Genomic DNA, 56,949 nt, shown 5'->3' with positions numbered 1-56,949 from the left:
AAATGACCCACCAAGCAGACATGTACATTCCCAAACCCCTCGGGGGCGCCCTGCCAATCCCCGAAGCTTTTGCAAGTCATCAGCAGGAGCGAGAACACCGTAAGCGAATGCTTGCAGCGGCCTTCAGAGTGTTCGGAAAGCTGGGACTTGCAGAGGGCATTGCCGGGCATATCACCGTCAGGGATCCAGAGTTTCACGATCATCTTTGGGTGAACCCCTACGCGGTTCACTTTTCTAAAGTCCGTCCGGAACATTTGATCCGCATTACGGAAGCTGGCGAGGTCGTGGAAGGCGACGGGCCAATCAACGCTGCGGCGGTGGCCATTCACTGTGGCATTCACAGTACATGTCCATCCGTCGTTGCTGCAGTACATACGCATACGGTCTATGGCCGGGCGTTCTCGGCACTGCGTCAACCCCTGCTACCGCTAAACCAGGAGTCATGTGCGTATTTCGAGAACCAGGTGCTTTTTCAGGGCGATGTGGTCGTGCTCTCTGGAGATGAAGGTACGCGCATCGGTCGCGCGCTGGGCACCAGCAAGAGTGCGATCTTGCTGAACCATGGCCTGTTAACCGTTGGAAGCTCTGTTGAAGCGGCAGCCTACCGATTCATTGCTATGGAGCGTTGCTGTCAGATCCAGCTTCTCGCCCAAGCCGCCGGAACGGTGCACGCGCTACCGGACGAAGAGGCTCGCCAGGTGAAGTCGCAACTTGGATCTGACTATGTGGCCTGGCTCGGCTTTCGAGGATTGATGGATGCGCACCTGGAGGATTAGCGGCGCAAGCGGTTCTGTGCTGCGTCCTGCTGATATTCAGCCACGGTGTCCAGTAACCAGGCCTCAAATAACAGGAAGGCTTTGTTAAGTGCAGTGTGATCCGGATAGGCGCAATAAATGAAATCGGGACTTGGAAGGGTAACCGGATGAGCTTGAATCAATCGTCCCTGCTGAAGTTCTCTCCAAATGAGCGAGCGTGGAAGCAAGGCGACACCGAGCGACTCGAGTGCGGCGTTAATGGCCATGACGTACATCTCGAATCGATGGTCGGGGACGGTAGTTTCCTCCGAGTGAGCAAGCCCTACGGTCAGGCACCAGTCATGCCACGCGTCGGGAATGTCTCGCAGGCTGATTCTGGGCAATTGGTCGATTTCATCGAGCGAGAGTTCACCCTTCCCTCCCATCAAACCTGGGGCACACACCAGCATCAAATCATCGTCATTGAGCAAGCAACGCCCTTGCATGCCCGGCCACAGCGAGCGCCCGAAATAAAGGGCGGCATCAAAGTTGGAGTTGTTGAAAAAGTAGGGCTGATCGCGCCCCATCAGATGCAAGCGGATGTAAGGATACAGCCGGTAGAAACCGCTGAGTTTGGGTATCAACCATTGGGCGCTGAAGCTGACCCCAATCGCAATATCAAGACTGATCTCCCGGCTTTGGCGCACCAGTTCCACCGTATCGCGCCGCAGATGTTCAAGATGAATGCGAACCCGTGCCGCATACCGTGCACCCGGGTCGGTAAGTATTACGCGCTGGCGTTCTCGCCGGAAGAGCGTTACCCCGAACAAGGTTTCCAGTTCATGAATGCTTCGGCTGATGGCGCCGCAGCTAAGCGACAGCTCATCCGCCGCTTTCGCAAAACTTTGGTGCCGTGCCGCGGCTTCAAACGCCTGAAGTGCACCCAGGCTTGGAATTCCGTTACGCACGTCTGCCCCCTATTGATTCACAGTACTTGTCATCTATACAGCCCAGCCGAGAACGACTTTGAGACACGTTTTGTCTGGGTCAATGCTAACTAATATTGACGGCCTTGAGAGGAACAACATGCCTTCATTTCGCGACCTGCCAACTTCATCGCTTATAGCGCAAGCCTCTGCCTGGAGACGCGATTTTCACGCTCATCCAGAGCTTGCATACGCGGAACACCGTACCAGCGAAAGAGTCGCCCAGCTACTGGAAAGCTTTGGCCTCAGCGTGACCCGTGGGCTTGGCGGGACGGGACTCGTAGCGACACTACAACGAGGATCAGGGCCTGCAATTGGTTTGCGTGCAGATATGGATGCCCTGCCCATGCAGGAAAAAAGTGATCATGCCTACGCGTCTACCCATGAAGGCTGCATGCATGCCTGTGGCCACGACGGCCACACCTCCATGTTGCTCGCCACCGCCAAGCATCTCTGTGAATCCGATGATTTTACTGGCTGCGTTCACTTCATCTTCCAGCCCGCCGAGGAAACAGGTGGTGGTGCGCGCAAGATGATTGAAGAGGGTCTTTTCGAGCGATTCCCGATGCAGGCGGTTTATGGGTTGCACAACTGGCCAGGTATCGCCCAAGGTTCGGTTAGCGTGAACCGGGGCGCGATGATGGCATCGCAGGACACCTTCGAAATTCTCATCCAGGGTTCCGGTGCACACGCGGCAATGCCGGAAAAAGGAATCGACCCGATCACCGTTGCCAGCCAGCTTGTGTCCTCTCTGCAAACCATTGTGTCGAGAAGGATATCGCCGCTGGATTCGGCGGTACTGAGCGTCACCGTGATTGAAGCCGGCAGCGCCTACAACATCATTCCTCACACCGCGACCCTCAAAGGTACAGTGCGTTGTCTTGATCAAGTGGTGCGTAACCGTATCCAGGAAATGATCACGGCCATGGTCGAAACGTTACCGGTAGCTTTCGGCGCTTCGGGCACTGTTGAGTATCGCGAAGGCTATCCGGTGACCCAAAATGATCCGGCTTGCGCCCGGCGCGTGCGGGAGGTCGCAGTGCAGGTTCTAGGTGATGAGAATGTGCAGTGGGACGCAAAAGCCTCAATGGCCTCGGAGGACTTTGCTTACATGCTCCAGTCGTGCCCTGGCGCCTATTTTTGGTTGGGCGCCGATGGTGCTCTACCTTCCCGCCCCTTGCATCACCCCGCCTACGACTTCAACGATGCGCTTATTCCGACGGGGGTGCGCCTCTTCACCGCAATTGTGAGGTCTTATCAGAACGCTTAAACAGGTTCGGGCCAATATCACAATTGGCCCAATAACCATTCTCTGAATGCAACCAGTGCAACATCTTGGGATTTACCAGCCGCAGCAAGCAGGTAGTAACTGGCACTGGACAGGGAAGGAACGTCCAGAGGGATTTTCAACGACCCATTTTCCAACTCGTCTTCAATCAGAAATCTGGGGACCAACCCAACGCCTAAACCTGCACTGACAGCCTGCAACAGATGAGACGTAAGCTCGTACTGCGGTCCCAGTTTGACTAGACCTATGTCGGCGCCTTTAGCGCTCAGCCAGTCCAGCCACAGCTCAGGGCGGGCTGCGCCTCGCAACAGACGAGCTTCCTTGAGGTCGTCGATCGAGAGTATCGGTTTGTCAGATACGACCGTACCACTGACAACTGGCACCAGAAATTCCTGAAAAAGAGGATAGGCATCTGCCTCATTCCAGGGGCCGTTCCCTACACAAATGGCGGCATCCATTTTCGAGTGCTCCAGATCGACTTCACCCATTCTGGCGTGGATATGGATCTGAATTGAGGGATGGCGACGGTAAAAGTCAGACAACCGTGGCAGCAGCCATTTGGTGCCGAACGTGGGTAATACGGCAAGGTGAAGTGCTGTTTCGGGTTGCCTGGATCTTACCAGGCGGGTCGTCGCGCTTTTGATAGCAGTGAGAGCAACTGACAAATCCTTCGCATAAGAGCGCCCGGCATCGGTCAACTCAACATGGCGTCCCACACGGTCAAACAGTGCAACGCTGAGCAGTTGCTCAAGCGTCTGGATTTGTCGACTCACTGCGCTTTGCGAAAGGCTAAGCTCCTCTGCTGCGCGTGTGAAGCTACCCAGCCGGGCGCACGATTCCATAGCCAGCAGCGAGGACATCGACGGAGCAAGCGTTCTAGGGTTCATTTGCATGGTGGCAACCGATCTTCAATGGCAGGTAATGCAACCCGTTGAAAGTCGCATTACCTGCCTGGGGTCTATTGCAGCGTTTTCGATTTTTCGTAACGCAGTCTGTTTTCTTCATTTGGCGGATAAAGGCCTGGCAAACTCGCCCCCTCGTTTACCTGAGACATAATCCAGGTCTCGAGACGTTCCTGCTCTGCCGCCAGTTCAATGATCTCCATGAGCATCGCCTGGGGAATGACTACCGCACCATCAGCGTCGGCGACGATGATGTCATTCGGAAATACAGCCACACCTCCACAAGCGACCGGCTCCTGCCAATTCACAAAGGTCAGTCCGGCAACTGAGGCCGGGGCTGCTGTCCCCTTCCCCCAGACAGGGAGGCCGGTGGAGAGCACGCCATCCACATCTCGTATGACGCCGTCTGTCACCAGCCCCGCGACCCCTCGGATTGCCATCCGTGCGCACAGGATGTCGCCAAAAATGCCGGCATCCGTCACACCCATTGCATCCACAACCGCGATGCAACCGCTGGGCATAGCCTCGATTGCAGCCCGAGTCGAACGTGGCGACGACCATGATTCAGGCGTCGCCAGATCTTCACGTGCGGGGACAAAACGCAAAGTGAACGCCGCACCAACCGTACGTGGCTGCCCCGGCCGAATGGGCTGCGCGCCTCGCAGCCAAACGTTGCGCAGCCCCTTTTTCAACAGGACAGTGGTCAGCGTCGCAGTCGATATGCCTCGCAGCACTTCGACGGTTTGTTGATCGAGCATCAAGCGCCCTCCTCGTGCTATTTCTTGTCAGATATTGGCGAGAAGACCGCCATCAACCCGCTGAACAGTGCCTGTGACGTACGAAGCCCTGCCGCTGGCGAGGAATGCCACAACGTCGGCGTATTCCTGCGGAAGGCCATAGCGACCGACAGGAATCGAACCCGTACTTTCAGCAGAAACCTCTTCGACGGAGCGGTTCTCGCGCTTGGCTTTCGCTTCATCAAGAAAACGGATTCGGTCAGTGGAGATACGCCCCGGAAGAATGACGTTAACAGTCACACCATCACGGGCAACTTCGCGCGACAGAGTCTTCGACCAACCCACCAGCGACAGGCGCAGAGCGTTTGAAATACCCAAGTTAGGAATCGGTGCAACAACGCCCGAAGACGTACTGGTGATAATCCGGCCCCATTTGCCTTCGCGCATCCCAGGCAGAACACGGTCGGTGATCGCGATGACGGAAAGCACCATCAATTGGAAGTTTTTCTGCCAGAGCTCAACCGGCTGACCATAGGCAGGTGTTGGGGGTGGGCCACCGGTATTGTTGACCAGGATATCGACCTGACCAAAATGAGCTTCGATGGTCGAAACGTGCTTATCGATAACACTCAGGTCGCTCAGATCCCAAAGAATCGGCAGGACATCAGCACCCAACGCCTTCAGCGATGCTTGCGCAGCATCGAGTGCTTCCTGGTTGATGTCAGCAATGACAACCTTGCTGCCTTCTTGCGCGAAGGTCCTGGCGATGGCACTGCCTAAACCGCCGCCAGCGCCCATGATCAGGGCGACCTTGTTCTGCAAATGCAAATCCATACGGATCTCTCTCTGTTGAAGTAGGCGACCGTGTGACTGTCGCCAATAGCCTCTAATAGGCGTTGCTAGGTGTCGACGCGGTCACCCGCGTCGAGCTTCAGGACACATCAGTGGTTAACAACTTTGGCGGGGACGAATTTGATCAACACAAAGGCCGTAATGATCAGCCAGCCACTGGACAAGAAGAGCCCTGCGGTCATGGAGCCTGTGGTGCTGATCAACCACCCCATGATGACAGGGCTGACAAAGTTGCCGAGGTTGCCGGTGCAGTTAATGATCGCGATACCCAATGCTGCGGCACTACCCCCCAGGAACGAAGTAGGAAGGCCCCAGAAATGGGCGATCGCGGTGATGACGCCGCCAGCCGCCATGCACAGGCCCAGCATGGCGAGAATGATGTTGGCCTTGAACAGGACGCACAGCGTGAATCCAACAGCGGCAACCAGAAGAGGCACGGCGACGTGCCAGCGACGTTCTCTTCTGCGATCAGCACTGCGTCCAACAAACTGCATGGAGATCAATGCAACCATGTAGGGCAGCGATGACAGCAAGCCGATGAACAGTGGGTTATCGATGCCGTAACCTTTGATGATGGTTGGCTGCCAGAACTGGAAAGTATTGGACCCCAGGCAGATGCCGAAGTAGATCAGGCACATCAACCAAACGCGGGGGCTACGCCACACAGACGCAAAGCTTGTGAGCGTTTTATTCTTTGCGTCTGCAGCCAGGGCATCGTTGAGCAGTGTCTTTTCTTCGGTACTCAACCACTTGGCCTTCGCGATCGAGTCGTCCAGGTAGAAGAACACCACAATGCCCAGCAGGATCGCCGGCAAGGCCTCAATAATGAACAGCCACTGCCAGGCGGATAGCCCCAACGCGCCGCCCGTGGTCGCCATGATGTAACCAGAAAGCGGCCCTCCGATAATCCCCGACGCGGGATTCCCTGCAACGAACAATGCGGTCGCGTGTCCACGACGTGACGATGGGAACCATTGGGTGAGGTACAGGATGATACCGGGATAAAACCCAGCTTCAGCAACACCAAGGAGAAAGCGCAGCACATAGAAGCCGGTTGAGGATTCCACGTAAGCCATAGCGGCCGATAGAATCCCCCACGTGATCATGATGCGTGCAATCCAGCGCCTTGCGCCCACCTTATGCAGGGCCATGTTGCTGGGTACTTCAAACAGGAAGTAACCAATGAAGAACACCCCTGCACCGAGGCCGTACACCGCTTCGCTGAGGTGGAGGTCATTGAGCATTTGCAATTTGGCAAACGAGACGTTCACCCGATCCAGGTACGCGACCAAGTAGCAAAGAAACAACAAGGGTAGAAAGCGCATCGTTACCTTGCGGAAGGTCGCGCTGAGCGTCGTTGCGGGAGTCGCAGGAGCTGCGGGGTCAAGGGTGCCGTCTAGCGAATTAGTAGTCATGAAGATCCTCCGGAGGATTATTTTTGTGATATCCCGGGACGGCTACGCACAAGCGCAGCCGCATGATTGCTGAACCGACAATTGATCAATCGCGTTGCTTGGGTACCTTGTCGGTAAAGTGCTCCGCTCGCAGAAAGTCGAAGTCGACGCCCTGGTCTGCTTGAGTGATGGTGTCGAGAAACAGCTTTTTATAACCACGTGGCGCGGTTGGGCGAGTCATCGGCTTTTGCTGTCGACGTTCAGCCAACTCTTCGTCTGAAACCAGGAGCATCAAGCTACGCTCTGCCAGACTCAGTCGAATGCGATCCCCACTCTGGACGTAGGCCAACGGCCCGCCGATCGCAGCTTCAGGGGTGATATGCAATACGATACTTCCAAACGCTGTGCCGCTCATGCGGCCATCGGACATCCGCAAAATATCTTTCACACCCAGCTTGCCGAGCTTTTTCGGAATGGGGATGTAGCCCGCTTCCGGCATCGCAGCTGCGGTGGGGCCAATGTTTTTCAATACCAGGATGTCATCGGCGGTAACGTCGAGATCCTCTGAGTCAATGCGTTCCGCCATATCCTCAAGGCCTTCGAATACAACTGCCCTGCCCTCGTGTTCCATCAACCGGGCGTCGGCCGCCGACTGTTTGATGATCGCGCCACCGGGAGCCAGATTACCGCGCAGCACCGCGATACCCCCTTGCGGATAAATGGGGTTGTTGATCGTGCGCACGACGTCTTGGGGGAAAGAAGGCGCAGCGTTTTCAATCTCTTCACCCAGTGTTCTGCCGGTGACCGTCATGGCATCGAGGTGAAGCAAAGGTTTGAGCTCGCGGAGCAAGGTCGCCATTCCGCCCGCGCGGTGAAAGTCTTCCATGTAATGCTGGCCGGAAGGCTTCAGGTCGAGTAATACCGGTGTGTCACGCCCCATGTCGTCGAGTCGCATCAGGTCGATATCGATGCCCATACGGCCAGCCATGGCTGTCAGGTGAACAATACCGTTGGTTGAGCCGCCAATCGCCAGGAGTACTCGCAAAGCATTTTCGAAGGATTTGCCTGTGAGGATCTTGTCAGGCGTAAGGTTTTCTTTGGCCATTCGCACGGCACATGTGCCGGTCAACTCTGCGATCCGCATGCGATCGGAAGTAACCGCAGGTGGTGAGGCAGACCCGGGTACGGAAATGCCCAATGCTTCCGTAATGCACGCCATGGTGCTGGCCGTGCCCATCACAGCGCATGTACCCACGCTGGCTACGAGGCGGTCGTTGACTGCATCGATCTGATCATCATTGATCTCCCCTGCGCGGTACTTGCCCCAGTAACGACGGCAGTCAGTGCAGGCACCCACTCGTTCACCCTGGTGGGATCCGGTCAGCATGGCACCGGTGACCAGTTCGATTGCAGGGACGTTTGCCGAAGCAGCTCCCATGATCTGCGCAGGGACGGTTTTATCGCACCCGCCGATAAGAATGACAGCGTCCATCGGCTGAGCGAGGATCATTTCCTCGGTGTCCATGGACATCAGATTTCGCAGGTACATGCTCGTCGGTTGGGAGAAGCTTTCCGCCACGGAAATGGTAGGAAACTCCATCGGCAATCCACCCGCCATGAAGATCCCGCGTTTGGCCGCTTCGATCAACTGAGTCATGTTGCCGTGGCAGGGGTTATAGGCGCTACCGGTGTTTACGATACCGATCACGGGACGGGAGAGAGCGTCGCTGGAGTACCCCCCGCCCTTGATGAAAGCGCTGCGCAGGAAGCGGGAAAAGCCAGCATCGCCATAGTTGGCAAGCCCTTTGGAGAAGCCTTTATTTTTCATCAGCGTGATCCATTGTTCTTATAGGTTTGGCTCGTTCCAGACGAGTCCTGACTGAACTATGGAGGTGATCACACGAGAGAAAAACGGGTTGATACTATTTTCAGAAGAAAGGATTTCTTTCGAATCAGTACTACAGCCTGGACAAAAAGCCTGACTCACGATCGTCAATGATTTAGCGAATCTCACATACAGTGATATCGACATTGCTGATAGCGGGCAAAAATATGCACAATCATCACAACTGAAACCTGAGATACCTACGTGCAGACCGATCACATTCCAAAAGTCAGTCTGATTGATGTCGCTCGCCATGCGGGCGTATCGACGGCAACCGTATCGCGAGTGCTCAATGGCACTGCCATTGTCAGCGATGCCCGGCGCGAAGCTGTTGAGCGTGCGTGCGACGAATTGGGGTTTGTCATAAACGGCGCAGCGCGCACGCTCATGACCAACCGCAGCATGACGATTGGCGCTGTTGTACCTAACCTCGCAGCCGAAACCTTTTCGCGCCCGCTCGCCGCTTTTCAGCGCCGGGTTCACGAAGCCGGTTACACACTGTTGGTAGCGGACTCCCAATTCGACATGGACATAGAGCTTCGCGAAGTGACCACGCTGCTGGAGCATGGCGTCGACGCCTTGATGGTGGTGGGTCACACCCACCATCCCAAAATGTGGGCGCGCATTGAAAGTCGCGGCATTCCCTGCGTACAAGGCTGGACCCTGGACCTGAATCGCCCAAGCGTTGGATTTGACAATGCTGCGGTCGCACGCGAAATGACCAGCCACCTCGTCGAATTCGGCCATCGCAAGATTGCGCTCATCATTGGCATGCGCCCTTCGAACGACAGGTGGACGACACGCATCGAAGCCATCCGCACCAGGCTTGCAGAAGATGGATTGGCGCTGCCTGACCACTACATGATCCAGGACGCGTTTACCCTCGAGGATGGTCGCAGGGCAATGTTCGAGTTGCTCGAGCTGCAAGAGCCGCCGACGGGCATCATCTGCGGTAACGATATCCTGGCCTTTGGCGCGCAAATAGCCGCTCACTCACGAGGGGTTCGCATTCCTGAGGACCTTTCGATCATCGGTTTGAACGACTTCCACTATGCCGCCTATCTCACCCCACCATTAACGACGATGCGCATCAACCTTGAACAAATCGGTGAGCGTGCCGGCGATTATTTGCTAAGCCAATTAACGAATGAGCCACTAGGTACTCAGCCGTTGATCGAAACAAAACTGATGGTTCGAGCAAGCACCGGTCCGGCACCAGAGAACCGATAACCTCTGGAGGCCGGTCAGTTCCTGGCAAATGACGCTTAGCGAAGTTCCAGCCCTTTTTCACGGTAGGCGATCGCTGAGGCGTCACTGCGCAAGTGATCAAACAGCTCGGCCACGGCATCAGCGTTCTCACAACCGACGAATGCCGCAGCTGAAAACGAAGTCGTGCTCTGCACGGCCTCAGGCAGCGGACCGATGACTTCGACCCCCTCGACGACCAGCAGCTCACTGATCTGTTGAATCGCAACGTCTGCGTTGCCCTCGGTGATCTGCCTGGCGGTGAAACCTTGTGGGATGGTGCTGGCCTTGGCATTGATCTGGTCAGCGATACCCAGCTGGCTGATAAGCTTCTGAAAGTAGATGCCGCTGGCACCGCCAAGCGAGTACGCGACTGAGCGGGCATTAAGCAACGTCTGCACTAACGCCTCAACAGTAGAAATATCGTGATGCTCGGCACCGGATCGCACAGCGACTCCGATACGGGAATCCACCAGCTCGACACGACTGGCAGCATCGACAATTCCGCGCAGAACCAACTCATCCATTGCCGGGACGGTCACAATGATCGCGTCGCCCCGTGCGCCTTTTTCGATGTTGTCCATCAGCACAGTGGTGGGAGCCCAATCGATGTCCACGACTCCGCCTTTCGCCTCGAAGGCCGGCAAAATAGAGGCATCAAATGGCGCGCGAACGACGAGCGCACTCATCAGTCGTACGCCTGGTACCGCGTGTTGTTCGTTCATCGTGTTTACCTGTTCAACGGTTGTTCGGGATAAATGGCGCAATCAAGAGACGCGCCGCAGTAAGCCGGGATGCAATTGGTGCACGCGACGAACACCCACCAACGCCATGTCACGATCAATTTCTTCTTTGAGGATGCGCATCGCGTGCAGCACACCCTGCTCTCCTCCAATAGCCGCGGCATAGAGGAAGGAGCGCCCGAGGAAAACGAAGTCCGCACCCAGCGCCATTGCCTTGAGAACGTCAGTGCCCCGGCGTATACCGCTGTCAATCATCACTTTCATGGCGCCCTTGTGTTCGGCGATCTCAGCCAATACATCCAACGGGGCGACTGCATAATCGAGCTGGCGACCACCGTGATTCGAGACGATGATGCCGTCGACACCAAGATCACGCGCCATACGCGCATCCTCGGCACTCAAGATGCCTTTTAAAATCAGATTGCCTTTCCAGCGCTTGCGAATGGCCTCAATGTGCGTCCAGTCGAGTTGGTCACGAGCATGTGTGTTGCGCACGACGTTGTTGGACATCATGGCTGGACCGCGCTGGGCTTCGGTGTTCTCGAAATGAGGCATGCCATGTTGGATGACAGTGCGCAGCACTGTGCCGAACAACCAGTTCGGCTTCATTGCGCTTTGCCACATGACTTTGGGCGTCACCTTGATTGGCATGCTGAAACCGCTGCGTTGCACGTGCTCACGGTTGCCGAGAACCGGAAGGTCGCCGGTGATTACCAACGTTTTGTAGCCTGCGTTTTCAACCCGATCAATCAGCGGATCAATGCGTTTTGGGTCGCCTGGGAGATAAGCCTGGAACCAGCTTTGCGGGTTATGAGCAATGACGTCCTCCAGTGAAATCAGCGACGAAGCGCTGAGAATCATAGGAACATTCATCGCTTTGGCTGCACCAGTGAGTACCAGGTCTCCTCGATAGGCTACAAACGCCGCCCCCCCTAATGGTCCAACTCCAAATGGATGCGAGAAGGTCTGGCCAAACAACGAGGTGTCCTGATTGCGTCCGGAGACATCGACGAACATCCGTGGGACGAAACGGTATTTGCGGTAGGCATCACGCGTTCCACGTAAGGCGGTTTCCGTTTCTACGCCACCGCAAACATGGTGGAACACCATGGTAGGCAAATGTCGTTTTGCATGACGCTCGAAATCATCCAGCGCTAACAGATCGCGGAATCGGTGGGGAATCGTCGTCACAGGCCGCGGCACGTTGACGGCGATTGGGGCATCGGATTGCACGCCTGCGCTTTTTGTTGTTGTGTCTGAAGTCATACGAAATCTCGTTAAACGCGCTAGCCGTGGATCGGAGCGCTAGCGTGACTCCGGCCCATGAGTCGCATCAAAAACAACTCGATATGAAAGCGCTTACATGCTAGAACCGTTCATTGATAGCCGTCAATCACAAGACCGTCATTTTTCGTTTTGCCACCGTCAACCCGTTATTTCAAAGGACTTCAGCGGCTTCCAGTTGACGCTTCTGAAAAAATGGCGTGATAATTTGTAAAGGCTTACATTGTGCGCTACCGGTTTGCTGAAAGACGTCCGACGCAGGCTTGAAAGCGCTGCATCCATGCGAATGCCGCTGCGTAATCCAATAACAAAGGACCACCCGATGCCGCCTCGAATTGTTTTACTTCATGCCACTTCAGTGGCCATGCAACCCATCCAGGAAGCTTTCGCCCGTGGTTGGCCAGAAGCGGAAATCGTCAACCTGCTGGATGATGGATTGACCATTGATCGCGCTAGAGAGACGGAGTTGTCTCCACAACTGATTCAGCGTTTCGTCGATTTCGGTCGGTACGGGTATGACATGGGTGCCGCAGGCGTTTTGGTCACCTGCTCCGCATTCGGTCCCGCTATTGATCGCATGGTCAAAGCGTTACCGGTGCCGGTTCTAAAACCAAACGAAGCGATGTTTCAAGCCGCGATCGCGCAAGGTAAAAAGATCGGCATGCTGGCAACCTTCGCTCCTGCCGTCAGCACAATGACTGCGGAATTCGAGGAGTACGTTTCCCGCATCGGATCGGACGCGACACTGCAGACCATCGTCGTTGAAAAGGCCATCGACTTGCTGCGCAAAGGCGACGTCGAAACCCATAACAGGCTTATTGCAGAGCGTGCGCCGGAATTGGCCGATTGCGACGCAATCATGCTCGCTCACTTCTCCACCTCACGCGCCGCAGCGGCGGTTCGAGCAGTGGTTAACGTCCCGGTGCTGACAGCGCCTGATGCAGCGGTTCAGCGCATGCGGACGCTGGTCGAAGTCTCACAAGCGCAGGGATGATCAGCGATGTTAATTTCGGCTCGAAAGATTCCTTCGCAAACACCTAGGGGGCAATTCCCGACGAACGTCAGTTGCTCACACGTCCTATCCGTCTCGTTACACCTGAGGTACCGACATGACGCAGAATAATAAGACGCGGTTTTGCGCAAATCTGAAGTGGCTGTTCACGGAGCAACCGTTTCTGGACCGGTTTGCAGCAGCTTCCAAGGCTGGTTTCGAGGCTGTGGAATATGCTTCGCCTTACGAATACTCGGCAACTGAGTTGCGCTCACGTCTGAATGACAATGGCCTGAAACAGGTGTTGATCAATACCCCCGTGGGTGCCCCAGGTACCGTTACTGCTTCTGGCTCTGCCTGCCTGAAAGGATACGAAGAGGAAAGTCGCACAGGTCTCAAGCGCGCCTTCGAATACGCCAGCGCGCTGGATTGCCCGCTGGTACACCTGATGGCCGGCATCCTGCCTCAGGGGGAAGACCGTGACGATGCTTTCAAGCGGTATGTAGACCATGTCGCCTGGGCCGCCGAATTAGCTCGTGACGCCAAGATCAAGCTGGTATTGGAAGCTCTGAATCAACGCGATGTTCCTGGCTTCATCGTCCAGACTCAGGAGCAATCCGCATCAGTTGTGCAGACGGTGGGCAGCGAGCATGTCGGGCTGTTGTTCGACATCTACCACTGCCAGGTCAGCCAAGGTGACATCGCCACCCGCCTCAAGGCGTTGATGCCATTGATTGCCCACGTTCAGGTCGCAGATCCGCCTCTGCGCTCCGAACCTGGCTTGGGCGAGATCAACTGGAATTACGTCTTCAAACAGTTGCTGGAACTTGGATATGACGGCTGGATCGGTTGCGAATACCGGCCGTTCAATGGCACCGAAGCTGGCCTCGGCTGGCGTGCGCATTTCGTCTGAGAAAGGGTCGCTATCAACGTGAGGTCCAAAATGTGCGTATCAAAGTCCAACTTTTCGTCAGTGCTCCTTGTCAGACTCAGACTTGTTCTCATACAGAGGAAGAGACGATGACCCAGTATGTATTTACCCCAGGCGAAACCCCTTCACTCGCCGTCCAAGGTAACGAATCCCGCTTTCCTATCCGCCGCGTTTTTTGTGTGGGTCGCAACTACAGTGAACACGCCCGGGAAATGGGACACGACCCCGATCGTGAGCCTCCATTTTTTTTCATGAAACCCGCTGATGCTGTGGTTGCTGCCCAGGGAACCATCGCCTATCCGCCTTTGACTGCAGACTTGCATCATGAGGTCGAGTTGGTGGTAGCCATCGGCAAGGATGGCGCAGATATATCTCCTGAGGCTGCACTCGATTACGTCTGGGGATATGGCGTTGGTGTTGATCTGACCCGTCGGGATATTCAAGCTCAGGCGAAAAAGATGGGAGGCCCTTGGGAATGGGCCAAGGCTTTCGACCAGTCGGCACCGTGCACCGCTTTACAACCTGTGAGTGCAGTTGGCCACCCTGCTAAAGGGCAGGTATGGCTCAAGGTAAATGGCGAGCAGCGGCAAGTTGGCGATCTCGCAGATCAAATCTGGGCAGTCAGTGATGTGATCAGTTATGCGTCAAAATCCGTAGCGCTCAAGGCTGGCGATCTCATCTTCACCGGAACGCCGGCAGGTGTAGGAGCGTTGCAGCCGGGGGATGTTGTCAACGCTGGTATCGAAGGTATCGGTCAGCTGAGTTTCACTGTCGGTAAACGATGAGCTTGGCGTGCCGGTCGTTGCTGATTAAAGTGCGGTCTATGCATTGAGAGAAGCGCATATGCCTTCAAGCACACGCATACAAACGTACGGGATGCAGCAACGCAGCGATCGGCACGACTTTTACATCCGTGATAAGCAGGGCCGAGCCGCACTGACCAGCCCGCATCGGCACGAGTACTTCCAGATTCAGATCAATCTGGGTGGTGACACCGTGCAACATATCGGCGGCGCTGTACGTCCCTTTCCCAGGAAAGCGATGGCTTTCATCCTCCCGCATCGTCTTCACCTGATACCTCACCCTGACGACGGCGATTTCATTCTCATCAACTTCAGCCAGGAGTTTTTTCTGCCTCAGTTGAAGTGTGATCCTTTAGATTTGGAAGACATACCCATTGGGCATGCTCCCGAGCTTTCGCCATTTCGGTTTCAGGAACATATAGATTTCATACTTGAGGATGGTGCATTCGATGAAGTGAGAACTTTATTGGATCGCATGCGAGCATTAGATCTAAACAGAGAGTTTGGAGTTCGAGAAAGACTCAAAGGTTATCTATTCCAAATCATTGGCCTGGTGTGCCAACACTTCGCCGAGCCGCTGAAAGCCCTGGGTGCCAGCAATGCTACCCATCGAGGTCGAAAGACGCTCTTGCCCGAGTGCGAACTTACCTGCTACTTAACAGCCAACTACCGATAGGCCAAGTAGCACATGGCTGTGGGTTCGCCGATGAAGCTTATTTTTCGCGTTGTTTCCGCAAGGCGAACGGTCTCGCACCAGGACAATTCCGCCGCGCTCATCAGACTCCCAACTGAGGAGCGTCGATCTCCTATGCTGATTCACTTCAGCGTTGAATGCTAAGTATCAATAGCAGCAAGTTTTAATAAACTATCGTTATATAACAACCCCCTGAGAGACCAAGAAGCGTGCCTATCCCTGGTGCACTCTCCAGGATTCGCTTTCCTGTGGCATTGGTGTATGTCTTGCGTGCAGTGCCCTACTCCCCTGACACTCGATCAAAAGGTACCAAAATGGTGCAAGATAGAACACTTCGCACCACAAGTTTGCTTTAAGAAAATCCGACAGAAAAGTACATTTTATCCTCCTGTCCGTTTAGCGGCATATGACGACCTCCTAGCGATAGACGCCCCGGATATTATCGTGCAACTCTAAGGTCACTAAAAAATTATTTTATTAAACCTATAGCTCGACTCTATTTTTTCGAACCATTGCGAAAAGAATAAACCGTGCCTGTTTATAACTAAACACCCCAATCATTTAACAATTTTCTTATGCACCACAACAAACTTTAACTTCTGGCACGCCGCTTGCTCTCTTTCATCGTGATATTAACGTAGTTGCGAGCACCCCCTAATGAACAGAGAACAATATTTAATAGAAAGCGCCCAGGTTAAATCATTGAGCGCACGCGGGTATCAACTTGCGATTGGCATTGTTTGTATGATGGCGATTTCCAGTCCGCAATATGTCTGGACGCTTTTCACCGCCCCACTCACCGCGAAACTGGGTGTTTCGCTGGCACAGGTTCAAATAACCTTTTCATTATTGATTATCCTGCAAACCTTCTTTTCGCCGGTGCAAGGTTACTTGGTCGATCGCTTTGGCATTCGCACGCTAGTGGGCCTTGGCTGTGCGCTGTCCGGCCTCAGCTGGGTGCTGGCCAGCCAAGCCTCGTCGCTGAGTATGCTTTACCTTAGCTACGGAGTGGTCGGCGGCCTGGGTACCGGGATCGTTTATGTCGGGATCGTCGGCCTAATGGTGCGCTGGTTCCCGGATCGCCGCGGCCTTGCCGCCGGCGCAGTGGCTGCCGGGTATGGTATGGGAGCGATGATCACCACCTTCCCTATCAGCAACAGTCTGCAAAATGTCGGTATGGAAACCACCATGCTGACCTTCGGCCTGGCGCTGGGCGTTGTGGGGCTCGTGGCATCGCGATTCCTGCGCCAACCCCCGACATCGCAGAGCGATGAATCGCTGCCGAAAACGAAACAAGTTGTGGTCGATGTGCCGCCTCGAGAAGTGCTCAAGACACCCGTGTTTTGGCTGATGTTCGCCATGTTCACAATGATGTCGACGTCAGGCCTGATGGTCACTTCGCAAATGGCCAGTTTCGCCAAGGACTTCGGAATGACCACCGTGATGGTGATGGGCATGGCTGCCTTGCCACTGGCCTTGACCATCGACCGCGTCTGCAATGGCCTGACACGCCCGTTATTCGGCTGGATCTCCGATCGCTATGGCCGCGAAAACACCATGGCTTTCGCGTTTCTTTTCGAAGGTATTGCCATGAGCCTGTGGCTGCTGACCAGCGATAACCCGGTCCTGTTCGTCCTGCTCTCTGGCGTCGTATTCCTGGGCTGGGGCGAAATATTTTCGCTGTTCCCTTCGACGCTGACCGACACCTTCGGTACTCGTCACGCCACCACCAACTATGGGTTCCTGTACATGGCACAAGGGATCGGTTCGATTTTTGGTGGCCCGGTCGCCGCGCTGCTGCACCAAAGCACCGATAGCTGGTACCCGGTGTTCGCCGTTGCCATCAGTTTCGACATCATTACTGCCCTACTCGCCTTTTTCGTACTCAAACGCATGCGCGCCAATTGGATCGCCAAGCACTCGCTGAAGTCTTAATAACGAGGAAAAATCGTATGTTGAACACGACACTTGCTGCCCGCGGTATTGCCGTAGCCCCACATAGTCTGGCGGCACAATCCGCCCTGGCAGTGCTGCGCGAAGGCGGCAACGCCATCGAAGCCATGGTCGCAGCGGCTGCCACGATCGCCGTGGTGTACCCGCACATGAACAGTCTGGGGGGCGACGGTTTCTGGCTGATCGTGCCCGCGCAAGGCGCACCACTCGCCATCGACGCCAGCGGTCCGGCGGGCAGCCTGGCGACCCTCGCCCGCTACGACGGCATGAGCAAGATCCCGACACGTGGTGCCGACGCAGCACTCACCGTCGCGGGCACCGTTGGCGGTTGGCAGGAAGCGCTGGCCATAGCGGCTGAGCTGGGTGGACAAACCCCATTGCCACGCTTGCTGAAGGATGCCATCCACTATGCCAGCGCCGGGATCCCCACCACGCCGTCGCAGCACCTGGCCACTTCCAGCAAACAAGCCGAACTGCAAAGCATCCCGGGGTTCGCCGAAACGTTTCTACACAACGGTGCTGCGCCTGAAGCCGGCAGCCTGTTCAAACAGCCGCGCCTGGCAGTCACCTTGCGCACACTCGCCGAAACAGGCCTGGACAGCTTCTACCGAGGTACGCTGGGCGACTCCATCGCCCGTGACCTGAACGCAGTGGGTTCACCGGTCACTCGCGAAGACCTGGCCAACTACCGAGCCAAACGCGTTCTCCCCCTGGAGTTGGCTCACAGCGCCGGCACCGTTTACAACCTGACACCGCCCAGCCAAGGGCTGGTATCGCAGTTGATCCTGGGCATTGCCGACCATGCCGGTCTGAATGACTTCTCTGCGGACGGGGCCGACCATATCCATACCCTGGTCGAAGCCACCAAATTGGCATTTGCTGTACGCGACGCCCATATCACCGACCCTGACCACATGACGATCAACCCGCAAAGCTGCCTCAGCCCAGCCTACCTGCAAGCATTCGCGGCACAAATCAACCCGCAGAAAGCCGCACCTTGGGGCGAAGGCAAAGGCCCCGGCGATACCATTTGGATGGGTGTGATCGATAACGACGGGCTGGCCGTGTCGTTCATTCAAAGCATCTATCACGAGTTCGGCAGCGGCATCGTGCTGCCGGAGTCGGGCCTGAACTGGCAGAACCGCGGTGCGTCGTTCAGCCTGGATCCGGACCACCTCTTGAGCCTGAAACCGGGAAAGAAACCTTTCCATACCCTCAATCCTGCAGCGGCACGCCTGAAGGATGGACGCACCCTGGTTTACGGCACCATGGGCGGTGATGGCCAACCGCAGACGCAGGCCGCCGTGTTCAGTCGCTACGCCGTATTCGGTCAGCCATTGCAGCAAGCCGTGACGGCGCCGCGCTGGCTGCTGGGGCGCACTTGGGGTGAAAGTTCCGACACGTTGAAAATGGAGTCACGCTTCGACGACAAGGTACTGAATGTACTCAGGGCCCGAGGGCACGAAATGGAAATATTGAGTCCGTTCTCCGAAACCATGGGCCACGCGGGTGCGGCGGTTCGGCTGGTTAACGGATCATTCGAAGGTGCATTTGACCCGAGGGGAAATGGAGCGGCTGCCGGGTACTGACGATTGGATGGCGGATTAGCTCAAGGCTGCGTTTCATGCACTCACCTTCAGCCAGTCCGCTATACCTTCCCTGCACGCGCCTCCCACTGAACACATCTCGTCGTGTCGTCGGAAGGGCTACTTACTTGACGTCTTCGATGTTCCCCTGCTCCAGCAACCAAGTCTCGAACTTGCGATGAATCACCGTCTTATGCACGCCTGCTGTGGTCAGGCTGTAATACCAACGGCTGGGTGTGCGGATGTCGGCAAACGGCAACACCAACCGACCGACATTGACGTCATGTTCAAGAGTGGGCATGGGGCCAATACCCAAGCCGAGACCATCAATCAGCGCGGTGTAAGTCACACAGAAGTGATCGAAACGCTGACGCTTGGAAGAACCGTATTCGGTTGAACCTGCCGAGTTCAACCACTGCTGCCAATCCCCAGGACGCGTCTCGGTCTCCAACAGAAGATGCTCACCCAAATCCGCCAGTGAATTTAGAGGTACACGTGCTAGCAAGCTTGGAGCCGCTACCACTGTCAGCCATTCATCCAGGAAAGCATGGGCGCTGAAATGGTCAGTTTGTGGCGACCCACGACGGATAGCCAGGTCAAAGCTGCCCGCCAGAGAGATCTGCTGGGTGGTGGCGGTTTGCACTTGAATCAACATGCCGGGGTGGCGATCGTGAAAATCATTCAAACGCGGGATCAGCCAGCGCATGGCAAAGGTCGCGGGGGCGCTGACGCGCAGCAACATACTGGCGCTGCCTTTACCGTAGCGTTGCGCCGCGTCGTTGATTCGCTCGAAAGCTTCACTGACCTCCAGCGCGAAGGCCAGCGCATGGGAAGTGGGTGCCATGCGCTGCCCCGCGCGCTCGAACAGTTTCTGCCCCAGCCAGTCTTCAAGGGTCTGAATTTGCCGACTGACTGCGCCATGCGTGACATTCAGTTCTTCGGCTGCGGCGCTATAGCTACCGGCGCGGCAGGCAGCGAGAAATAGTCGTCATGCAGCATGGCCGCATCGTTGAACAGGGCAACGCACACGCGCTGTTCAGTGCACCACGCTCGGCTTACACCCGGGAATTGCTGCAGGCCAGTCATTTGTCGCGTAACCAGACGCTATTCACGCTCGCGCCGACATCCGGGATGAAAACAGAACCCGGTTGCCTGGTGAGTGGCCGCGGGTAAGAACTTCCGGATAAGCCTCGTCCTCCAGGCAAGACATGCCCTATGTCACGCCGGAATGATGCTTGGAGTTTCAGACCTCGCTTGACCATCGTCGACACCCGATGAGGCTACTTGGCCGAATGCTTGTAACGGCGGCATTCGGCCAAGCCAGGCGAAAAATCCTGTGCCAACTTTCAAGGACTAGAGGCTAAAACGCCCAACCATATTGTTCAGGTCCAGCGCCAACCGCGACAGCTCGTTACTGGCCGCACTCGTCTGGTTGGCCCCGGTGGCCGACTGCACCGACAAATCACGAATGTTCACCAGATTACGGTCCACTTCGCGGGCCACTTGCGCCTGCTCTTCGGCGGCGCTGGCGATCACCAGGTTGCGTTCGTTGATTTCGACGATGGCGCTGTTGATAGTGTCCAGCGACATGCCGGCGCCGCGGGCGATGCTCAACGTCGACTCGGCGCGCTTGGTGCTGTTGCGCATCGAATCCACTGCGTACTCGGTGCCGGTCTGGATACTACCGATCATGCCTTCGATCTCGCTGGTCGATTGCTGGGTGCGATGAGCCAGGGCACGCACTTCGTCCGCAACCACCGCAAAACCACGACCGGCTTCACCGGCGCGAGCCGCTTCAATAGCCGCGTTTAACGCCAACAGGTTGGTCTGGTCAGCCAGGCCGCGAATCACATCCAGCACCTTGCCGATATCCCGGGACTCGTTGGCCAGGTCGCCGATCAGGGTGGCAGTGCTTTGCACATCGGCGCTCAAGCATTCGATGGCGCTGACAGTTTCCTGCACCAGACCACGACCATTGCCGGTGGAGGTGGTGGCGTTCTTCGAGGCTTCGGAGGTGCTGACCGCGTTGCGCGCGACTTCTTCCACGGCGCTGGTCATCTCGTTGACGGCAGTGGCGGCCTGTTCGATCTCGTTGTTCTGCTGCGTCAGGCCACGGGCACTTTCGTCAGTGACGCTGTTGAGCTCTTCAGCGGCGGACGCCAGTTGCGTGGCCGAACCGGAAATCCTTTGTAGGGTATCGCGCAGCTTGTCCTGCATCTTCGACATGGCGGCCAACAGACGGCCGGCTTCATCTTCTCCATCGACGGTGATCGGGCGCGTCAGGTTCCCTTCGGCGATTTCTTCGGCGGCGCTCAACGCGTTGGCGATTGGTTTGGTGATGCTGTGGGTCAGCAGCCAGGCGAATAGCAACGTCAGGCCGGTGGCGATAACCAATAGAGTGATCACCAGGTTAAAGGCCGAAGCGTACTGGTCGGCAGCTTGCTGATTGGTAACGAGAGTCTGCTGCGTATTCATGTCCAGCAGGCGGCTCAGAACGCTGTTGATAGCATCAGCGTTGGTCGCCATATCGGTATTGAGCAGGTTACTTATCTCGTCCACCTGATTGTTGTTCGACAGGGTCTGCATCCGTCCTACAATCTGGTAGAACTGCTCTAGCAACTGCAGGTACTCATCTTAGACCGAACGTTCCTCGGGGCTGGCAATCAGTTTTTCGTAAATCGCCTGAACGTCTTGAATCTGTTGGCTGCGCGTTTTGTACTGGTCCATGGTGTTCTGCAGGGCATCCGGATCACGGTTCACCAACAAACGGTAGGACAGCACGCGCAGGCGCACGGTGAGTTGGCCGAGCTCGCCGAGGCTTTTGATACTCGGCAAACTGTTCGAGGTGATGACCTCGGAGGCACCACGAATCCTGCTCATTTGAGTCAAGGCAAATACACCCAGGATCAGCATCAAGCCGCCAATCAGGGCAAAACCGAGGAACGCCCGCGGGGCGATATTCATATTACGAAGGGACATGCTGTTCACCTAAAAGAGCGCATCCGCGCCAGACCTGGAATGAGTGGAAAAATGACCTATCGGACATTTCGTGAGAACCGCCGCTCGACCCGGTAGCAGTCATCGTGTGATGGATCATTGGGTGTCTGAAATAGCAAGAAAGGTGGTTAATACTTCGCGCACTCTCGCTCTTCATACCATCGCGTAAAGGCTTCGGCGCTTATCGGTCGGCAGAGGTGAAAGCCCTGGGCGACATCGCAGTTGTATCGACCCAAGGCATTGAGTACGTGGGCTGTTTCTACGCCTTCGGCGATGACTTCCATACCAAGGTTGTGCCCAAGTTCGACAACACTTCGTACGATCAGCTCGTTGGCCTTATTACTTTGCATGGCCAGTACAAAGGATTTGTCGATTTTGAGTTCGCTGATGGGCAAATCCTTCAACTGAGCCAGGCTGGTATAGCCGGCACCAAAATCATCGATGGCGATACGGATGCCCATTGTATGGAGCCGCATCAGAATCGAATGAGCAGCATGGGAATCGAGCATGATGGCCGACTCGGTCACTTCGAGCACGAGCATGTTCGGAGACAGTTTGTAGCATTCGAGCAGCTCGACAATCTGAAAGACCAATTTGTCGTCCAACAGGTTGCGCGCAGAAATGTTGACGGCAACCGGAATGTTTATTCCGGCGTCTGCCCAGACCCGCACTTGGGAGAGCGCGAGGTTCAGCACGTAGTAAGTCAGAGAGCCGATAATTCCGGTGAGCTCGGCGCAGGGGATGAACTCATCCGGACGCACGAGGCCGCGTACCGGGTGCTGCCAACGCACCAGCGCCTCGACACCGGTGACATGCCCTGTGTTCAGACTCACTTTCGGTTGGTAGTCCAGGAACAACTCGCCGCGATCCAGAGCTCGGCGTAACTCTCCGAGAATGGTCAGGCGCTCTGGAGATCGACGATCAGATTCCGGGTCGTAGGTGAGTATGCCTATGCCCTGCTTCTTGGCTGCATACATAGCAATGTCGGCGCGTTGCATTAGCGTCGAAGTATCGTCACCGTGCATGCCGGAAACGACCACCCCGAAACTGGCTTCGACATCGAGCTCGACGCCGTCGATCTCAAAAGTGGCGGTGATCGCGGTGTGTAGCCGCAGTGCTGCCTGGAAGGCCCCGTCCAGGCCGTCCACGGAGGGAAGCAGGATGGCAAACTCGTCGCCTCCCAGTCGGGCGACAGTGTCGATTTCACGTGCCTCATTGAGCAGCCGCTGGCCAATCTGGTCGAGCAAGCGATCCCCGTAATAATGTCCCAGGGTGTCGTTGACCTCTTTGAATCGGTCAAGGTCGATCAGCAACAGGCCCGTGGTTGAGCCGTTGCGCCGCGCCAAACGAATCGCCTGCTCGAAACGGTCGGCCAATAGCGTCCGGTTGGCCAGCCCGGTGAGTTTGTCGTGCAGCGAAGCGTGCAGTGCGGCTTTGCGTTGGCTGTCGAGCTCGAAGCGAGTGCGCTGCAGCACCGTGGCAAACAGGCCCGCGAGGATCAGTCCGGCGATAAAAACGATTGGGGTGGTAGTGGCGTTGAACGATTCCCGTGTGCGAAGTTTCTCCAGCGCCACAATCGACTTGTAACGGTAATTGTCCGAGGCTTGCTGGACGGATTTTTCAATCTTTTCGAATCTCGGGCCAGCCTCTTCGTTGTCGATCCAGCGCACCTGCGTGTCATCGCCACGATCGACTGCGTCGAACAACTTATTGATGCTTTCCAGATAAGGGGTCAGCGCCGTGCGAACACCCTCGACGAGACTGCGGTCCTCAGGCGATCCTGAACGGTGAACATTTTCGAGCGCATTGGTCAGTTGCGTTACGACATTGTTGAACTCATGACGCACTTTCGGATTGGGATCCAGCCGATACTTATGCCCCAGAGACTTGGCGGCTGCCACTGCAACCCCTGCCGATGTGTAGTGGTCGGACAGTCGACTCCAGGCGATTGCCTCCTGCCCCAGGCGTCCGGTGGTTATTGAGGACCACACTGCAAAGCCGCTGATTGCAAGCAGTACCGCGATCAACCCAAAGCTCGCCCATCTGCTAGGCAAAATTTTGCACCAGTGCAATTGCCGGGGTGTCGCACTCACCTGTGCAAAGACTGCAGGTTGCTTCGGACTTGCTGGTGGTAATTGGCTCATGGGCTACCAGAGAGGAAAAATGGGAACCCGCCAGGTCTGACGTTTGAAAAACATCAAATCTGGCGGGCTGGGGCTGTTGGAGTCGGTTTTTTCAACGGCCTGCCAAGGCCTGTTGACAAGCTCGGGTAACATCGAGCCCGAGCTCAGGCCGCGTCAGTGGCGGGGCCATGAAGGCGGGAGAAACCGGACTCTTGATACAGCGCGCGAGAATAGCGTCGATCTCGCGCTTGCTCGCCTCGTCGATTTGCCAACCATCGATCTCGCCGATCGGGTCGAGTTGATCCGGGCGGCGCGCGCCCCACAGCGCGATTGTCGGCCCCTGGTCGAGCACCCACCTCACGGCGAGCGCGAGCACGGATTTGCCGAAACGCTGCCGCGCCAGGGCGGCGAGTTCATCTACGGCGGCGAGATAGTGCGAGAAGCGATCGCCCTGGAATTTCGGATCGACCTTTCGTAGATCGTCGCCGTCGAACGTGGTGGATGCGCTCATCCTGCCGGAGAGAAGCCCGCGACAGAGCGCGCCATAGCTCAAGACCGTAAGACCTGTCTTGTTGGCATACGGGAGCACGTCGACTTCCATCTCCCGCTCGAACAAATTGTACGGTGGCTGAACGGCGTCGACCCTGGCAACGGCGCGGAAAGCATCCATCTGCGCCGGCGAGAAATTACTGACGCCGATCGCCCGAATCTTGCCCGCGAGGCGCAGCTTCTCGAGAGCCAATGCGGTTTCCTCGAACGGCGTCTCCAAATCCGGCCAATGGATCTGGTAGAGGTCAATGGCGTCGGTGCCAAGCCGCCGCAGCGAATCCTCGACTTCCTCGATGAGACGCGCAGGCCGGGAATCGCGATAGACCTTGCCGTCTTTCCAAACGAGGCCAGCCTTGGTCGCGATCTGCACCTTGTCCCGCAGGCCCCCGCCGAGCGCCTTGCCCACGATCTCTTCAGAATTGCCGAAGCCATAGACCGGCGCGGTGTCGATCAGCGTCACCCCGCGCTCCACCGCCAAGCGGATGGTGGCGATGGCCTGCTGTTTGTCGGTGCCCCCCCACTTCCATCCGCCGATCGCCCAGGTGCCGAGGCCAATGCGCGACGTCTTCAGTCCGGACGAGCCGATTTCAATCTGTTCCACTGTATTCTCCAAGGTATGTTCAGGAATCCTGAAGGGCGCCGCTCACTTTCGGTCGAGTCCGATCATCTCGATCCCTCGCCGGCATCTTTCGCGGGCAGATGGCCGATCGCCGACCAATCCAGCGTTTCACCGCCATGCGCCATCAGCGTCAGGAATCGGTCGCGCAAGAGGCTGGCGAGCGGCATGGGCACGCACAGTTCCTCGGCGGCGGCGAGCGTCAACCGAATGTCCTTCTGTCCGAGCGGCGCGGCGAAGCCCGCCGGTTCGAACTGCTCCGCCGCGATCAACCCGCCATAGATTTTGTAAACCGGGACATTGAATAGCGAGGACGTCAGCAGCTCGAGATATTGGTGCCGGTCGATACCCGCCTTCCCGACCAGCGCCATTGCTTCGCCGAGTGACTCGATCACTGAAGCGATCAGGAAATTGCCGCTGAGTTTCACCAGATTGGCCAGGCTTGGCGTGTCGGACATGTTGACCGTCTGCTTGCCGATGGCATCGAACAGCGGCGTGGCGTCACGGATCGCATCATCGGTGCCGCCCGCAACGACGAAGAGCTGGCCAGCGGCCGCGGCCTCCGGGCGTCCGAAGACCGGCGCTGCAACATAGCGCTGCCCCTTTAATGCGTGGCTCTGCGAAAGTCGGCGCGACAGGGCGACGCTGATCGTGCTCGCCGAGATGTGGATCGAGCCTTCAGCAAGGCTCGCGAGCACGCCGTCCTCGCCGAAGACCACGCTCTCGACGGCTTCGTCATTAGCGAGCATCGTCATGACCACCTCGCCCTGGCAGGCCTCTGCCACGGTCGCGGCAGCCCTTGCTCCTAGTGCCACGACCTCGTCCGCCTTCGCGCGGCTGCGATTGAAAACGGTCACGTCATGGCCGGCCTTCACGAGGTTCGCGGCCATACCGGCGCCCATGCGCCCCAGTCCTATGAAACCTACCTTCATGACTGCAGTCCTCTTCATTGGTGTCGGACGCCCGGCGGATGCCGCCAGCGTGAATTCATCGGTTGCGCCGCTCAGCACGGCGTTATGCGAAACGGAGTGTTCGGGCTTGCGCGCTGGTTCAGCCCTGTCGTTTGATGAGCGCGTCGAATGCTGCAGCATGGTCCGGATGCCAACGCGACAGTGCCGGGCGGTTCTCGACAACGTCGCCTGCTGCCCAAAGAATGCGCTGTTCATCCAATGAACGAGGTACGTCGTTGTCCGGGCAGAGGATGTAGAAATCTCCCGCATCGAGTCGCTCCATCATGAAGTCGACGGTCTCCTCGGGCGTCCAGGCTCCGGCGGGTTTTTCGCTACGGCCATTGCGAGACAACTCTGTGAACACAAAGCCCGGGATCAACAGATGCGCGCTGATCTGTCCGTTCGCGGTGTTACGCAGCTCATGCTGCAACGCTTCGGTAAACGCTTTGAGGCCTGCTTTCGAAACGTTGTACGCAGGATCACCGGGCGGAGTGGTGATGCCTTGCTTGGAACCCGTATTGATTACGAGGCCCGGACGACCGCGCTCAATCATCTCGGGGACGAACACCTGCGTGCCATGAATCACACCCCACAAGTTGACACCCAGGACACGCTGCCAATTTTGCGCAGGACCGAACATCCCGCTGCCGGGCTGAACACCGGCGTTATTCATCAATACATCCGTACCGCCGAAGCGCTCCCGAACAGCCGCTTGCAGACGACACAGGTCTTCGACACGACTGACGTCCGCTTCAATAGCAAAAACGTCCTGAATGCCGTTCGCAGCCAATGCGCAGACTTCTTCGACAGCCTTCGCAAGACGCTGGCTCCCGAGATCGGCAATGCAGATGCGCAGCCCTTGCCGAGCGAAGCGCTTGGCCGCAGCCAGGCCGATGCCGGCGGCGCCGCCGGTAATTACCGCAACAGCACCTGGAGTCAATGCAGGATGAGTCATTTGAAATCCTGGTTTAGAGCCGATTTCCGGCGTTAGAAAAGAAAAACAATTGCTCCCTCACACGGCTACGCGGTTGTCCGTATCGCTCGCCCACATCATGGAAACCGCAAATACACCCAGTCCCCCCAATGCCAGCAGCGCGCCCACCCAGCCTGTCGAGGCCCAGCCAAAACCGGCGGAAATGGTCACCCCGCCCAGCCATGCACCCAGCGCGTTGGCCGCATTGAAAGCCGAATGATTCAAGGCAGCCGCCAGCGTCTGAGCTTCACCTGCCACATCCATCAGACGAGTTTGCAAACAAGGGCCCAAGGCAATCAAAGTGCCTACCAGGAACACATTGATCGGAGCCAGCCATGGGTTGCTGGCGGTGAATACAAAGAGTGTCAGCACCGCAGTCGCCCAGACCAGTAGTCCACCGATGGTGGGCAAGAGCGCCCGGTCGGCGAGTCTGGAGCCAACGAGGTTGCCGACAACCATTCCAGCACCGAACAAAGCCAGCACCATCGGCACAACTGCCTCGGGCAAATGTGTCAGCTCTATCATGGTCGGTTTTACATAGCTGAAGACCGAGAACATCCCCCCGAAACCGATGGCGCCGATGAGGAGCGTCAGCCAGACCTGACCGCGATTGAGCGCTGAAAGCTCACGCAGAGGGCTGGACGATCGATTTCCCGGAGCGTACGGCACAAAACGCCAGATCAGTACCGCAGCGAGCAGCGCTATGAGGCCTACGACCAAGAAGGCGGTCCGCCAGCCAAACCACTGCCCCACTGCCGCCGTTGCTGGTACGCCGAGCAACGTCGCCAACGTCAGGCCCATCAGCACCATCGCTACCGCTTGCGTTCGTCGCTCGCGCTCCACCAAACCAGCAGCGACCAACGCTGCCACGCCAAAATAGGTGCCGTGGGGAAAGCCTGTGAGCAGACGGGCAATGAGCATCGACTGATAGGACGGTGCCAGTGCACTGACAAAATTGCCTATCGCGAAGACTGCCATCAGCCCGATCAGGAAATTGCGGCGGGCCCATTGCCCTCCCACAACGGCCAGCAAGGGAGCCCCAATGACCACGCCCAGAGCGTAGAAACTTATAAGGTGGCCAGCTTCTGGAATGGAAATAGCGAGGTCCTTTGCCGCATCAGGCAACAAACCCATAATCACGAATTCGCCAGTACCAATGGCAAATCCACCCACACCCAGAGCGAGGACAGCAAGACGTTGACTCGTGCGACTTTGCTGGGGCGACACCACCCCATCGCCTGAAGATTCATCAAGCAGTTTGCTATCAACGTGGGACATAGACACTCGCGGTATTGGATAAAACAGAAGTCTGGAATCAACGATTTCGTGCAAGATGATCTTAACGCAAGTATCGTTGAATAAATTTCAATGAGCCGATGAGGCGTTATTCCACACGCCTTCATATACCCGTCACGAGAACTCGCCTAATGCCTGCTTTATCCAGAGCCGATCTAGCTGATTTGAATGTCTTCTCCGTCATCTGCCGACGCCGCAGTTTTCGTTTCGCCGCGGCGGAACTGGGCGTGTCAACGTCAGCCCTCAGCCATGCCATGCGTAATCTGGAAAATCGATTGGGCGTCAAGCTGCTCAATCGCACCAGTCGCTCCGTCGTGCCGACGGCTGCCGGCAGTGCGCTGGTAGAAGGTCTGGAACAAGGATTCGGGCAAATAGAAGCGGCCATGGGTGAACTGGAGCGGTATCGCAATGCCCCTATGGGAAGGTTGCGACTCAATGTGCCCCGTGATGCATCGCGCTTGTTGCTGGGGCCGATCGTGACCCGCTTTTGCCAGACCTATCCCGATATCAAGCTTGAAATCATTGTCGACGACAACATGGTCGACATCATCAAGGCAGGATTCGACGCCGGCATACGTTACGGTGCGACTGTTCCTCAGGACCTGGTCGCTGTGCCACTGACCAAACCTTTGAAATGGGTTGTTGTGGGCTCCCCGCTGTACTTGGAGCGACACGGACGCCCGGAAAAACCGGAGGATCTACTGCAGCACGAATGCATAAGAATCCGGATCGGCGATAACTCTATCTACAAGTGGGAACTCGGCGACGGCGATGACACTTGTGAAATCGATGTGCCCGGCCCAGTCATTGTGAATGAAACGGATATCGCCCTGGACGCCGCCATCGATGGCTTGGGCCTCGCTTACTGCCTGGAACTTCGTGTGGCCCAGCAAATAGCTGATGGACGCCTGGAGGTGGTACTGCCGTCATGGGCCTCCACCAGTGAACCTATGGTTATGTATTACCCCAGTCGCCGGCAGGTCCACCCTGGATTAAGACAACTGATCGAAGTCATCAGATCGGCCCACCTGTAACACTCCTTGAGCGAGCCCCTTACACAAGGGGCCCGTTGCTACTCCAATTGTGGCCCACCTCAACTGTGCCAGCATCCATACCAACCATACTGCTCGGAAACTTCCAGGTCGGTCTGATACAGATCCGAAAGGTTATCGCTGGTCAAGATCTCGCTCTTGGGACCATCGGCTACCACTTGCCCTTCGCTGATCAACACCACGCGATCAATCTCGGGAATTATTTCGTCAATGTGGTGAGTGGTAATAATCATCGCCCGGCCTTCGCCACAGAAGCGGCGCATCAGCTTCAGCAAACCCAGGCTCGCCCCCATGTCGAGGCCTCTGGTGGGCTCATCGAGGATCAATGCCTGCGGATCGTGAACCAGCGCGCGGGCCAGTAACAGGCGGCGTTTTTGCCCTGTGGACAGGCGTTGGAACATGCATTGTTCATCGATAGACATGCCCAGTTGCGCCATGAGATCTCGTGCCAGCGCGACCTGATCATCAGAGGGTTGCAGATGATCATGCGCACCTATAGCGCCAAAAAAACCTGAGGTGACAACATCCAGCGCCGAGGTATAGGGGGTGTAATCCTCCTGCAGGTCCTGCGAGACAAAGCCGATCTTGCTGCGCAGGTCCCAAAGGTTGACCCTTTCATTACCAAACAGCTTGAGAGAGCTGCCTGTCTGGTCGACGGGATGGATCTCGCGGTTGATCAGTTTCAACAGTGTGCTTTTGCCTGCCCCATTGGGTCCGAGGATGGCGACGCGTTCGTTGTAGTCGATTTTCAGTGAGATCCGATCAAACACCTGGGTCTGTTGTTGATAGGCGGTGACTTGGTTCAACTCGATCATCGTTTTGCCTTTATGAGCGGTTGGTCTCTTGCTGCGGGCAACGACCTGTTTGCATGGGTTGGAGGCAGGCAGAAAAAGAGGGAGCGAAGTGACCAAGCTCCCCCTCTTATTGTTACGGGACACTAATGACGCAAAGCATGGGAATGATCAGTACAGGATTTCACGGGACGGTAGGCCATCCACCAGGCGCTGAATGCGCAGCGGATTGCCATTCTTCAACGCATCCGGCAGCAGGCTGTCGGGGTAGTTCTGGAAGCACACCGGGCGCAGGAAACGGTCGATGGCCAAGGTGCCCACCGACGTGCCCCGAGCGTCGGAAGTCGCCGGATACGGCCCGCCGTGGACCATCGAATCACAGACTTCCACACCGGTCGGATACCCGTTGAGCAGGATCCGTCCGACCTTCTGTTCCAGCAATGGCGTCAGCTCACCGAACTGCTCGAAGTCCGCCGGCTCGCCAATGATCGTCGCCGTCAGCTGCCCGTGCAGGCCGTTCAACGCGGCACTGAGTTGTGCCTGATCCGCCACTTCAACGAACACCGTGGTCGGGCCGAACACTTCCTCTTGCAGCACTTCATCGCCATTGGTCAGCAGGCTGACATCAGCATTGAACAGTTGTGGCTGGGCTTGATTCCCTGCTTGCGGGCTGCCGGCCAAATGCTCGATGCCGGGATGGGCAAGCAACTTTTGCAGACCTTGGCCATAGCTGTTCAAGGTCCCGGCGTTGAGCATGGTTTGCGCCGGTTGATCACCCATCAGCCCGGCCACCTGCTGCACGAACGCGCTGAACTGCGGCGAACGAAGGCCGATCACCAGACCCGGGTTGGTGCAGAACTGACCGCAGCCCTGAACCACCGAAGCGGTCAGGTCGCGGGCGATGCTTTCTGCCCGAGCGTCCAGCGCCTGCGGCAAAAGGATCACCGGGTTAATGCTCGACATCTCGGCGAACACCGGGATTGGCTGCGGACGTGTTGCCGCCATGTCGCACAACGCTCGGCCACCCTTGAGCGAACCGGTAAAACCGACCGCCTTAATCGCCGGGTGCTTGACCAGCGCTCCGCCAACCCCGCCGCCGTAGATCATGTTGAACACGCCGGCCGGCATGCCGGTTTTTTCCGCCGCGCGAATGATCGCGTCCGCTACCAGCTCGGCAGTTGCCATGTGGCCGCTGTGGGCTTTGAACACCACCGGGCAGCCAGCCGCCAATGCCGAAGCGGTGTCGCCGCCGGCGGTGGAAAACGCCAAGGGAAAGTTACTGGCGCCAAACACGGCGACCGGTCCGAGGCCGATGCGGTACTGGCGAAGATCCGGACGCGGCAGCGGTTTACGCTCAGGCAGTGCCTGATCGATCCGCGCACCGTAGAAATCACCGCGACGCAGCACGTTGGCGAACAGGCGCATCTGGCCGCTGGTGCGACCGCGTTCGCCTTGAATACGAGCGGCGGGCAACGCGGTTTCACGGCAGACCAGCGAGACAAAGTCATCACCGAGGGCGTCCAGTTCATCGGCGATAGCGTCGAGGAACTCGGCACGGTTGGCTGCGCTCAGGCTGCGGTAGACCGGGTAGGCGCCAGCGGCCGCCAATGCTGCACGGTCGACCTCTTCAAAAGTGGCCTGGTGGAAACTGTAAGGCAGGTTATCGCCCGTGCTGGCATCAACGCTTTTGAAGACGATAGTGCCGGCCGCGCTGCGCTGACCGCCGATGTAGTTGTGACCAAGAATCTGGCTCATGCGTGTCTCCTTAAAGGGTGCCGACGGTGCCCGGTTCGAATGCCGCTTCAACCGGTGCGATGCCATTGATCAACGGTGCGCCGAACTCGGCCTGGCTGATCTCGAACACGTCACCCGGCTGGGTGCGGATACCGTCGGCAAAAGACAGGGTCGCGGTGCCGAAAAAGTGAATGTGCACATCACCCGGACGCAGGAACTGGCTGTACTTGAAATGGTGGTACTCAAGGTTCGCAAGGCTATGGCACATGTTCCCTTCGCCACTGAGAAACTCGTTCTGCCACAGCACTTCGCCGTCGCGCAGAATGCGACTGGTGCCGGCCAGATGCTGTGGCAGTTCACCGACCCGCAGCTCCGGACCATAACTGCAACTGCGCAATTTCGAATGGGCCAGGTAGAGGTAGTTCGTGCGCTCCATCACGTGATCGGAGAACTCGTTGCCGACCGCGAAACCGAGGCGATACGGTTTACCGTCCTGACCGATGACATAGAGACCGCTTATCTCGGGCTCTTCACCGGCATCTTCGGCGAATGGCGGCAGCGGGAACGGTTGGCCCGGACGCACGACGATGCTGCCGTCGCCCTTGTAGAACCATTCAGGTTGCGCGCCAGCCTGCCCCGCTGCCGGTTGCCCGCCCTCCACGCCCCACTTGAAGATACGCATGGAGTCGGTCATTGCGGCTTCGTCACCGACCTGCTGATGCATCTTGTCCCGGGCCGAAGCGCTGCCCAGATGGGTCAGGCCGGTACCGCTGACCAGCATGTGCGCCGGATCCGGGTGATCCAGCGGCGGCAGGATGCGCAGCTTGGCCAGCAACTCGGCGTAGTCGTAGCTGATACCCAGCCCCAGGGTTTGTACCTGTTGCTCAAGATTGACGCCCGCCTCGATCGCCGCCAACGCCAGGTCGCGAACCGTGCGCGCGTCCTGAACTTCGCGCACCAGACCGTCCTCGACCACGCCGACCCGGCGCTCGCCATTACTCAATTCGAACTGAACTAAACGCATGATTTTCTCCTGTAAGCAGAACATGAACGCGCACCATTCCCTGTGGGAGTGGGCTTGCCCGCGATAGCGATCTGTCTGGCACATCAATAGTGAATGTGCCGCCGTCATCGCGGGCAAGCCCGCTCCCACAGAGTCGGTGGTGATTGACTGTTTTGTGTCAGGTGCGGGTGGCGCCACGCGCACTGGCCGCAAACTGGTCAGCCGGCAACACATGCTTGCGCTCCAACAAGCGATACACCACGCCGGTCAACACCAGGCCGAACACCATCACACCCGAAAGGAAATACAGCCCCGACGCCAGATTGCCGGTGTACTCCTTGAGCGCACCGATCACGAACGGACCGATGTAGCCGCCGAGGTTGCCCACCGAGTTGATCAAGGCGATCCCCGCTGCGGCACTGGCACCGGCAAAGAAGCGACCCGGCAACGTCCAGAACACCGCGGTGCAGGAAAACAACGCGAATGCCACCAGGCACAGCGCCGCCAGTTGCAACACCGGTACCGTCAGCCAGGCGCTGAGAAACAGACCGATGGCACCCAACACGTAAAGCACCGCCAAGTGGCCGTAGCGATCATTCAAACGGTCGGAACTGCGCGGAATGATCAGCAAACCGATGATCCCGAAGATGTACGGCACAGACGACACGAAGCCAGTTACCAGATCCGTGCCACCGAATTGTTTGATTAGAGTCGGCAGCCACAAGCCCAGGCCGTAAATGCTCAGGGTCACCGGCAGATAGAACAGCGCCAGCAACAAGACTCGTTTGTCCTTCAGGGCGTGCAACGGATTGCCGTGGCGAGTCTGGCCGTATGCCTCGAGATCCTTTTTCAGCTCGCCGGCCAGCCAGTCCTTCTCGGCTTGATCCATCCATTTCACTTGTCGCGGACCATCAGGCAGCCAACGCAGCACCGGCCAGGTCAGCAGGATCGCCGGGGTGCCGATCACAATGAACAGCCACTGCCAACCGTGCAGACCGAGGGTGCCGTCCATGCCGAGCAAACCGCCGGACACCGGGCCGGTGATCATCATCGCGATGGGTTGGGAGAGGATGAACAACCCAAGGATCTTGCCGCGATGGCGAATCGGGAACCATTGGGTGATGTAGTACAGAACGCCCGGGAAGAACCCGGCTTCCGCTGCACCGAGCAGAAAGCGCATCACGTAGAAGCTGTGCGGCCCCTGAACGAAGGCCATGCCGATGGTGATGGCGCCCCAGGTGACCATGATCCGCGCAAACCAGCGTCGCGCGCCGAAGCGATCGAGCATCAGGTTACTGGGGATTTCCAACAGGAAGTAGCCAATGAAAAACAGCCCGGCACCCAGACCGTAGGCCGCGTCACCGATGCCGATATCGGCGCCCATGTGCAGCTTGGCGAACCCTACGGCGGAGCGATCCACATAGGCGATCAGGTACAGCAAGATGAGGAAGGGAATCAGTTTCAGCGTGATGCGACGAATAAGCCGCAATTCCTGGCTCATGAGATCGGTCTCCGATTGTTGTTGTTATAGAACCTCGGGGGACGCCTCTCGCGGAAAACCGCCAGGGCCATCCCTCCGATGAAATTGACTATATAGTAATACTATTTACGCAACAACACTTCCAAACTGTCGAATTACAGCCTATGTTACGCCTCAGCTCGAATAATATAGTCATACAATAAGAGAACCGATCATGTCTGATAAGAATCCCACCCTGCGCTCCGCCCAATGGTTTGGCACCGCCGACAAGAACGGCTTCATGTACCGCAGCTGGATGAAGAATCAGGGCATCGCCGACCACCAATTCCACGGCAAGCCGATCATCGGCATCTGCAACACCTGGTCGGAACTGACCCCGTGCAACGCGCATTTCCGCCAGATTGCCGAGCACGTCAAACGTGGGGTGATCGAGGCCGGGGGCTTCCCGGTGGAATTTCCGGTGTTCTCCAACGGTGAATCGAACCTGCGCCCGACCGCCATGCTCACCCGTAACCTGGCAAGCATGGACGTAGAAGAAGCCATTCGCGGCAACCCGATCGATGGCGTGGTGCTGCTGACCGGTTGCGACAAAACCACCCCGGCGTTGTTGATGGGCGCGGCCAGTTGCGACGTACCGGCGATCGTCGTCACCGGCGGGCCAATGCTCAACGGCAAGCACAAAGGCCAGGACATCGGCTCGGGCACCGTGGTCTGGCAGCTCAGCGAACAGGTGAAAGCCGGCACCATCACCCTCGACGATTTCCTCGCGGCCGAGGGCGGCATGTCCCGCTCGGCCGGTACCTGCAACACCATGGGCACCGCGTCGACCATGGCCTGCATGGCTGAAGCCCTCGGCACTTCCCTGCCCCACAACGCGGCGATTCCAGCCGTCGATGCGCGCCGTTATGTGTTGGCGCACATGTCCGGCATGCGCGCGGTGGAGATGGTTCGCGAAGACCTGAAGCTGTCGAAAATCCTCACCAAGGAAGCCTTCGAAAACGCCATCCGCGTGAACGCCGCCATCGGTGGTTCGACCAACGCCGTGATCCACTTGAAAGCCATCGCTGGCCGCATCGGCGTGGAACTGGACCTCGATGACTGGACCCGCATTGGTCGCGGCATGCCGACCATCGTCGACCTGCAACCGTCCGGGCGCTTCCTGATGGAAGAGTTCTACTACGCCGGCGGCCTGCCAGCGGTGCTGCGACGTCTGGGTGAAGCCAACCTGATTCCGAATCCGAACGCCTTGACCGTCAATGGCAAGACCCTCGGTGAGAACACCAAGGACGCACCGATCTACGGCCAGGACGAAGTGATCCGCACCCTCGACAACCCGATCCGCGCCGACGGCGGGATCTGTGTATTGCGCGGCAACCTGGCGCCACTGGGTGCGGTGCTCAAGCCCTCCGCCGCCAGTGCCGAGCTGATGCAACACCGCGGCCGTGCGGTGGTGTTCGAGAACTTCGACATGTACAAGGCGCGGATCAATGATCCGGAACTGGACGTGGATGCCAACTCGATTCTGGTGATGAAAAACTGCGGGCCGAAGGGTTATCCGGGCATGGCCGAAGTCGGCAACATGGGCTTGCCGGCCAAGCTTTTGGCCCAGGGCGTGACGGACATGGTGCGTATTTCCGATGCGCGCATGAGCGGCACGGCGTACGGCACCGTCGTTCTGCACGTGGCCCCGGAAGCGGCTGCTGGCGGACCTTTGGCGACGGTGAAGGAAGGTGACTGGATCGAACTCGACTGCGCCAACGGGCGTCTACACCTGGACATCCCGGACGCTGAACTGGCGGCGCGCATGGCCGATCTGCAACCACCGCAGCAACTGATCGTGGGTGGTTATCGTCAGCTGTACATCGACCATGTGTTGCAGGCGGATCAGGGGTGCGATTTCGACTTCCTGGTCGGTTGCCGCGGTTCTGAAGTCCCCCGCCACTCCCACTAATCACCGTAATCGTCGAGGCTTTCGGGAAGTTCGCGAAGGGGGACGATCATGAAACGCTTCATTGAAGGTGAGGCTCGAACTCAAGTCACGGACGCTGTTTCGGGTGCAGATAGCAAAAAATACGGATCAGAGTGGTGAGCCAACCTGTATAGCCTTCAAACCCCTCCCACAAAAAAGCCCACTGACCGTCACCGGTTCAGTGGGCTTTTCGATGACGCCTCTAGTTACAGAGCCATGTCACTAGCAGCTTTAGCCTTCGGCGCCTTAGGCGCTTCAGCCGGAGCAGCAGCCGGAGCCACCGCTTGGCCAATCACCGGCGGCGGAGTCAGCTGCAACACCTTGGCGGTGTAAGCCCACTCCTCTGCAACCTTCTCAGGACTGCCATTCAGTTGAGTGCCATAACTCGGCACGATCTGATGCAGCTTTTCCTGCCAGGCAGGCGTTGCAACCTTGTCCTTGAACACTTTCTGCAGCACGGTCAGCATGATCGGTGCAGCCGTCGAAGCGCCCGGCGATGCGCCCAGCAAACCAGCGATGGTGCCGTCTGCGGAAGCAACGATTTCAGTACCCAACTTCAGCACGCCACCGGCAGCTTCATCACGCTTGATGATCTGCACGCGTTGGCCGGCTTGCCACAGACGCCAGTCTTCAGCCTTGGCGTTCGGGAAGTATTCTTTCAAGGCGTTGAGGCGGTCTTCGTCAGACAGCATCAGTTGACCAGCAAGGTACTCGACCAGCGGGTATTCCTTGATGCCGACTTTGGTCATTGGCCACACGTTGTGCGTGGTGGTGGTGGTCAGCAGGTCCAGGTACGAGCCTTCTTTCAGGAACTTGGTGCTGAAGGTCGCGAATGGGCTAAAAAGGATAGCCATGGTTGTCAGCAGATTCTTTGTGTAACAATCCTCCACTCCACATTTTACAAGGATGTTCAAAATGGCTGGCAAACCTGCTGCCCGAGTCACGGACCCTACTAGCTGTCCGCTTCCCGGCCATGGGGTTAACCCCATCGTCGCAGGCTCCCCCGATGTTTTCTTTGAAGGTTTGGCTGCTGCTCGACAAGACGACAAAAGTGCGTGCGGCAGCCCCATTGTCGGGGAGGTCGCCTCTACCGTTCTTATTAACGGCAAACCCGCCGCAACTGTGGGCAGCGTCGGTGCCCATGGCAATAACGTTGTGAGTGGCTCCGGAACGGTGATCATAGGCAATTCCCACACGCCAGCGGGTTTCGTCCCGCCTTTACCGATGCCGCTGTGGCTGCAGCCATTTAATGAGCAGTTTCGTATTCTCGGAAGCGACGGCCAGCCTCTCGCCCATGTGCCTTATCACATCAAAGATGAGGCGGGTCGGGTTTACACCGGTTTTTCTGACGAATCAGGGCATACACCACGAATTACTACAAAGAAACAGGAAATACTTGAAATCACCACGGGCGTTGCCGCGCTTGAAAAGTGGGGCGATGCATGACCGAGTTCTCTTGTAAGGTCCCTACAAATCAACAGGCCGGGTCGGTTAGCAATGTGCCTGGTTATTCAATGCCTGCCAACATTCACTTATTCGTTGTCGTTGATGAAATAGGTAAAGATGGCTTTCTGGTTCGCAAAATCTACTCTTCGCCAGATAATCCTCATCTTGTCGCAAAGAACCTTCCGGCATTTCAAATCAAACACGAGGTATGGCCGGAAAAATTTGGCATGTTACCTATTGATCCGAAATCTAACGCCACAGTAGCTGAGCACGTTTTTAGCAGCAGAAAATATCCATCCAGCTATCTCTCTACCAGTTCTGAATTCCCAAAGGGTTCGCCGCGATTCGAGGGCAAGACTGTTTACATTGATATAGAAAAAGCAAAAGCTGCCGGCGCAAAGCTTGTTACCACCGAAGAAATATTGAAATCCCTCGAGGAATATAAAAAAGTCGCCCCTAAGAAAATAGCTCAAATTGAACAAATTGCAGAATGGGTAAAAAACATAGATAAGGAGGTATTGGTTCACGCTGAAAAAGTACCGGCTAAAGCAGTCTTTACCCCAGGATCCTATAAAGCCACAACCCTGTTGATTAACGGCGCTAGAGTGGCAAGGGTTTTTGCCATTGGGTTTACCGCCTATGACTTGAAATTGGCTACAGATGAGTCAATCAAGCAAAATAGCGTCAAACCGATCTCTGTCGAAGTAGTCAAGCAGGCTGGAGGTTGGGGCGCCGCAATCGCGGGAGGACGGATTGGTCTGGCGGTAGGTGCCGCTGTCGGTATTGAAACGGGCCCCGGAGCAATTGTTAGCGCTGCTGTCGGCGGAATTATCTTCGGTACGGCGGGTTACTTGGGTGCTACCTGGCTTACTGATTACGTACAAGACTGAGGCCTGGTTATGAGTTTTTTTAGTCGTTTAAAATCCTTCATGAAGCAAGAGCCAGAAGAGCAAATTGCCGGATATACCGTTTCAGAACTAAAATCTATTTTTACTGTCTCTTCAACAAGCATATTTAATCGGCTACCCGAGTATCCAAAAGTAGCGTCTTTAGAAAGACTGGGCATCCCAGCCTTTTATTCTTCCTTTTTAATTGACAACGAAGACACTCATATTTTTTTGACTCTCGTCGAGTTAAATTTTAAATACAAATCTGAAAAGATGTTCAATGATTTACCTGCAAAGCAATATGTAAACGATGAAAGAAATGAGCAGTTAGTATTTTTTTCCTCCACGAGAGAATTCAACTCAACAACTGTTCGAATGGTTACGAACAGTATTGATTTTATGAGTGTTATTTTGGGCGAGAAATTCGCCACGCCTCCACCATGGACCGCATTCGAGGGGTACAACCCTTCCTGGTGGGGAGGTGATATGCAAGGCGCTCAGGGTTACTACAATGACAATTACTTCCTTCCCTTCTTCACTCGATTGAGTGATTTAGAAAAACAGGAGTATTACGCAAGATTCGAAGCTACAGATGAATGGATAGAAAGCCTGAATTTGATGTACGACGATGAGTGAATCTGACGTGTTCAGGTCTGCTCCGCAGCCCAGTGGGAGCAAGCTCCCTCGCCACAGGAACGGTGTCAGTCTTGAGATTTGCGCGGCCAGCAAGTGCTGAATACCAGACACAAAAAAGCCCACTGACCGTCACCGGTTCAGTGGGCTTTTCGATGACGCCTCTAGTTACAGAGCCATGTCACTAGCAGCTTTAGCCTTCGGCGCCTTAGGCGCTTCAGCCGGAGCAGCAGCCGGAGCCACCGCTTGGCCAATCACCGGCGGCGGAGTCAGCTGCAACACCTTGGCGGTGTAAGCCCACTCCTCTGCAACCTTCTCAGGACTGCCATTCAGTTGAGTGCCATAACTCGGCACGATCTGATGCAGCTTTTCCTGCCAGGCAGGCGTTGCAACCTTGTCCTTGAACACTTTCTGCAGCACGGTCAGCATGATCGGTGCAGCCGTCGAAGCGCCCGGCGATGCGCCCAGCAAACCAGCGATGGTGCCGTCTGCGGAAGCAACGATTTCAGTACCCAACTTCAGCACGCCACCGGCAGCTTCATCACGCTTGATGATCTGCACGCGTTGGCCGGCTTGCCACAGACGCCAGTCTTCAGCCTTGGCGTTCGGGAAGTATTCTTTCAAGGCGTTGAGGCGGTCTTCGTCAGACAGCATCAGTTGACCAGCAAGGTACTCGACCAGCGGGTATTCCTTGATGCCGACTTTGGTCATTGGCCACACGTTGTGCGTGGTGGTGGTGGTCAGCAGGTCCAGGTACGAGCCTTCTTTCAGGAACTTGGTGCTGAAGGTCGCGAATGGGCCAAACAGGATGACGCGCTTGCCGTCCAGAACACGGGTGTCCAGGTGCGGAACCGACATTGGCGGTGCGCCAACGGAGGCTTTGCCGTAGGCCTTGGCCAGGTGTTGCTCGGCGATGGTCGGGTTTTCGGTGACCAGGAACGAGCCGCCTACCGGGAAGCCTGCGTATTCCTTGGCTTCAGGAATGCCGGACTTCTGCAGCAGGTGCAGTGCACCGCCGCCCGCGCCGATGAACACGAACTTGGCGTCGGTTTCGGTTTTGGTGCCATCTTTCAGGTTTTTGTAGCTGACGCGCCAGCTGCCGTCTTCGTTCTTGGTGATGTCTTGCACTTCGCTAGACAGTTTCAAGTCGAACTTTGGCGTGGTTTGCAGGTGCGCAACGAACTGGCGGGTGATCTCGCCAAAGTTGACGTCGGTGCCGATCGGGGTCCAGGTGGCCGCGACTTTCTGGTTCGGGTCACGCCCTTCCATCATCAGCGGAACCCACTTCTTGATCACAGCCGGGTCTTCGGAGTACTGCATGCCGGCGAACAGCGGGCTCGCTTGCAGGGCTTCGTAGCGCTTTTTCAGGAACTTGATGTTGTCATCGCCCCACACAAAGCTCATGTGCGGCGTGGAGTTGATGAACGAACGCGGGTTTTTCAGCACGCCTTGCTGAACCTGCCAGGCCCAGAACTGACGGGAGATCTGGAAGGCCTCGTTGATTTCAACGGCTTTCGGGATCTGAACTTTACCGTTCTCGTCTTCCGGGGTGTAGTTCAACTCGGCCAGGGCGGAGTGACCGGTACCGGCGTTGTTCCAGCCATTGGAGCTTTCCAGGGCGACGCCGTCGAGGCGCTCGACCATTTCCATCGACAGATCGGGTTCCAGTTCATTGAGCCAAACACCCAGGGTCGCGCTCATGATGCCGCCGCCAATGAGCAGCACATCGACTTTCTTTGCCTCTTCCGCGTGAGCGGACGCGATCCCCATCGACAAAGCCAGCCCCAGCAGGGCCGTGTTCATTTTTTTAAACATGTGTAGCACCTATGATAAAACGCCATCCGCCCTTCCATCTTCACTTACGAGCCCCTTGTTTACGGCATTCAGGCAGGATGTCGTGGGTGCTCGCACATGACGATTGGAGGGTGGGCACACAAGGCCGACGTGTCTCCATCGACCTCAGTTTATATGTCCCTACTGAACTGACTTTTTATCTTTATTGGCTTCAGCTACTTGAGCGACAGTGATTCTGTTGGCGCGTCTCAAGGACGCGCAAACTGAATAGGTCAAAGCAAGTTAGGGCGAAGAATATCACGACCGGACAAACCCGCGCGTCTGTTCCCGACTTGATAGTCCGGGCACGGGCGCTGAGCCCACTATACTCATCCTGATTTTCTCGACGAGCCTGTGAGGAGCAGTCATGAGCGACAAAGACGATTTGCGCAAATATTCCTCCCAAGTGGTCGACGGCGTGGAGCGCGCGCCCGGCCGCTCGATGCTGCGGGCCGTGGGTTTCACGGACGAAGACTTCAAAAAACCGCAGATCGGCATCGCCTCCACATGGGCGATGGTCACGCCCTGCAACATGCACATCGACAAGCTGGCCATTGAAGCCGAAAAAGGCGCGAATGCCGCTGGCGCCAAGGGCGTCATTTTCAACACGATCACCATTTCCGACGGCATCGCCAACGGCACTGAAGGCATGAAGTATTCGCTGGTGTCGCGTGAAGTGATCGCCGATTCCATTGAAGTCGTGGCCGGCTGCGAAGGCTTTGACGGTCTGGTGACCGTGGGCGGTTGTGACAAGAACATGCCGGGCTGCCTGATCGGTATGGCGCGGCTGAATCGCCCTTCCATCTTCGTGTATGGCGGCACCATCCGGCCGGGCGCCGGCCACACCGATATTATCTCCGTGTTCGAGGCCGTGGGTCAGCACGCGCGGGGGGATATCAGCGAGATTCAGGTCAAGCAGATCGAGGAAGTGGCGATTCCCGGCCCCGGCTCGTGCGGCGGCATGTACACGGCCAACACCATGGCTTCCGCCATTGAAGCGCTGGGCATGAGCCTGCCCGGTTCCAGCTCTCAGGACGCCGTCGGCAGCGACAAGGCCTCGGACAGTTTCCGCGCTGGCCAGCAGGTCATGAAGCTGCTCAAGCTGGACCTCAAACCGCGCGACATCATGACCCGCAAGGCCTTTGAAAATGCGATTCGGGTTGTGATCGCCCTCGCCGGCTCGACCAATGCCGTGCTGCATCTTCTGGCCATGGCGCATGCCGTGGATGTCGAGCTGACGCTGGATGATTTCGTCGAGCTGGGCAAGGTTTCCCCGGTGGTGGCCGACCTGCGTCCCAGCGGCAAATACATGATGAGCGAACTGGTTGCCATCGGCGGCATCCAGCCGCTGATGAAGCGCATGCTCGCCGCCGGCATGCTGCATGGCGATGCGCTGACGGTCACCGGCAAAACGCTGGCCGAAAACCTGGAGAGCGTACCCGACTACCCCGAGGGTCAGGACGTGATCCTGCCCTTCGACCAGCCGATCAAAAAGGACTCGCACTTGGTGGTGCTGCGCGGCAACCTCTCGCCCACCGGCGCGGTGGCCAAGATCACCGGCAAGGAAGGCCTGCGCTTTGAAGGCACGGCTCGTGTGTATCACGGCGAGGAAGGTGCGTTGGCCGGCATTCTCAACGGCGAAGTCAAGGCCGGCGATGTGATCGTGATCCGCTACGAAGGCCCCAAGGGAGGGCCCGGCATGCGCGAAATGCTTTCGCCGACGTCGGCGGTCATGGGCAAGGGGTTGGGCAAGGACGTTGCGCTCATCACCGACGGCCGCTTCTCCGGCGGTTCACATGGGTTTGTGGTAGGGCATATCACGCCCGAAGCCTTTGATGGCGGGCCGATCGCGCTGATTGAAGACGGCGACAAGATCACCATCGACGCCGAAACCCGGCAGATTACGGTCGATGTCTCCGACGCCGAACTGGCCGAGCGCAAAACCCGCTGGGTGCGCCCGGAATCCAAGTACAAACGCGGGGTGCTGGCCAAGTACGCGAAGACCGTGTCCAGCGCCTCGGAAGGCGCCGTGACGGATAAATACCTCTAACGCCTCAAAGCCGAAACCGATCCACCGACTGCGAGAGTTTGCCCGCCAGGGTGGACAGTTCGTCGGTGGTGGTGGCGGTCCGGCCAATGACCTTGCTGTTGCCTTCGGACATGCCGGCAATCATTTCGACCTGATGGGCGATTTCATTGCTGGCCAGGCTCTGCTCACCGATGGTGCGGGTAATGTCATTGACCAGCTGAGTGGTGTTCAGCGTGGCGTCGAGGATTTCGCGGATGGCGCGCTCGACGTCGGCGGTCACGGCCATGCCTTTATCGACCTGCGCCACGCCCGCCTCCATGCTGGTCACCGCCTCGCGGGTGCTTTGCTGGATGCGTGAAACCATCGTGGCAATTTCCTGGGTGGAGGCGCTGGTGCGTCCCGCCAGGCTTCGTACTTCGTCGGCCACCACGGCAAAACCACGCCCTTGCTCACCGGCGCGAGCGGCTTCGATCGCGGCGTTGAGCGCCAGCAGGTTGGTTTGATCGGCGATGCCCTTAATCACCTGGATGATGCTGAAAATCCCCTCGGACTCCTTGTCCAGCGTGCGGATCACCTGGGCCGACTGCTGCGCCGAACGCGCAATACCGTCCATGTCGTTGACCACCTGATGGATCACCCGACCGCCATCCTTGGCCAGTGCCTCGGCCTGGTTGGCCATGTTCAGCGCACGCTCGGCATGCCGGGTGACTTCCTCGATGCTCGCGGTCATTTCACTGGCTGCAGCCGCCATGGTGCTGGCTGCCACGCTTTGCTGCTGACTGCTACCGGCCACTTCGTGACAGCCACTGCTCAATTGCTCGCTCATGCCACTCACGCCGTGGGCGTTGCTGCGCACGACTTCGATCATGCCGCGCAGGTCGCGCTGCATGGTCGCCAGGCTGCGAATCAGCGCGCTGGCTTCGTCCTTCTGAGTGGGCTCGACAATCGGTTCGCTCAGGTTGCCTTGGGCGATGCTGTTGGCGATGCGGCTGGCGGTCTGCAACGGCCCCAAGATGCTCAGAATCACCCAGCGTCCCTGGGCGAGCAGCAATAACAGGCTGGCAATCAGTACGCCGCCAAGGGCGAAGTTGGCATTGCTGATGGCTTGCTGAGTGCTCTGGCTGGTCTGTCGGGTGTTGGTTTCGATCAGTTCACTGAGGGCGGCCATCTGGTCTTCCAGCTGGCTGAATACGGTACTGAAACTGCCCAGTTGTTGCTGCGCGGCCTCCGGATTTTCCAGCGCCAGCCCGACAATCCGTTCAGCCGCGCTGATGTAGGTATCGAGGCTGGGCTTGATCTTGTTCAGGCCCGCTTTAAGGGTGTCGTTGACCGGCAGCTTGAGGTTTTCAGCGAGCATTTCACGAAAATGCGCCGCATGTTCCTCGATGGAGCTGCGCACCTCGGCTTTGCTGCTGGTGCTTTTACCCAGCCCGACCAGCATCGAGGACAGCACGTCGGCGCGTAGCGCGTCGTGCATCATGTCGGCTTCGAGGTGATTGCGCAGCGCAGTCATACTGACCTCGTTGTCATTCACCGCTTCAGCCACCTGGGTGTTTCCCAGATAACTGACCAGGCTCATGATCAGCGCAGTGAGCAAGCCAGTGCCAATCAGCAGAATCAAACGTAATTTTATGGACACTCTGTGGATCCTCTCTCGGCACGTTTGTCAGTTGCGTAAAGCCAACTGCGGATTGGTTTGCTGAAGAGGTTATCGACTGGCACGAGCGGTTATTGAAGCGAATATCCCTACGCGCATGTCTTTACGACATGCGGTATGTCTTGCCGGTTTTGATTGCGCCCGAATCAAGCAGCAGAGAAGAAGTATCGCGTGAGGTGAAAGAAGATCGGCGCCGCGAAGCAAATCGAGTCCATCCGGTCGAGCATACCGCCGTGACCTTTGATCATGGTCCCCCAGTCCTTGGCGCTCAAACTGCGTTTGATCGCCGACATGACCAGACCACCCAGGAAACCCATCACCACGATGACGAACGACATCATCAGTGATTGCCAGAAACTGAAGGGGGTCATCCAGAACATGCACCCACCCATCAGCGTTGCAGACAGGCCTCCTCCCACCAGTCCCTCCACCGTTTTTGACGGACTCACCAGCGGCGCGACCTTGTGCTTGCCGAAGATCTTCCCAAACACGTACTGCAACACGTCACTCAGCTGAACGACGAACACCAGGTAGAACAGCAAAAGTGCGTTTTGGCCCGTGAATCCTTGCAGATCCAACAGCAAAAGCGCTGGCGCATGGCTGATGCAATAAATGCAGATCATCACGCCCCACTGGATCTTTGCCGTCCTTTCCAGGAAGGCGTCAGTGTCCTGGCTCAGCACCGCAATCGCCGGTAAAAGCAGGAATGAATACACCGGAATCAGGAGCGTGAACATCGAATACCAGTGAGTACCGATCAGAATGTATTGCAGCGGAATCAGGATGAAAAACGCCGAAAACAGCGCGTTATGGTCACCGAGCCTGGTCGGCGTCAGGGTGATGAACTCCCTGAGCGCAAACAGTGAGATGAAACCGAACAGGACGACCGTTGCATTGCCGCCAAGCAGGTAGGAAACAAAGAAGATGATGACCATCCCCCACCAGGCATTCACTCGCTGATTCAGGTTTTCGATGGTCGAGACAGCGCCTTCTGTTTTGGCCCGCATGGCCAGCAGTCGACCGGCGAGCGAAGCAATCGCCAGCAAGCAGGCCAATCCAAAAAAGAACCACAAAAACTTAGCTTCAAGACTCATTTCGACAGCCCCACAATGGCGTCACGCGCGCGCTCCAGGAACGCCTGTTTGTCCTCGCCAGCCATCCTTTCCATCGGGTTGCCGATACGGATCGTGCAGATGATAGGCAGAGGGACGTGTTTGCCTTTGGGCATGGAGCGATGAAGGTTTTCCAGGTAGATAGGCACCAGGTCGACATCGGGAAAAGTCTCGCTCAACCGGTAAAGACCTGATTTGAATTCCCCGGGCAGTGCCTCGGATGATCGAGTGCCTTCTGGAAAGAAGATGATCGAATGGCCAGCCTGAACCACCTCAAAAATGGGCTCCAGCGCGTTTTTACCGGGCGCCGGTTTACGGTCAATCAGCACGGCATTCAGCCCTTTCTGGGAGATGTACGACAGAAACCGGTTCTTTCCCCAGTAATCGGCAGCGGCAATCGGCTTCAGTAACTGCAGGTTGCAGTGCAGTGGCGAGTCGCGCCTTCCCCACCCAGCAATATAGAGACTTTGCTTCGGTTGGGTTTTTGGGTTGTTCATGAGCTGTCAGGAACCGTCAGCAATACCGAACGTGTCGATGCAGGCCTGCAGGGTCAGGGCATTGCCCAGTGCAAAACCGCTGGCGGTGTTATCGAAGATGCACCAGGTGGTAATCCCCGCCTGCGCCGCGTTTTGCACGTGCTGCGCCAACGCCTGCAATCGATCCGGCTCGTAGTTACTGTGATAGATGCGTGGAGAGCCATGCAGCCGCCAGTATTGGATTCCAGGCCAGCCTCCTGGTGTCCCCCCGCCTGTCATCGGCGACGGATCAGCCGCGACCCGCCCGACGCGCTGCTCGATTAACAAAGCGTCTGCGTTCAGCCAGGTTTCATGCCGAGGTTCAAGGACCAAAGCCCCTGCATAACGTTGCCGCAGCGCCAGGAAAAAGTCTGTGGCGATGCCTTCGTCGTAAGCCAGTGACGGCGGCAACTGAACCAGAAGACAACCCAACGAATCGCCAAGCGCCGTGCACTGGGAGAGAAACTCGTCCAGCAGCCGCTCACAACCCTGTAATCGCTGAACATGAGTGATGAGCTTGGGCACCTTGACCGAAAAGCGGAACGACTCCGGTACCGCCTGTGCCCAGCGTGAATACGTTTGCGGCCGATGCGGGCGATAAAACGAGCTGTTGATTTCTACCGCCGTCAGTTGCGACGCGTACCGCTGCAAATGCGTGCCGTGGGCAGGAAACATCGGCCAGTGCTCACGAGGCAGATTCCAGCCCGCACAACCGATGTAAAACAACGAACCCGGATTCGCCCCAGCCAAGTGTTTTCACCTTCATTTTTCGGAGCACCGTTTTTCGGAGCACTGTTCCGACCTCTAACTTCGAGACAAGCCCTCAACACAAGTTCGTTTTTTCCTCGGCTGCATGCTAGGTTGTACGATGACCGATGAGTGATGGGCTTCGCTCTCGTTCTGACTACCCACAACAACAAGGAAACACCCATGAAAAAAGTGAAATTGCTGATCGGATTTTTGTGCCTCTTCAGTGGCTACGTAGCCGCCGCGCCTGCTTCCGGGGACAAGGACGTTGCGCAAGCCGTAGACCATCTGACGCAAGCCATGTTGAACAAGAACATTGCCGAACTGAAAGCACTGACCGCCGAGAACCTGACCTACGGGCATTCCAGCGGGAAGATCCAGGACAAGAAAGAATTCATCGCCGATATCGAAACCGGCAAAAGCGCCTTCAAAACGCTAGAGATGCAGAACCAGACCATCACCGTGTCGGGTGACGTGGCGTTGGTCCGCCATCACTTCTCGGCACAAGCGCTCAAGGGCACCGAAGTGGTGCCAACCGAAATCGAGAACTTCCAGATTTGGCAAAAACAGAAAGGCCACTGGTTGCTGGTAGGTCGACAAGCGTTCAAGTTCTGATTTCTGCGTAACCAGGAGGACATCCACTAGCCAGGCTATGGGTGTCCCCTACTTTCTCCTTTTGCTCTTCGCTGTTCTGGCCTGATTCCAAGGGCGCATTTTCGGAGTGGGCGAAACCATTTGAGGTACATTGATACCTGATCCTTCAAACAAGACACCAGCCCTCAAACTCTCCTGGGATGACACCGTGAACGTCAATCAGAAGCTGCGGACTTTCGACTTGATTCTTGAAGCCGTGTTGCCGGAGTTCCGCGACCGGGTGGCCGAGTACCTGCAGCTCTACGAGCAAGCGCTACACGACGATAATGCCCACTCTGACGAGCGGCGTGCATCGGCAAATCAGCTCAGGGGTTATCTGCGGGGCCTCAACACGACCAGGGTGTTGGGCATGGCTGATTGGGAAGCGCTGGACCGCCGTGTTGCTGAATCGTGGTTATGATCGATGCGGCGAAGCTAAATTCACTGATGGGAGGGACCGTACTATGACGACGCGAACTGAAACTGCCATCCTGGCCGGTGGCTGCTTCTGGGGAATGCAGGATTTGCTAAGACGTTACCCCGGCGTGCTGTCCACACGGGTAGGCTATTCGGGCGGTGATGTGCCCAACGCAACTTATCGGAACCATGGCACGCACGCGGAAGCGATCGAGATCGTGTTCGATCCGGACCAGATCACCTATCGTCAGATCCTCGAGTTTTTCTTCCAGATCCACGACCCGACAACGAAGAATCGTCAGGGTAACGATGTGGGTATGAGCTACCGCTCGGCGCTCTTCTATCTCGACGACAAACAGAAACAGGTGGCCGAGGACACGGTGGCCGACGCTGATGCATCCGGCTTGTGGCCCGACAAGGTCGTCACTGAAATCCTGCCCGCAGGCCCATTCTGGGAAGCAGAGCCGGAACATCAGGACTACCTCGAACATTATCCCAACGGTTACACCTGCCATTTCATACGACCAGACTGGAAACTGCCCAAACGAGGGTGATGGTGCGGCAAATGGCAGGAAGAGTTGTATCGCTCTGTATTTTCGTCGGCGATCTTACACAGCGATACACAACCCCCGGATCAAGACACAAACGCAGTACATGAAGGTGAAAAAGTGGGTGGCGTCGCAAACCTGGCGTTCTCAGATGAACCCGGCGACATAAGGTTTAAGAGCCCAACACCCAAGCAGGAGCCACCCCATGATCAATGAAATCGACACCGTGCTTTATACCGGCAAGACCCACACGACCGGAGGCCGTAACGGCGAGTCGCGAAGCGACGATGCACGTTTGGACGTCAAGCTTTCCGCCCCGGGTTCGTCAGGGAGTGGCACTAATCCCGAACAGCTGCTGGCGGCAGGTTGGTCGGCTTGTTTTATCGGTGCAATGGGTAAGACGGCTGCCGCATTGAAGGTGACTCTGCCGACCGACGTCGCCGTCGATGCCGAAGTGGACCTGGGCAAGACCGAAGACGCCTTTTTCCTGCAGGCGCGCCTCAATGTAAGCCTTCCGGGCCTGGACCCTGCCGTCGCACGGGCGGTGGTGGATGGCGCACACCAGAGGTGCCCGTACTCCAAAGCGACCCGTGGCAACATCGACGTCACGATCAATCTGGTTTAACCAAAGTACCCCGTGCGGCCTGCCTTCCCGGCAGGCTGTGCTGGCAATGGCTGCAAGCCGCTCAATCGTCCTCATGCAACTTGATACCGCGGGCGTGAAGCAGATGCGGCACCACCAGCACCAGCAGCGTTAGCGCGAGGAAAGTGGCCGATATCGGTTGCGTGACAAACACCAGCCAGTCTCCCTCGCTGATGGACAAGGCGTTGCGCAGCTGCTTTTCAGCCATGGGCCCGAGCAGCATGCCGACGATCACGGGCGCGACGGGGAAATCGAAACGGCGCATCAATACCCCGCCCCAACCAATGGCCAACATCAGCAACAGGTCGAAGGAAGAGTGGCGCATGCCGTACACACCGATGGTGGCAAACACCAGAATGCCAGCGTTCAGGTACGGCCGGGGAATCTGCAGGAGCTTGACCCAAAGGCCCACCAACGGGAGGTTCAACACCAACAGGATCACGTTGCCGACATACAGCGAGGCCACCAGGGTCCAAACCAACTCCCCCGACGTCTGGAAGAGCATCGGGCCCGGTTGCAGGTTGTAGTTCTGGAACGCGGCCAACAGAATCGCCGCGGTGGCGGACGTCGGTATACCGAGCGTCAGCAGCGGTACCAAAGAACCCGTCGCGCTCGCGTTGTTGGCCGCCTCGGGACCGGCAACCCCCTCAATCGCGCCCTCGCCCTTGCTGCCTGCAAACTCTTTCGGGTATTTGCTCAGTTTGCGTTCCGCCGAATAGGACAGGAACGTCGGAATTTCAGCGCCACCGGCCGGAATCGAGCCGAATGGAAAACCGATCAACGTGCCCCGTAGCCAGGCGGGGACCGAGCGTTTCCAGTCAGAGCGCGACATCCACAACGACGTCAAGCGGTGCCGACCGGACGCTTCTTCCTTTTGATAAAGCAGGCTGTACAAGGCCTCGCCTACGGCAAACAACCCGACCGCCACGAGCACGACTTCGATGCCATCCACCAACTCCGGCACCCCCAAGGTGTAGCGGGCAATGCCCGAGGTCGAGTCCAGGCCGATCAAGCCGATGGTCAGCCCAATCCCGAGCGAGGCGAAACCGCGCAGCATTGAAGCACCGAGTACCGCAGACACCGTCGTGAAGGACAGCACCAGAATCGCGAAATATTCTGCCGGACCAAACTTGAGCGCCAGCGTGGCGACAAGGGGAGCAAACAGGGTCAGCAACACCGTCGCGATGGTGCCGGCCACAAATGAGCCTATCGCGGCCGTTGCCAATGCCGGCCCTGCCCGACCGTTTCGAGCCATGAGATTGCCTTCCAGGGCCGTGACCATGGAGGATGATTCCCCAGGTGTATTGAGCAGGATGGAAGTGGTCGAGCCGCCAAACTGCGCGCCGTAATAGATACCGGCGAACATGATCAAGGCGCCCGTAGGATCGACCTTGGCGGTAATCGGCAGCAGCAGCGCAACGGTCAGCGCCGGTCCAATACCCGGCAAGACACCAATGGCGGTGCCGAGCAAACAGCCGATAAAGCCCCACATCAAATTGATCGGTGTCAGCGCAGCGGAAAAACCAATGGCCAGGTTCGCGAGAGTTTCCACCTTGTTTACCTCCTTCGACCCGGGTCAGATCCAGGCGTTGACAAGGGGCGGCAGGGAAACCCCTAGCCCGGCGTTGAACAGCCAGTAAATCGGCAGGGTCAAGGCAATGCCGATGGCGAGGTCGCGCACCGGACGGCGACTGCCAAACCCCCGTGCCGAACAGGCAAACAGCAGCGCGGCCGCCAAGACGAACCCGATGAGGTTAATCAGCACGGCCACCCCCACAAGTCCTGCGGTCACCCAGGCTGCGCCGAGTTTGCCGCCGGGAAGCGCTTTGGCAGATTCGTCATCGTGGTCTGTCAACTCGCGAAAACCTCCGGTGACTGCCTGGTAACACAGCAACAGACCGACAGCGCCCAGGAACACTGCGACGGCGTACGGATAGACGTGGGCCCCCAGGATGACGAACCCCATCTCGGGAGGAAACCGAAACGCGCCGAACGCCAACACTGCGCTGATGGCTATCACTGCGGCGCCGATCGCCAGTTGTGTCGGCACTATTGCGCGAGGCTGGGTCATTTCGAAATCAGCCCGACTTCGACCAGCATCGCACGCAGCCGCACATGCTCTTCGTCGACGAATTTGCCGAACTCATCGCCGGTCAGGACGTTGGGTGACCATTTGTTGGTCTCGATATTTTCTTTCCAGACTTTGCTGTTGGCGGCGGCCACGACAGCGTCGGTCACTTCTTTGCGCTGCTCAGGTGTGAGATTTGCGGCACCGTAAACACCGCGCCAATTGCCGATGGTCACGTCGTAGCCTTTCTCCTTGAGGGTCGGCGCATCGATGCCTTCAATGCGCTCCGGCGCGCCGATGGCGAGTACACGGAACTGGCCGTTTCGGATGTATTGGCCCAACTCGGCATAACCACCGGTGATCACCTTGATCTGCCCGCCCAATGCCTGAGCAACGACTTCCCCCCCACCCGCGAAGGCGACGTAATTCACCTTGTTGACCGGAACACCCATTTTAGCGGCCAATTCAGCAATGCCGATGTGATCGATCGACCCCTTGGAGCCACCGCCCCAGGAAATACTGGTCGGCTTGTCTTTGAAGACTTTCAGCAAGTCCTCCAGGGTTTTGAATTCGGACTCCTTGCGGACGGCAATCACGTTGTATTCGGTAAACAGCCGGGCAATCGGCGTCACGTCCTTCAAGGTAATTTGCGGCTTGTTCTGTTCAATGGCAGCGACCATGATCGCGCCGACAACGAGCAGCGCATCCGGATCGCCCTTGGTGCTGTTGGCGAACTGCGCCAGCCCCAACGTCCCCCCTGCTCCGCCCTTGTTCTCGAAGGTAGTGGATTTGGCCACCTTGGCCTCGATCAAGGCTTTGCCCAGGACCCTGGCGGTCTGGTCATAACCGCCACCCACAGAACCTGGGGCCATGAACTTGACGGTGTCCAGCGCAAAGGCCGGTGTCGCGAGCGCGGCAGCGGTAATGGCCGTAGCGATGCAGCGGCTGAATCGACGGAACAAAACGGACATAAGTTGTCTCCCGATTGCATTGTTTTTATAGGTGCCGGGTGAACGTCGATCAGGAAGAAAACCCTGCTCAATGAACATTGGCCTGCGGATAAGCGTAGGCCATGGTCAGGGAGACGGCATTCAACGAATTCGCTATCGTCATTCGACTATAGAACCGGACCCGCTCGAACCAGGAAGGTGAATACATGGCCAACACTCATGCCGATGACCGCAGCAGCGCGTGGTCGGTGTTTCTCATCTTCCTGCGCCTTGGGCTGACCTCATTCGGCGGGCCCATTGCGCACCTGGGCTACTTCCGCGATGAGTTCGTCACACGACGGCGCTGGCTGACTGAGCGCAGTTATGCGGATTTGGTCGCGCTGTGCCAATTTCTGCCGGGTCCGGCAAGCAGTCAGGTCGGCATCGCGCTGGGCCTGTCTCGGGCGGGATACCGCGGGGCGCTGGCCGCCTGGGCTGGCTTCACGCGGCACTGGTTGCCCTGGTTGCACTGATGTTCTGGAAACTCCCACCGTGGCTGGTGGTTGTCGGTTGCGGGGTCGCGGGGGGGGGGCTGTTGAGTGTCATGTTGTGAGTAACGAGAGATAGCCGACAAGCAAGCTATTGATATTCAAACATCTACTTCTTCAGAAACATTTGCTCGGCGCTGTGCTGAAAAATGTCGGGCTATTCTAAAAACCCTCAGTGGTTAAAAGTACGTCAGGACTCACGTTGATCAATGATCTGCACCAGGAGACTTGTCATGAAAGGCATGCTCGGCAGCATTGGATTGTCACTCTTGCTGGCTGCAACGGCGGCGTTCGCGCATCACGGCTGGAGTGAATACGATTCCAGCAACACCTTGCAGCTGAACGGCACGATAGAAGAATCCGGTTACTCCCATCCGCACGGGTTCGTGCGCCTCAAAACGCAAGACAAAACCTGGAATGTCGTCCTGGCACCACCTTCGCGCATGGAGAACCGCGGCCTTTCCCGGGACATGCTGAGTGTGGGGAACACGGCCACCGTGATCGGCTATCAGAATCGCAACAAACCCGATGAAATGCGCGCCGAACGCATCACGGTCGGCGGCAAAACCACAGAGCTACGCTGATGCAGGCCATCAATACCAGCGCTGGTTCGGGTCCGGATAGCTGGCTGGACTGGGTGGGCGACTCGCAGCTCGGGGCGGCAATGCGCGGCGACTTGTGGCTGTATCCGATGGTTGAGGTGGTTCACATCATTGGATTTGCAGTGCTTGTCGGCTCTGTCGTGATGTTCGATCTGCGGGTGCTCGGGCTGTCGAAAGAGATTGCGGTGACGGCCCTGGCGCGCCACCTCCTGACCTGGTCCATCGCGGCCTTACTGTTGATCGTGCCCGCCGGGCTGATGATGTTTTCAGCCCATCCCCATGACTTCGCTTCCAACGGCGTTTTTATCTTGAAGCTTTGCCTGATCGCTACTGCGGGGGTCAACGCCGCTCTTTTCCACGTCGGGATATACCGCTCGGTCACCCAGTGGAACACGGGCGCTGCGGCGCCTGGAATCGCAAAAGCCCAGGCGCTGTTTTCGATTGCGTTATGGATCAGCGTCATTCTCTGCGGTCGACTGTTAGCGTACACCTGATCATCAGGTATTGGTTTTCAACTTGGTCCACAGGCGGGTAGTCAGCCGTGCAATGGCAGCGGGGAGTTCCTCGACGGTGAACAACTTGTCCAACACAGTTGTCGGCGGGTAAATCGCCAGGTCCTGCTTCACGGCCGGAACAACATACTGATCCGCCGCAAGGTTAGGGTTGGCGTAATGGATGCTGTTGCTGATGTTGGCAATGACTTGCGGCGTCAGCAGGTAGTTCATGTAGGCGTAGCCATTCTTCTCGTGTGGCGCGCTCTTTGGCATGACCACCATGTCGAACCACAGGGTGGAGCCTTCGTCAGGGATCGAATAGGCGATGTCGATACCGTTGTTGGCTTCCTTGGCGCTGGCCGCCGCTTGCACGACGTCGCCATTGAAACCAATCACCGCGCAGACATTGCCGTTCGCCAAATCGCTGATGTACTTGGAGGCGTGGAAATACTGAACGTAAGGTCTGATCTTGAGTAACGCCTGCTCAGCTTTCTTATAGTCAGCAGGCTCATGGCTGTGGGGAGGCAGTCCCAGGTAATTGAGGGTGATCGGCAGGATCTGCGTGGGGTTATCGATAATCGCTACCCCGCACTGGCTCAGCTTTTTCATGTTGTTTTCATCAAAAAACAGATCCCAGGAATGGGTGACATCGGTGTTGCCGAAGATCGCCTTGATCTTCTCGACGTTGTAGCCAATACCCGCGGTGCCCCACATGTACGGATAACCGTATTGGTTGCCCGGATCATTGACCTCGAGTTTTTTCATCAACGCCGGGTCAAGGTTTTTCCAGTTGGGCAGCTGGCTTTTGTCGAGCTTTTGAACCGCCCCGGCTTTTATCAATCGGGACAGAAAATGGTTCGAAGGGCTCACCACGTCATAGCCGGTATTGCCGGTCATCAGCTTGGATTCGAGCACTTCGTTGCTGTCATGAATGTCGTACGTTGCCTTGATCCCCGTTTCCTGGGTGAACGTGGTCAAGGTGTCGTCGGCGATATAGCCGTTCCAGTTCGAAATATTGACGACTTCGTCGGCGTAAGTGGCTGCCGAGAACATCGCCAGCACGACCATCAGGGAAATGTTATTGACGCGCATGTTCAATCACCGTGTGTTTGATGAGTTTTTATTTTTTTGATCGCCGGGTTTTCTAGATTTCTGTTTTGGCCCTGACCGCCTCCACGCGCATTCGAAGCATGGCACCGATATCGAGCAAGAGACGCGGCGGCAGCCAGCCCGGCTGAGCCCTGCGCATCACTGATTCGAGGATGGGCGAGCTGGCACCCGACGCCAGTTCGGCGAGCAAACGGCCCCAAAGGGTGCCGCGTGCAACGCCCGAACCATTGCAGCCGGCTACCGCAAACACACCTTCGTCGACCTTGGCAAAATACGGTTGCCCGGTTCGCGAAGCGCTCAAGTGTCCGGTCCAGGTGTATTGAATGTCCTGCTCGGTCAACCACGGGAAACGGCGTTGCAAGCCGAGCACATGGTGTTTGCGACGGTGCAGAAGCTCACTGTCGGATAAATCCCGAGAACGGTATTCCGCCGTGTTGCGGATCATCACGCGGCGATCCGGGGTCAATCGCACCGTGGCGCCCAGTGGCCGGGTGGACAGCACGCCCCAAGGCTCAACGGCGCCGATGGACTTGAACTCCGCGTTGCTGAGTGGTCGTGTGAGGCTGGCGCTGAGTTCCATCGGGAACGTCCCGCTGTCCTCTATCCCTGAGCGCGGGATGAACGCGTTCAGGCAAACCAGGACTTGCCTGGCCTCAATGCTTCCATCGATGCCATTGGCGCGAATACGCCCTTTACCCAAACGCTCCAGGCCGGTGATATCAGTGTTCTCAAACAGGGTCACCGTGTCCGGCAGCGTATCCAGCAGGCCCTTCACGTATTTCGCGGGTTGCAGCAGTGCGTTGCCATTGCCGCACCAGATCGCCGCCCGGTAATGCGCGGTGCCGAGTTTTTTGCTCAGCGGCTCACCTTCCAGAAAGTGCGCAGAGGCGCCGACAGCGCGTAGCGTTGCCAGTTTGGCCGCGACATCGGTCAACTTGCCAGGATCGTTGACGGCGAAGAAGTAGCCGGATTCCCTGAATTCGCACTCGATGCCGAGACGAGCGATGCGTCGGCGCACTTCGTCACTGGCGGCACGGGAAATCGAGGTATCGACTTCAAAACCGGCAAACCCCGGGTTGCCGATCAGTTCATCCTTGACCGGATGTTCGTGACCCACCACGAAGCCTGAATTGCGCGCCGAAGCCCCCTGTGCAGCCCGTTGTCTGTCGACAATCACGATCCGCGCCTGAGGGTGCATTTCAGCGAGCGTGTGAGCGGCGCACAGCCCGGTGATACCGGCACCGACAATCAGCCAATCGGCTTTTTGCGTGCCTTTGAGAGCATCGCGAGCGGGTGAACTCCCCGCCTGCGCAATCCAGCCACATACATTGGTCATGCATCACCTCATTCGACTGTCGTTCTACAAGCACCGCACATGACGTCATCGCATGAGTATTTCCGGCTGGCGCTGGCTAGAGCTAGAATCTATAAGGCCTGTAGTGATACAACCAACGTTATAAAATCATCGAGCTATTCAAAAAACGCATGGATAAAATTCACCACGTTCCCTCTCTCCAAGCCTTGCAGGCGCTGGTCGAGGTCGCAGGCTCGGGCAGC

51 protein-coding genes and 6 pseudogenes (1 of these 57 cut by a window edge) are annotated in these 56,949 nt (G+C 57.3%); 24 read left to right on the top strand and 33 right to left on the bottom strand.

What is annotated here, in order from left to right; all coding sequences use genetic code 11:
- The first annotated feature begins 2 nt into the window (after positions 1 to 2).
- Positions 3 to 776 carry a class II aldolase/adducin family protein gene (locus ACYZT5_RS02600; protein WP_462049657.1) on the top strand — a complete coding sequence of 258 codons (774 nt, stop codon included), beginning with the start codon at positions 3 to 5 and terminating at the stop codon, positions 774 to 776.
- Here the strand turns inward: ACYZT5_RS02600 and ACYZT5_RS02595 are convergent.
- Positions 773 to 1,702, bottom strand: coding sequence for a LysR substrate-binding domain-containing protein (locus tag ACYZT5_RS02595; protein ID WP_438660016.1), 930 nt, complete (start codon positions 1,700 to 1,702; stop codon positions 773 to 775). The two genes, ACYZT5_RS02600 and ACYZT5_RS02595, sit on opposite strands and share 4 nt — an antisense overlap.
- A 118-nt stretch (positions 1,703 to 1,820) precedes the next feature.
- On the opposite strand from ACYZT5_RS02595, the gene ACYZT5_RS02590 reads away from it, so the two are divergent.
- Entirely contained in the window at positions 1,821 to 2,990 is a 1,170-nt protein-coding gene (locus ACYZT5_RS02590; RefSeq protein WP_462049656.1) for a M20 aminoacylase family protein, read from the top strand.
- Positions 2,991 to 3,007: 17 nt separating this feature from the next.
- Here ACYZT5_RS02590 and ACYZT5_RS02585 read toward each other — a convergent pair whose 3' ends face one another.
- The 5 genes from ACYZT5_RS02585 to ACYZT5_RS02565 form a co-directional block, all read right to left on the bottom strand.
- Positions 3,008 to 3,901 carry a LysR substrate-binding domain-containing protein gene (locus ACYZT5_RS02585; protein WP_462049655.1) on the bottom strand — a complete coding sequence of 298 codons (894 nt, stop codon included), beginning with the start codon at positions 3,899 to 3,901 and terminating at the stop codon, positions 3,008 to 3,010.
- Positions 3,902 to 3,966: 65 nt separating this feature from the next.
- Positions 3,967 to 4,668 (bottom strand): ribonuclease activity regulator RraA, encoded by a 702-nt coding sequence (locus ACYZT5_RS02580; RefSeq protein ID WP_462049654.1) that lies wholly within the window; start codon positions 4,666 to 4,668, stop codon positions 3,967 to 3,969.
- A gap of 27 nt (positions 4,669 to 4,695) precedes the next feature.
- Positions 4,696 to 5,481, bottom strand: coding sequence for an SDR family oxidoreductase (locus ACYZT5_RS02575; RefSeq protein WP_462049653.1), 786 nt, complete (start codon positions 5,479 to 5,481; stop codon positions 4,696 to 4,698).
- A 107-nt stretch (positions 5,482 to 5,588) separates the two neighbouring features.
- Positions 5,589 to 6,914, bottom strand: a complete 1,326-nt coding sequence (locus ACYZT5_RS02570; RefSeq protein WP_462049652.1) for an MFS transporter — start codon at positions 6,912 to 6,914, stop codon at positions 5,589 to 5,591.
- 85 nt (positions 6,915 to 6,999) lie between these two features.
- Complete coding sequence (locus tag ACYZT5_RS02565; RefSeq protein WP_462049651.1) at positions 7,000 to 8,721, bottom strand: IlvD/Edd family dehydratase; 1,722 nt, start codon at positions 8,719 to 8,721, stop codon at positions 7,000 to 7,002.
- A 261-nt stretch (positions 8,722 to 8,982) separates the two neighbouring features.
- On the opposite strand from ACYZT5_RS02565, the gene ACYZT5_RS02560 reads away from it, so the two are divergent.
- On the top strand, positions 8,983 to 10,008 hold the full coding sequence (locus tag ACYZT5_RS02560; RefSeq protein WP_462049650.1) for a LacI family DNA-binding transcriptional regulator: 1,026 nt from the start codon (positions 8,983 to 8,985) through the stop codon (positions 10,006 to 10,008).
- Positions 10,009 to 10,043: 35 nt separating this feature from the next.
- Here ACYZT5_RS02560 and ACYZT5_RS02555 read toward each other — a convergent pair whose 3' ends face one another.
- Together ACYZT5_RS02555 and ACYZT5_RS02550 are read right to left on the bottom strand one after the other, a co-directional pair.
- Positions 10,044 to 10,790, bottom strand: coding sequence for a molybdate ABC transporter substrate-binding protein (locus tag ACYZT5_RS02555; protein ID WP_462049649.1), 747 nt, complete (start codon positions 10,788 to 10,790; stop codon positions 10,044 to 10,046).
- Positions 10,791 to 12,032, bottom strand: coding sequence for an alpha-hydroxy acid oxidase (locus ACYZT5_RS02550; RefSeq protein WP_462049648.1), 1,242 nt, complete (start codon positions 12,030 to 12,032; stop codon positions 10,791 to 10,793).
- A gap of 340 nt (positions 12,033 to 12,372) precedes the next feature.
- On the opposite strand from ACYZT5_RS02550, the gene ACYZT5_RS02545 reads away from it, so the two are divergent.
- From ACYZT5_RS02545 to ACYZT5_RS02520, 6 genes and pseudogenes are all read left to right on the top strand, one after another.
- A complete protein-coding gene (locus tag ACYZT5_RS02545; RefSeq protein WP_462049647.1) occupies positions 12,373 to 13,044 on the top strand; it encodes an aspartate/glutamate racemase family protein in 672 nt (223 codons plus the stop codon).
- Positions 13,045 to 13,159: 115 nt separating this feature from the next.
- Entirely contained in the window at positions 13,160 to 13,954 is a 795-nt protein-coding gene (locus ACYZT5_RS02540) for a hydroxypyruvate isomerase family protein (protein WP_462049646.1), read from the top strand.
- 107 nt (positions 13,955 to 14,061) lie between these two features.
- Positions 14,062 to 14,757 carry a fumarylacetoacetate hydrolase family protein gene (locus ACYZT5_RS02535; RefSeq protein ID WP_462049645.1) on the top strand — a complete coding sequence of 232 codons (696 nt, stop codon included), beginning with the start codon at positions 14,062 to 14,064 and terminating at the stop codon, positions 14,755 to 14,757.
- Positions 14,758 to 14,815: 58 nt separating this feature from the next.
- Positions 14,816 to 15,567: pseudogene (locus ACYZT5_RS02530) on the top strand (AraC family transcriptional regulator).
- Positions 15,568 to 16,213: 646 nt separating this feature from the next.
- Complete coding sequence (oxlT, locus tag ACYZT5_RS02525) at positions 16,214 to 17,404, top strand: oxalate/formate MFS antiporter (protein ID WP_462049644.1); 1,191 nt, start codon at positions 16,214 to 16,216, stop codon at positions 17,402 to 17,404.
- A 17-nt stretch (positions 17,405 to 17,421) separates the two neighbouring features.
- Positions 17,422 to 19,011, top strand: coding sequence for a gamma-glutamyltransferase family protein (locus tag ACYZT5_RS02520; RefSeq protein ID WP_462049643.1), 1,590 nt, complete (start codon positions 17,422 to 17,424; stop codon positions 19,009 to 19,011).
- A gap of 121 nt (positions 19,012 to 19,132) precedes the next feature.
- Here the strand turns inward: ACYZT5_RS02520 and ACYZT5_RS02515 are convergent, their stop codons facing one another.
- Both ACYZT5_RS02515 and ACYZT5_RS02510 read right to left on the bottom strand, forming a co-directional pair.
- On the bottom strand, positions 19,133 to 19,852 hold the full coding sequence (locus ACYZT5_RS02515; protein ID WP_462049642.1) for a LysR substrate-binding domain-containing protein: 720 nt from the start codon (positions 19,850 to 19,852) through the stop codon (positions 19,133 to 19,135).
- A gap of 39 nt (positions 19,853 to 19,891) precedes the next feature.
- Positions 19,892 to 19,942 (bottom strand): annotated as a pseudogene (locus tag ACYZT5_RS02510) (hypothetical protein); the annotation flags it as partial.
- Positions 19,943 to 19,998: 56 nt separating this feature from the next.
- On the opposite strand from ACYZT5_RS02510, the gene ACYZT5_RS02505 reads away from it, so the two are divergent.
- A complete protein-coding gene (locus ACYZT5_RS02505; RefSeq protein ID WP_462049641.1) occupies positions 19,999 to 20,181 on the top strand; it encodes a hypothetical protein in 183 nt (60 codons plus the stop codon).
- A gap of 180 nt (positions 20,182 to 20,361) precedes the next feature.
- Here ACYZT5_RS02505 and ACYZT5_RS02500 read toward each other — a convergent pair whose 3' ends face one another.
- The 7 genes from ACYZT5_RS02500 to ACYZT5_RS02470 all read right to left on the bottom strand — a co-directional run bounded on the left by ACYZT5_RS02500 (position 20,362) and on the right by ACYZT5_RS02470 (position 28,494).
- Positions 20,362 to 21,483, bottom strand: coding sequence for a methyl-accepting chemotaxis protein (locus ACYZT5_RS02500; protein ID WP_462052173.1), 1,122 nt, complete (start codon positions 21,481 to 21,483; stop codon positions 20,362 to 20,364).
- Positions 21,484 to 21,642: 159 nt separating this feature from the next.
- Positions 21,643 to 21,987: an MCP four helix bundle domain-containing protein gene (locus tag ACYZT5_RS02495; protein ID WP_462049640.1), complete on the bottom strand. Its 345-nt coding sequence runs from the start codon at positions 21,985 to 21,987 to the stop codon at positions 21,643 to 21,645.
- A 146-nt stretch (positions 21,988 to 22,133) separates the two neighbouring features.
- Positions 22,134 to 24,059: a putative bifunctional diguanylate cyclase/phosphodiesterase gene (locus tag ACYZT5_RS02490; protein ID WP_462049639.1), complete on the bottom strand. Its 1,926-nt coding sequence runs from the start codon at positions 24,057 to 24,059 to the stop codon at positions 22,134 to 22,136.
- A 181-nt stretch (positions 24,060 to 24,240) separates the two neighbouring features.
- Positions 24,241 to 25,278, bottom strand: coding sequence for an aldo/keto reductase (locus ACYZT5_RS02485; RefSeq protein ID WP_462049638.1), 1,038 nt, complete (start codon positions 25,276 to 25,278; stop codon positions 24,241 to 24,243).
- 62 nt (positions 25,279 to 25,340) lie between these two features.
- Positions 25,341 to 26,384: an NAD(P)-dependent oxidoreductase gene (locus ACYZT5_RS02480; RefSeq protein ID WP_462049637.1), complete on the bottom strand. Its 1,044-nt coding sequence runs from the start codon at positions 26,382 to 26,384 to the stop codon at positions 25,341 to 25,343.
- Positions 26,344 to 27,198 carry an SDR family NAD(P)-dependent oxidoreductase gene (locus tag ACYZT5_RS02475; protein WP_462049636.1) on the bottom strand — a complete coding sequence of 285 codons (855 nt, stop codon included), beginning with the start codon at positions 27,196 to 27,198 and terminating at the stop codon, positions 26,344 to 26,346. Before ACYZT5_RS02475 ends, ACYZT5_RS02480 begins: the two co-directional genes overlap by 41 nt.
- Before the next feature lie 57 nt (positions 27,199 to 27,255).
- On the bottom strand, positions 27,256 to 28,494 hold the full coding sequence (locus tag ACYZT5_RS02470) for an MFS transporter (protein ID WP_462049635.1): 1,239 nt from the start codon (positions 28,492 to 28,494) through the stop codon (positions 27,256 to 27,258).
- Between the two features lie 149 nt (positions 28,495 to 28,643).
- On the opposite strand from ACYZT5_RS02470, the gene ACYZT5_RS02465 reads away from it, so the two are divergent.
- Positions 28,644 to 29,546, top strand: coding sequence for a LysR family transcriptional regulator (locus ACYZT5_RS02465; protein WP_462049634.1), 903 nt, complete (start codon positions 28,644 to 28,646; stop codon positions 29,544 to 29,546).
- Positions 29,547 to 29,605: 59 nt separating this feature from the next.
- Here ACYZT5_RS02465 and ACYZT5_RS02460 read toward each other — a convergent pair whose 3' ends face one another.
- The 4 genes from ACYZT5_RS02460 to ACYZT5_RS02445 form a co-directional block, all read right to left on the bottom strand.
- On the bottom strand, positions 29,606 to 30,379 hold the full coding sequence (locus tag ACYZT5_RS02460) for an ABC transporter ATP-binding protein (RefSeq protein ID WP_462052172.1): 774 nt from the start codon (positions 30,377 to 30,379) through the stop codon (positions 29,606 to 29,608).
- 147 nt (positions 30,380 to 30,526) lie between these two features.
- A complete protein-coding gene (locus ACYZT5_RS02455) occupies positions 30,527 to 32,110 on the bottom strand; it encodes an aldehyde dehydrogenase (NADP(+)) (RefSeq protein WP_462049633.1) in 1,584 nt (527 codons plus the stop codon).
- A 10-nt stretch (positions 32,111 to 32,120) separates the two neighbouring features.
- Positions 32,121 to 33,113, bottom strand: coding sequence for an AraD1 family protein (araD1, locus tag ACYZT5_RS02450; protein WP_462049632.1), 993 nt, complete (start codon positions 33,111 to 33,113; stop codon positions 32,121 to 32,123).
- 157 nt (positions 33,114 to 33,270) lie between these two features.
- On the bottom strand, positions 33,271 to 34,593 hold the full coding sequence (locus tag ACYZT5_RS02445; RefSeq protein WP_462049631.1) for an MFS transporter: 1,323 nt from the start codon (positions 34,591 to 34,593) through the stop codon (positions 33,271 to 33,273).
- A gap of 193 nt (positions 34,594 to 34,786) precedes the next feature.
- Between ACYZT5_RS02445 and ACYZT5_RS02440 the strand changes: the two genes are divergently transcribed.
- Positions 34,787 to 36,523: an IlvD/Edd family dehydratase gene (locus ACYZT5_RS02440; protein ID WP_462049630.1), complete on the top strand. Its 1,737-nt coding sequence runs from the start codon at positions 34,787 to 34,789 to the stop codon at positions 36,521 to 36,523.
- A 224-nt stretch (positions 36,524 to 36,747) separates the two neighbouring features.
- On the opposite strand, the pseudogene ACYZT5_RS02435 reads toward ACYZT5_RS02440, so the two are convergent.
- Positions 36,748 to 37,389: pseudogene (locus ACYZT5_RS02435) on the bottom strand (malate:quinone oxidoreductase); the annotation flags it as partial.
- A gap of 67 nt (positions 37,390 to 37,456) precedes the next feature.
- Between ACYZT5_RS02435 and ACYZT5_RS02430 the strand changes: the two are divergent.
- The 3 genes from ACYZT5_RS02430 to ACYZT5_RS02420 are packed head-to-tail and all read left to right on the top strand — an operon-like array spanning position 37,457 to position 39,510.
- Positions 37,457 to 37,987 (top strand): PAAR domain-containing protein, encoded by a 531-nt coding sequence (locus ACYZT5_RS02430; protein ID WP_462049629.1) that lies wholly within the window; start codon positions 37,457 to 37,459, stop codon positions 37,985 to 37,987.
- Entirely contained in the window at positions 37,984 to 38,877 is an 894-nt protein-coding gene (locus ACYZT5_RS02425; protein ID WP_462049628.1) for a glycine zipper family protein, read from the top strand. Before ACYZT5_RS02430 ends, ACYZT5_RS02425 begins: the two co-directional genes overlap by 4 nt.
- Before the next feature lie 9 nt (positions 38,878 to 38,886).
- On the top strand, positions 38,887 to 39,510 hold the full coding sequence (locus tag ACYZT5_RS02420; protein WP_462049627.1) for a hypothetical protein: 624 nt from the start codon (positions 38,887 to 38,889) through the stop codon (positions 39,508 to 39,510).
- A gap of 165 nt (positions 39,511 to 39,675) precedes the next feature.
- Here the strand turns inward: ACYZT5_RS02420 and mqo are convergent, their stop codons facing one another.
- Positions 39,676 to 41,322 carry a malate dehydrogenase (quinone) gene (gene mqo, locus ACYZT5_RS02415; protein WP_462049626.1) on the bottom strand — a complete coding sequence of 549 codons (1,647 nt, stop codon included), beginning with the start codon at positions 41,320 to 41,322 and terminating at the stop codon, positions 39,676 to 39,678.
- A 385-nt stretch (positions 41,323 to 41,707) separates the two neighbouring features.
- Between mqo and ilvD the strand changes: the two genes are divergently transcribed.
- A complete protein-coding gene (gene ilvD / locus ACYZT5_RS02410; RefSeq protein WP_462049624.1) occupies positions 41,708 to 43,390 on the top strand; it encodes a dihydroxy-acid dehydratase in 1,683 nt (560 codons plus the stop codon).
- 4 nt (positions 43,391 to 43,394) lie between these two features.
- Here the strand turns inward: ilvD and ACYZT5_RS02405 are convergent.
- From ACYZT5_RS02405 to ACYZT5_RS02385, 5 genes and pseudogenes are all read right to left on the bottom strand, one after another.
- Positions 43,395 to 43,991: pseudogene (locus ACYZT5_RS02405) on the bottom strand (methyl-accepting chemotaxis protein); the annotation flags it as partial.
- A 309-nt stretch (positions 43,992 to 44,300) separates the two neighbouring features.
- A pseudogene (locus ACYZT5_RS02400) lies at positions 44,301 to 44,948 on the bottom strand (MCP four helix bundle domain-containing protein); the annotation flags it as partial.
- A gap of 224 nt (positions 44,949 to 45,172) precedes the next feature.
- Complete coding sequence (locus ACYZT5_RS02395; protein ID WP_462049623.1) at positions 45,173 to 46,120, bottom strand: phosphatidate cytidylyltransferase; 948 nt, start codon at positions 46,118 to 46,120, stop codon at positions 45,173 to 45,175.
- Positions 46,117 to 46,635, bottom strand: a complete 519-nt coding sequence (locus tag ACYZT5_RS02390; protein WP_462049622.1) for a lysophospholipid acyltransferase family protein — start codon at positions 46,633 to 46,635, stop codon at positions 46,117 to 46,119. Before ACYZT5_RS02390 ends, ACYZT5_RS02395 begins: the two co-directional genes overlap by 4 nt.
- 6 nt (positions 46,636 to 46,641) lie before the next feature.
- Positions 46,642 to 47,328 carry a DUF72 domain-containing protein gene (locus tag ACYZT5_RS02385; RefSeq protein WP_462052171.1) on the bottom strand — a complete coding sequence of 229 codons (687 nt, stop codon included), beginning with the start codon at positions 47,326 to 47,328 and terminating at the stop codon, positions 46,642 to 46,644.
- Positions 47,329 to 47,583: 255 nt separating this feature from the next.
- Between ACYZT5_RS02385 and ACYZT5_RS02380 the strand changes: the two genes are divergently transcribed.
- The 4 genes from ACYZT5_RS02380 (at position 47,584) to ACYZT5_RS02365 (ending at position 49,623) form a co-directional block, all read left to right on the top strand.
- Positions 47,584 to 48,015, top strand: coding sequence for a nuclear transport factor 2 family protein (locus tag ACYZT5_RS02380; protein ID WP_462049621.1), 432 nt, complete (start codon positions 47,584 to 47,586; stop codon positions 48,013 to 48,015).
- Between the two features lie 187 nt (positions 48,016 to 48,202).
- The gene (locus tag ACYZT5_RS02375) at positions 48,203 to 48,454 is read left to right on the top strand and encodes a hypothetical protein (protein ID WP_462049620.1); all 252 of its coding nucleotides are present in this window, start codon (positions 48,203 to 48,205) and stop codon (positions 48,452 to 48,454) included.
- Between the two features lie 43 nt (positions 48,455 to 48,497).
- Positions 48,498 to 49,004 carry a peptide-methionine (S)-S-oxide reductase MsrA gene (msrA, locus tag ACYZT5_RS02370; RefSeq protein WP_462049619.1) on the top strand — a complete coding sequence of 169 codons (507 nt, stop codon included), beginning with the start codon at positions 48,498 to 48,500 and terminating at the stop codon, positions 49,002 to 49,004.
- Positions 49,005 to 49,203: 199 nt separating this feature from the next.
- Positions 49,204 to 49,623 carry an organic hydroperoxide resistance protein gene (locus ACYZT5_RS02365; RefSeq protein ID WP_462049618.1) on the top strand — a complete coding sequence of 140 codons (420 nt, stop codon included), beginning with the start codon at positions 49,204 to 49,206 and terminating at the stop codon, positions 49,621 to 49,623.
- A 61-nt stretch (positions 49,624 to 49,684) separates the two neighbouring features.
- Here ACYZT5_RS02365 and ACYZT5_RS02360 read toward each other — a convergent pair whose 3' ends face one another.
- The 3 genes from ACYZT5_RS02360 to ACYZT5_RS02350 are packed head-to-tail and all read right to left on the bottom strand — an operon-like array spanning position 49,685 to position 52,680.
- Positions 49,685 to 51,193, bottom strand: a complete 1,509-nt coding sequence (locus ACYZT5_RS02360; protein ID WP_462049617.1) for a tripartite tricarboxylate transporter permease — start codon at positions 51,191 to 51,193, stop codon at positions 49,685 to 49,687.
- A 24-nt stretch (positions 51,194 to 51,217) separates the two neighbouring features.
- Entirely contained in the window at positions 51,218 to 51,712 is a 495-nt protein-coding gene (locus ACYZT5_RS02355) for a tripartite tricarboxylate transporter TctB family protein (RefSeq protein WP_462049616.1), read from the bottom strand.
- Positions 51,709 to 52,680, bottom strand: coding sequence for a tripartite tricarboxylate transporter substrate binding protein (locus ACYZT5_RS02350; protein WP_462049615.1), 972 nt, complete (start codon positions 52,678 to 52,680; stop codon positions 51,709 to 51,711). Before ACYZT5_RS02350 ends, ACYZT5_RS02355 begins: the two co-directional genes overlap by 4 nt.
- Before the next feature lie 185 nt (positions 52,681 to 52,865).
- Here ACYZT5_RS02350 and ACYZT5_RS02345 point away from each other — a divergent pair.
- The 3 genes and pseudogenes from ACYZT5_RS02345 to ACYZT5_RS02335 all read left to right on the top strand — a co-directional run.
- Positions 52,866 to 53,144: pseudogene (locus tag ACYZT5_RS02345) on the top strand (chromate transporter); the annotation flags it as partial.
- A 275-nt stretch (positions 53,145 to 53,419) separates the two neighbouring features.
- A complete protein-coding gene (locus ACYZT5_RS02340) occupies positions 53,420 to 53,770 on the top strand; it encodes a DUF6152 family protein (protein WP_462049614.1) in 351 nt (116 codons plus the stop codon).
- On the top strand, positions 53,770 to 54,282 hold the full coding sequence (locus ACYZT5_RS02335) for a DUF6644 family protein (RefSeq protein ID WP_462049613.1): 513 nt from the start codon (positions 53,770 to 53,772) through the stop codon (positions 54,280 to 54,282). Before ACYZT5_RS02340 ends, ACYZT5_RS02335 begins: the two co-directional genes overlap by 1 nt.
- 3 nt (positions 54,283 to 54,285) lie before the next feature.
- On the opposite strand, the gene ACYZT5_RS02330 is transcribed toward ACYZT5_RS02335, so the two are convergent.
- Positions 54,286 to 55,374, bottom strand: coding sequence for a polyamine ABC transporter substrate-binding protein (locus ACYZT5_RS02330; protein ID WP_462049612.1), 1,089 nt, complete (start codon positions 55,372 to 55,374; stop codon positions 54,286 to 54,288).
- 52 nt (positions 55,375 to 55,426) lie between these two features.
- Complete coding sequence (locus ACYZT5_RS02325; protein ID WP_462049611.1) at positions 55,427 to 56,728, bottom strand: NAD(P)/FAD-dependent oxidoreductase; 1,302 nt, start codon at positions 56,726 to 56,728, stop codon at positions 55,427 to 55,429.
- Between the two features lie 149 nt (positions 56,729 to 56,877).
- Between ACYZT5_RS02325 and ACYZT5_RS02320 the strand changes: the two genes are divergently transcribed.
- Positions 56,878 to 56,949, top strand: the 5' portion of a protein-coding gene (locus ACYZT5_RS02320) for a LysR substrate-binding domain-containing protein (RefSeq protein WP_462049610.1). 831 nt of this gene lie beyond the right edge of the window; the window shows 72 of its 903 coding nt (coding positions 1–72); the start codon lies at positions 56,878 to 56,880; the stop codon falls past the right edge of the window.

The sequence above is a fragment of the Pseudomonas sp. LB3P14 genome (genome assembly GCF_054898045.1).
This window is presented reverse-complemented; position numbering and strand designations above follow the sequence as displayed.

Coding starts and splice junctions, on each gene's coding strand:
- ACYZT5_RS02600 (WP_462049657.1), top strand. CDS start 3: ATGACCCACCAAGCAGACATGTACATTCCCAAACCCCTCGGGGGCGCC.
- ACYZT5_RS02590 (WP_462049656.1), top strand. CDS start 1,821: ATGCCTTCATTTCGCGACCTGCCAACTTCATCGCTTATAGCGCAAGCC.
- ACYZT5_RS02585 (WP_462049655.1), bottom strand. CDS start 3,901: ATGCAAATGAACCCTAGAACGCTTGCTCCGTCGATGTCCTCGCTGCTG.
- ACYZT5_RS02580 (WP_462049654.1), bottom strand. CDS start 4,668: ATGCTCGATCAACAAACCGTCGAAGTGCTGCGAGGCATATCGACTGCG.
- ACYZT5_RS02575 (WP_462049653.1), bottom strand. CDS start 5,481: ATGGATTTGCATTTGCAGAACAAGGTCGCCCTGATCATGGGCGCTGGC.
- ACYZT5_RS02570 (WP_462049652.1), bottom strand. CDS start 6,914: ATGACTACTAATTCGCTAGACGGCACCCTTGACCCCGCAGCTCCTGCG.
- ACYZT5_RS02565 (WP_462049651.1), bottom strand. CDS start 8,721: ATGAAAAATAAAGGCTTCTCCAAAGGGCTTGCCAACTATGGCGATGCT.
- ACYZT5_RS02550 (WP_462049648.1), bottom strand. CDS start 12,032: ATGACTTCAGACACAACAACAAAAAGCGCAGGCGTGCAATCCGATGCC.
- ACYZT5_RS02545 (WP_462049647.1), top strand. CDS start 12,373: ATGCCGCCTCGAATTGTTTTACTTCATGCCACTTCAGTGGCCATGCAA.
- ACYZT5_RS02540 (WP_462049646.1), top strand. CDS start 13,160: ATGACGCAGAATAATAAGACGCGGTTTTGCGCAAATCTGAAGTGGCTG.
- ACYZT5_RS02535 (WP_462049645.1), top strand. CDS start 14,062: ATGACCCAGTATGTATTTACCCCAGGCGAAACCCCTTCACTCGCCGTC.
- oxlT (WP_462049644.1), top strand. CDS start 16,214: ATGATGGCGATTTCCAGTCCGCAATATGTCTGGACGCTTTTCACCGCC.
- ACYZT5_RS02520 (WP_462049643.1), top strand. CDS start 17,422: ATGTTGAACACGACACTTGCTGCCCGCGGTATTGCCGTAGCCCCACAT.
- ACYZT5_RS02515 (WP_462049642.1), bottom strand. CDS start 19,852: ATGGCACCCACTTCCCATGCGCTGGCCTTCGCGCTGGAGGTCAGTGAA.
- ACYZT5_RS02505 (WP_462049641.1), top strand. CDS start 19,999: ATGCAGCATGGCCGCATCGTTGAACAGGGCAACGCACACGCGCTGTTC.
- ACYZT5_RS02500 (WP_462052173.1), bottom strand. CDS start 21,483: ATGAATACGCAGCAGACTCTCGTTACCAATCAGCAAGCTGCCGACCAG.
- ACYZT5_RS02495 (WP_462049640.1), bottom strand. CDS start 21,987: ATGTCCCTTCGTAATATGAATATCGCCCCGCGGGCGTTCCTCGGTTTT.
- ACYZT5_RS02480 (WP_462049637.1), bottom strand. CDS start 26,384: ATGCTGCAGCATTCGACGCGCTCATCAAACGACAGGGCTGAACCAGCG.
- ACYZT5_RS02475 (WP_462049636.1), bottom strand. CDS start 27,198: ATGACTCATCCTGCATTGACTCCAGGTGCTGTTGCGGTAATTACCGGC.
- ACYZT5_RS02470 (WP_462049635.1), bottom strand. CDS start 28,494: ATGTCCCACGTTGATAGCAAACTGCTTGATGAATCTTCAGGCGATGGG.
- ACYZT5_RS02465 (WP_462049634.1), top strand. CDS start 28,644: ATGCCTGCTTTATCCAGAGCCGATCTAGCTGATTTGAATGTCTTCTCC.
- ACYZT5_RS02460 (WP_462052172.1), bottom strand. CDS start 30,379: ATGATCGAGTTGAACCAAGTCACCGCCTATCAACAACAGACCCAGGTG.
- ACYZT5_RS02455 (WP_462049633.1), bottom strand. CDS start 32,110: ATGAGCCAGATTCTTGGTCACAACTACATCGGCGGTCAGCGCAGCGCG.
- araD1 (WP_462049632.1), bottom strand. CDS start 33,113: ATGCGTTTAGTTCAGTTCGAATTGAGTAATGGCGAGCGCCGGGTCGGC.
- ACYZT5_RS02445 (WP_462049631.1), bottom strand. CDS start 34,593: ATGAGCCAGGAATTGCGGCTTATTCGTCGCATCACGCTGAAACTGATT.
- ACYZT5_RS02440 (WP_462049630.1), top strand. CDS start 34,787: ATGTCTGATAAGAATCCCACCCTGCGCTCCGCCCAATGGTTTGGCACC.
- ACYZT5_RS02430 (WP_462049629.1), top strand. CDS start 37,457: ATGGCTGGCAAACCTGCTGCCCGAGTCACGGACCCTACTAGCTGTCCG.
- ACYZT5_RS02425 (WP_462049628.1), top strand. CDS start 37,984: ATGACCGAGTTCTCTTGTAAGGTCCCTACAAATCAACAGGCCGGGTCG.
- ACYZT5_RS02420 (WP_462049627.1), top strand. CDS start 38,887: ATGAGTTTTTTTAGTCGTTTAAAATCCTTCATGAAGCAAGAGCCAGAA.
- mqo (WP_462049626.1), bottom strand. CDS start 41,322: ATGTTTAAAAAAATGAACACGGCCCTGCTGGGGCTGGCTTTGTCGATG.
- ilvD (WP_462049624.1), top strand. CDS start 41,708: ATGAGCGACAAAGACGATTTGCGCAAATATTCCTCCCAAGTGGTCGAC.
- ACYZT5_RS02395 (WP_462049623.1), bottom strand. CDS start 46,120: ATGAGTCTTGAAGCTAAGTTTTTGTGGTTCTTTTTTGGATTGGCCTGC.
- ACYZT5_RS02390 (WP_462049622.1), bottom strand. CDS start 46,635: ATGAACAACCCAAAAACCCAACCGAAGCAAAGTCTCTATATTGCTGGG.
- ACYZT5_RS02385 (WP_462052171.1), bottom strand. CDS start 47,328: ATGTTTCCTGCCCACGGCACGCATTTGCAGCGGTACGCGTCGCAACTG.
- ACYZT5_RS02380 (WP_462049621.1), top strand. CDS start 47,584: ATGAAAAAAGTGAAATTGCTGATCGGATTTTTGTGCCTCTTCAGTGGC.
- msrA (WP_462049619.1), top strand. CDS start 48,498: ATGACGACGCGAACTGAAACTGCCATCCTGGCCGGTGGCTGCTTCTGG.
- ACYZT5_RS02365 (WP_462049618.1), top strand. CDS start 49,204: ATGATCAATGAAATCGACACCGTGCTTTATACCGGCAAGACCCACACG.
- ACYZT5_RS02355 (WP_462049616.1), bottom strand. CDS start 51,712: ATGACCCAGCCTCGCGCAATAGTGCCGACACAACTGGCGATCGGCGCC.
- ACYZT5_RS02350 (WP_462049615.1), bottom strand. CDS start 52,680: ATGTCCGTTTTGTTCCGTCGATTCAGCCGCTGCATCGCTACGGCCATT.
- ACYZT5_RS02340 (WP_462049614.1), top strand. CDS start 53,420: ATGAAAGGCATGCTCGGCAGCATTGGATTGTCACTCTTGCTGGCTGCA.
- ACYZT5_RS02335 (WP_462049613.1), top strand. CDS start 53,770: ATGCAGGCCATCAATACCAGCGCTGGTTCGGGTCCGGATAGCTGGCTG.
- ACYZT5_RS02330 (WP_462049612.1), bottom strand. CDS start 55,374: ATGCGCGTCAATAACATTTCCCTGATGGTCGTGCTGGCGATGTTCTCG.
- ACYZT5_RS02325 (WP_462049611.1), bottom strand. CDS start 56,728: ATGACCAATGTATGTGGCTGGATTGCGCAGGCGGGGAGTTCACCCGCT.